Annotated in this window: 39 protein-coding genes and 3 pseudogenes (1 of these 42 cut by a window edge); 33 read left to right on the plus strand and 9 right to left on the minus strand. The window is 69.5% G+C overall.

Going from position 1 to position 57671, the window contains the following annotated elements; translation table 11 throughout:
- Window positions 1-92: 92 nt before the first annotated feature.
- On the minus strand, window positions 93-1262 hold the full coding sequence (locus tag AB8P05_RS16235) for a M20 aminoacylase family protein (protein WP_472760076.1): 1170 nt from the start codon (window positions 1260-1262) through the stop codon (window positions 93-95).
- Between the two features lie 235 nt (window positions 1263-1497).
- Here AB8P05_RS16235 and atoS point away from each other — a divergent pair, with 235 nt between their 5' ends.
- The 7 genes from atoS to AB8P05_RS16270 all read left to right on the plus strand — a co-directional run bounded on the left by atoS (window position 1498) and on the right by AB8P05_RS16270 (window position 11089).
- Complete coding sequence (atoS, locus tag AB8P05_RS16240; RefSeq protein WP_472760118.1) at window positions 1498-3351, plus strand: two-component system sensor histidine kinase AtoS; 1854 nt, start codon at window positions 1498-1500, stop codon at window positions 3349-3351.
- Window positions 3348-4763, plus strand: coding sequence for an acetoacetate metabolism transcriptional regulator AtoC (gene atoC, locus AB8P05_RS16245; protein WP_472760077.1), 1416 nt, complete (start codon window positions 3348-3350; stop codon window positions 4761-4763). The genes atoS and atoC overlap by 4 nt, the downstream gene beginning before the upstream one ends.
- Window positions 4764-5153: 390 nt before the next feature.
- Complete coding sequence (locus tag AB8P05_RS16250) at window positions 5154-5816, plus strand: 3-oxoacid CoA-transferase subunit A (RefSeq protein ID WP_472760078.1); 663 nt, start codon at window positions 5154-5156, stop codon at window positions 5814-5816.
- Window positions 5809-6465, plus strand: coding sequence for a 3-oxoacid CoA-transferase subunit B (locus tag AB8P05_RS16255; protein WP_472760079.1), 657 nt, complete (start codon window positions 5809-5811; stop codon window positions 6463-6465). Before AB8P05_RS16250 ends, AB8P05_RS16255 begins: the two co-directional genes overlap by 8 nt.
- 131 nt (window positions 6466-6596) lie before the next feature.
- Complete coding sequence (locus tag AB8P05_RS16260; protein ID WP_455173479.1) at window positions 6597-7970, plus strand: TIGR00366 family protein; 1374 nt, start codon at window positions 6597-6599, stop codon at window positions 7968-7970.
- A gap of 88 nt (window positions 7971-8058) precedes the next feature.
- Complete coding sequence (locus AB8P05_RS16265; RefSeq protein WP_472760080.1) at window positions 8059-9234, plus strand: acetyl-CoA C-acetyltransferase; 1176 nt, start codon at window positions 8059-8061, stop codon at window positions 9232-9234.
- A gap of 163 nt (window positions 9235-9397) precedes the next feature.
- Window positions 9398-11089: a methyl-accepting chemotaxis protein gene (locus AB8P05_RS16270; RefSeq protein ID WP_472760081.1), complete on the plus strand. Its 1692-nt coding sequence runs from the start codon at window positions 9398-9400 to the stop codon at window positions 11087-11089.
- A gap of 312 nt (window positions 11090-11401) precedes the next feature.
- Here AB8P05_RS16270 and AB8P05_RS16275 read toward each other — a convergent pair whose 3' ends face one another.
- Genes AB8P05_RS16275 through mdcA form a run of 7 tightly spaced genes read right to left on the minus strand, consistent with a single transcriptional unit; the run spans window position 11402 to window position 17438 of the window.
- Window positions 11402-12331: an ACP S-malonyltransferase gene (locus AB8P05_RS16275; protein WP_472760082.1), complete on the minus strand. Its 930-nt coding sequence runs from the start codon at window positions 12329-12331 to the stop codon at window positions 11402-11404.
- A complete protein-coding gene (mdcB, locus tag AB8P05_RS16280) occupies window positions 12328-13203 on the minus strand; it encodes a triphosphoribosyl-dephospho-CoA synthase MdcB (protein WP_472760083.1) in 876 nt (291 codons plus the stop codon). Before mdcB ends, AB8P05_RS16275 begins: the two co-directional genes overlap by 4 nt.
- On the minus strand, window positions 13200-13853 hold the full coding sequence (gene mdcG, locus AB8P05_RS16285) for a malonate decarboxylase holo-[acyl-carrier-protein] synthase (protein WP_472760084.1): 654 nt from the start codon (window positions 13851-13853) through the stop codon (window positions 13200-13202). The genes mdcB and mdcG overlap by 4 nt, the downstream gene beginning before the upstream one ends.
- Window positions 13854-14558: a biotin-independent malonate decarboxylase subunit gamma gene (mdcE, locus tag AB8P05_RS16290; protein ID WP_472760085.1), complete on the minus strand. Its 705-nt coding sequence runs from the start codon at window positions 14556-14558 to the stop codon at window positions 13854-13856.
- 3 nt (window positions 14559-14561) lie between these two features.
- The gene (locus AB8P05_RS16295) at window positions 14562-15449 is read right to left on the minus strand and encodes a biotin-independent malonate decarboxylase subunit beta (protein ID WP_472760086.1); all 888 of its coding nucleotides are present in this window, start codon (window positions 15447-15449) and stop codon (window positions 14562-14564) included.
- Window positions 15446-15781: a malonate decarboxylase acyl carrier protein gene (gene mdcC, locus AB8P05_RS16300; RefSeq protein ID WP_472760087.1), complete on the minus strand. Its 336-nt coding sequence runs from the start codon at window positions 15779-15781 to the stop codon at window positions 15446-15448. The genes AB8P05_RS16295 and mdcC overlap by 4 nt, the downstream gene beginning before the upstream one ends.
- Window positions 15782-15791: 10 nt before the next feature.
- Complete coding sequence (gene mdcA, locus AB8P05_RS16305; RefSeq protein ID WP_472760088.1) at window positions 15792-17438, minus strand: malonate decarboxylase subunit alpha; 1647 nt, start codon at window positions 17436-17438, stop codon at window positions 15792-15794.
- Between the two features lie 362 nt (window positions 17439-17800).
- On the opposite strand from mdcA, the gene madL reads away from it, so the two are divergent.
- From madL to AB8P05_RS16320, 3 genes are all read left to right on the plus strand, one after another.
- Window positions 17801-18235: a malonate transporter subunit MadL gene (madL, locus tag AB8P05_RS16310; RefSeq protein ID WP_472760089.1), complete on the plus strand. Its 435-nt coding sequence runs from the start codon at window positions 17801-17803 to the stop codon at window positions 18233-18235.
- Between the two features lie 5 nt (window positions 18236-18240).
- Window positions 18241-19008 (plus strand): malonate transporter subunit MadM, encoded by a 768-nt coding sequence (gene madM / locus AB8P05_RS16315; RefSeq protein ID WP_472760090.1) that lies wholly within the window; start codon window positions 18241-18243, stop codon window positions 19006-19008.
- A gap of 84 nt (window positions 19009-19092) precedes the next feature.
- On the plus strand, window positions 19093-19797 hold the full coding sequence (locus AB8P05_RS16320; protein ID WP_455173491.1) for a GntR family transcriptional regulator: 705 nt from the start codon (window positions 19093-19095) through the stop codon (window positions 19795-19797).
- A gap of 24 nt (window positions 19798-19821) precedes the next feature.
- On the opposite strand, the gene AB8P05_RS16325 is transcribed toward AB8P05_RS16320, so the two are convergent.
- Complete coding sequence (locus tag AB8P05_RS16325) at window positions 19822-20739, minus strand: LysR family transcriptional regulator (protein ID WP_472760091.1); 918 nt, start codon at window positions 20737-20739, stop codon at window positions 19822-19824.
- A 180-nt stretch (window positions 20740-20919) separates the two neighbouring features.
- On the opposite strand from AB8P05_RS16325, the gene AB8P05_RS16330 reads away from it, so the two are divergent.
- The 23 genes and pseudogenes from AB8P05_RS16330 to AB8P05_RS16440 form a co-directional block, all read left to right on the plus strand.
- Window positions 20920-22455, plus strand: coding sequence for an ABC transporter substrate-binding protein (locus tag AB8P05_RS16330; protein WP_472760092.1), 1536 nt, complete (start codon window positions 20920-20922; stop codon window positions 22453-22455).
- A 76-nt stretch (window positions 22456-22531) separates the two neighbouring features.
- The gene (locus AB8P05_RS16335) at window positions 22532-23449 is read left to right on the plus strand and encodes an ABC transporter permease (RefSeq protein WP_472760093.1); all 918 of its coding nucleotides are present in this window, start codon (window positions 22532-22534) and stop codon (window positions 23447-23449) included.
- Window positions 23446-24369: an ABC transporter permease gene (locus tag AB8P05_RS16340; protein WP_472760094.1), complete on the plus strand. Its 924-nt coding sequence runs from the start codon at window positions 23446-23448 to the stop codon at window positions 24367-24369. The genes AB8P05_RS16335 and AB8P05_RS16340 overlap by 4 nt, the downstream gene beginning before the upstream one ends.
- A gap of 5 nt (window positions 24370-24374) precedes the next feature.
- On the plus strand, window positions 24375-25352 hold the full coding sequence (locus tag AB8P05_RS16345; protein ID WP_472760095.1) for an ABC transporter ATP-binding protein: 978 nt from the start codon (window positions 24375-24377) through the stop codon (window positions 25350-25352).
- 12 nt (window positions 25353-25364) lie between these two features.
- Window positions 25365-26318 carry an ABC transporter ATP-binding protein gene (locus AB8P05_RS16350; RefSeq protein ID WP_472760096.1) on the plus strand — a complete coding sequence of 318 codons (954 nt, stop codon included), beginning with the start codon at window positions 25365-25367 and terminating at the stop codon, window positions 26316-26318.
- A gap of 29 nt (window positions 26319-26347) precedes the next feature.
- Complete coding sequence (locus AB8P05_RS16355) at window positions 26348-27781, plus strand: M20 family metallopeptidase (RefSeq protein WP_472760097.1); 1434 nt, start codon at window positions 26348-26350, stop codon at window positions 27779-27781.
- On the plus strand, window positions 27778-28929 hold the full coding sequence (locus tag AB8P05_RS16360; RefSeq protein WP_472760098.1) for a M20 family metallopeptidase: 1152 nt from the start codon (window positions 27778-27780) through the stop codon (window positions 28927-28929). The genes AB8P05_RS16355 and AB8P05_RS16360 overlap by 4 nt, the downstream gene beginning before the upstream one ends.
- A gap of 281 nt (window positions 28930-29210) precedes the next feature.
- Window positions 29211-30569: a lysine N(6)-hydroxylase/L-ornithine N(5)-oxygenase family protein gene (locus tag AB8P05_RS16365; RefSeq protein WP_472760099.1), complete on the plus strand. Its 1359-nt coding sequence runs from the start codon at window positions 29211-29213 to the stop codon at window positions 30567-30569.
- Between the two features lie 32 nt (window positions 30570-30601).
- Window positions 30602-31873: a lipase family protein gene (locus AB8P05_RS16370; RefSeq protein ID WP_472760100.1), complete on the plus strand. Its 1272-nt coding sequence runs from the start codon at window positions 30602-30604 to the stop codon at window positions 31871-31873.
- Between the two features lie 56 nt (window positions 31874-31929).
- Window positions 31930-32942: pseudogene (locus tag AB8P05_RS16375) on the plus strand (GNAT family N-acetyltransferase).
- Window positions 32943-33086: 144 nt separating this feature from the next.
- Window positions 33087-35360: a TonB-dependent siderophore receptor gene (locus AB8P05_RS16380; RefSeq protein WP_472760101.1), complete on the plus strand. Its 2274-nt coding sequence runs from the start codon at window positions 33087-33089 to the stop codon at window positions 35358-35360.
- Between the two features lie 19 nt (window positions 35361-35379).
- Window positions 35380-36303, plus strand: coding sequence for an ABC transporter substrate-binding protein (locus AB8P05_RS16385; protein WP_472760102.1), 924 nt, complete (start codon window positions 35380-35382; stop codon window positions 36301-36303).
- The gene (gene fhuB / locus AB8P05_RS16390; protein WP_472760103.1) at window positions 36296-38290 is read left to right on the plus strand and encodes a Fe(3+)-hydroxamate ABC transporter permease FhuB; all 1995 of its coding nucleotides are present in this window, start codon (window positions 36296-36298) and stop codon (window positions 38288-38290) included. Before AB8P05_RS16385 ends, fhuB begins: the two co-directional genes overlap by 8 nt.
- Window positions 38290-39372: an SIP domain-containing protein gene (locus tag AB8P05_RS16395; protein WP_472760104.1), complete on the plus strand. Its 1083-nt coding sequence runs from the start codon at window positions 38290-38292 to the stop codon at window positions 39370-39372. Before fhuB ends, AB8P05_RS16395 begins: the two co-directional genes overlap by 1 nt.
- Window positions 39369-40157 carry an ATP-binding cassette domain-containing protein gene (locus AB8P05_RS16400; protein ID WP_472760105.1) on the plus strand — a complete coding sequence of 263 codons (789 nt, stop codon included), beginning with the start codon at window positions 39369-39371 and terminating at the stop codon, window positions 40155-40157. Before AB8P05_RS16395 ends, AB8P05_RS16400 begins: the two co-directional genes overlap by 4 nt.
- Window positions 40158-40307: 150 nt before the next feature.
- Window positions 40308-40523 (plus strand): MbtH family protein, encoded by a 216-nt coding sequence (locus AB8P05_RS16405; protein WP_098735105.1) that lies wholly within the window; start codon window positions 40308-40310, stop codon window positions 40521-40523.
- Window positions 40520-41290: a thioesterase II family protein gene (locus AB8P05_RS16410; protein ID WP_472760106.1), complete on the plus strand. Its 771-nt coding sequence runs from the start codon at window positions 40520-40522 to the stop codon at window positions 41288-41290. Before AB8P05_RS16405 ends, AB8P05_RS16410 begins: the two co-directional genes overlap by 4 nt.
- Window positions 41291-41305: 15 nt before the next feature.
- A complete protein-coding gene (locus AB8P05_RS16415; protein WP_472760107.1) occupies window positions 41306-42292 on the plus strand; it encodes a TauD/TfdA family dioxygenase in 987 nt (328 codons plus the stop codon).
- 112 nt (window positions 42293-42404) lie between these two features.
- Window positions 42405-48008, plus strand: a complete 5604-nt coding sequence (locus tag AB8P05_RS16420; RefSeq protein ID WP_472760108.1) for an amino acid adenylation domain-containing protein — start codon at window positions 42405-42407, stop codon at window positions 48006-48008.
- A gap of 623 nt (window positions 48009-48631) precedes the next feature.
- The gene (locus tag AB8P05_RS16425) at window positions 48632-49045 is read left to right on the plus strand and encodes a phosphopantetheine-binding protein (protein WP_472760119.1); all 414 of its coding nucleotides are present in this window, start codon (window positions 48632-48634) and stop codon (window positions 49043-49045) included.
- Window positions 49042-53612 (plus strand): annotated as a pseudogene (locus AB8P05_RS16430) (amino acid adenylation domain-containing protein); the annotation flags it as partial. The gene AB8P05_RS16425 and the pseudogene AB8P05_RS16430, both read left to right, overlap by 4 nt.
- 126 nt (window positions 53613-53738) lie before the next feature.
- Window positions 53739-55579, plus strand: a pseudogene (locus tag AB8P05_RS16435) (amino acid adenylation domain-containing protein); the annotation flags it as partial.
- On the plus strand, window positions 55576-57671 hold the beginning of the coding sequence (locus tag AB8P05_RS16440; RefSeq protein ID WP_472760109.1) for an amino acid adenylation domain-containing protein. It continues 5860 nt past the right edge of the window; 2096 of the gene's 7956 nt are visible here — the first part of the coding sequence; its start codon is at window positions 55576-55578; the stop codon falls past the right edge of the window. The pseudogene AB8P05_RS16435 and the gene AB8P05_RS16440, both read left to right, overlap by 4 nt.

Here is a 57671-nt window from a genome sequence, read left to right on the forward strand (position 1 = left end):
CACACGTACGCAATTCCCAAGATTTTTTAGCGGAAATTTTTTCTTGTCGCCTTCGAGGATCGGGAATTGCAACCGCTTGTACATGACTTGGATCACTTCGGCAGGACGGTTTCCGCAAGCCGCACCCAATAGCTGGCGCCGATCGGCAGCACCTCATCGTTGAAATCATAGTGTGGGCTGTGCAGGTTCCGGCCCTGATCCGACGGACCCGCACCAACCCAGACGTAGCAGCCGGGCCGCTTCTGCAGCATGAAGGAGAAGTCCTCCGCTCCCATGCTGGGCATCGGGTCGAGGTCGAGGGCATTTTCTCCGACGACGCGTGCGGCGGCCCGCCGGGCCAGCTCCGTCTCTGCGGCGCTGTTGGTGGTGGGGGGATAGCGCCGCTCGTAGCGCAGATTGGCCTCGACTCCGAATCCGCCGGCGATGGCGGTAGCCACCTCGCCCATGCGGCGTTGCACCAGATCCTGCACCTCCGGCCGGAAGGTCCGGACGGTGCCGCGCAATACCGCGGTCGCCGGCAGGACATTCCACGTATCGCCAGCGTGGAATTGGGTGACGCTGACAACTGCCGAATCGATGGGATGGACGCTGCGGCTGGCGATGGTCTGGAAGGCGGACACGATCTGGCTGCCGACCATGATCGTGTCGGTTCCCATATGCGGCATGCCGGCATGGGTGCCCTTGCCGGTCAGGGTCAGTTCGAAGATGTCGTAGGCCGCCATCAGCGGACCGGGGCGCAGGGCGATGCGGCCGACCTCCAGCCCCGGCCAATTGTGCATGCCGAAGACCTTTTCGACGGGGAAGCGGTCGAACAGCCCTTCCTCCACCATCACGCGGCCGCCGCCCTCATTCTCCTCCGCCGGCTGGAAGATGAAGGCGATGGTGCCTTGGAAGGTATCGGGGTTCTCGGTCAGATAGCGCGCCGCGCCCAGCAGCATCGCCGTGTGCCCGTCATGCCCGCAGGCATGCATGCGGCCCGGGTTGCGCGAGCTGTGGGGCAGGTTGGTTTCCTCGTGGATGTGCAGCGCATCCATGTCGGCGCGGAAGCCGACCGTGGGCCCGTCGCCATTGCGCAGGATCCCCACCACTCCGGTCTTGGCGAGGCCGCGATGCACCTCCATTCCGAAGGAGGTCAGCTTGTCCGCAACGAAGTCGCTGGTCCGCTGCTCCTCGAAGGCTGTTTCCGGATGGGCGTGCAGATCGCGCCGCCATGCCGTCATCTCGGCCGTGAGTTTCTCCAACCCAGCCACCGTCCCGGTCATCGGTTCTTCCTCTTGTTTCGCCAAAGCGTTAAGGCAATCCTGCCCAAAATCCGCTCGTGCCGGAACAGTGTTTTTCGGTGAAGCCACCGTTGCACGGATGTTGCCGGGTCCGTCCGTCCGGTTTGCAATCGCGGCTCAGGAACGGCGTTCCTCCTTTCCTCTCCCGCCGCAATTCTGCTATGGCCGCGACGACGGGCGGGAGTAAGGCCATGCCCGGTCGAAAGGAGTGGGCGGCATGCGGCCCCTGGATTGGATCGTCCATTTTCTGCCAAGCACCCTGCGCGGTAAGCTGCTCCTGTTTTCCTTTGCCGTGGTGGTTCTGCCCATTTCGCTGACCGGCTACCTGCTGGAGCGGGAAGGACGGCAGGCGCTGGTTCACGAAAAGTCGGAAAAGCTCTTCGGTCTGACGCGCCTGCTCGACGTGCATCTCGGTCCCGGCTTCGATCCTCTTCTTGCCGATATGGGCGTCGAAGCCAGCGACCGGAGCGCTGCCGTCCGGGCGCTGTCGGATCGTTTGACACCCTTCACCGACATGATCGCCGCAGCGAATCCGGGCGTGGGTGTCGGCTATTACAGCAAGGCGCTCAACGCCATCATCACCTATGGACCCAGCCGGGATTACGCCGCGACGGTCGGCACCAGCATACCGCCGGAGCATCCGGGCTGGCATGTGCTGGAAAGCGGGAAGCAGTCGGTCGAAAGCGGTCGGCAGGTGCGCGGCTTCATCATGAATGCGATGCTGCCAATCGTCCGTGACGGTGCCGTGATCGGCTATATCTGGGCCAATGAGCTTTCCGATGACGTGGAGCGGCAAACGGCAGCCATGGACCGTGCGGTTCTGACGGTCAGCATCGGGGGGATCCTGCTCGGGCTTGCGCTGACGCAGGTGCTGGCCCGTGGGGTCGGCCGCGACATCAGGCAGATCATTGATGGCCTGCTCCGCATGCGCAGCGATCTTGGAGAGCCGATCCAACCGCCGCCGGGCGAAGTCGGCGCCATCGCGGTCGAGGTCAACGCCATGGCCCGCGCCCTGCTGGAGGCCAGATCGCTGACCGAGAACATTCTGCACAGCATTGCCGACGGCGTGATCGCCGTCGATTGGGCCGGACAGGTCACCGCGTTGAACCCGGCGGCCGAAGCGATGCTGGGCATCTCGGCGACCGACGTGATCGGCCGGCCCTACGAATCGCTTTTCAAAGCGGAGGGCGGTTTCGTCAGCCCGCTGCTCGACACGCTGAAGACCGGCCGGCACCATGTCGGCGTGACGCTGGATTTTCCGGGAACCAGGCAGACGCTTCATCTCACGGTGTCGAGCAGCCTTCTGCGCAACAGCCGCGGGGATGCGATCGGTGCGGTCGTGGTGCTGAAGGATCTGACCGAGCAGCAGCGGCTCCGCACCCAGATCATGCGCGCCGACCGGCTGGCCGCACTGGGCGAACTGGTCGCCGGTCTCGCCCACGAGGTGCGCAATCCCCTGACGTCGATCCGCGGCTTCATGCAGTTCCTCGAAAGCTCCGACGATGTCGCGGAATGGCAGCGCTATGCCCCGTTGATCGTCCGGCAGGTCGACAGCCTGAACCGCCTCGTCACCGAACTGCTGGAGTTCGGCCGGCCCCGCCCGCCGGCCTTCCGCCCGGTGCAACTGAACGATCTGATCCGCGAGGTGTCGCTGCTGGCGGGGCGCAAGTCGAACGCCCGGATCGCCCTGCATCTCGCCCCCGGCCTGCCCCTGGTCGAAGCCGATGGCGAGGCGCTGAAGCAGGTCATGCTCAACCTGATCATCAATGCGATCCAGGCGACCTCCGAGACCGGGGAAATCACCATTGCCACCGCCACCTCGGCGCAGGACGGCCGCGAAGCGATCGTCACGGTTGCGGACGATGGGGAGGGAATCGCGCCGGAGAACCTCGACAAGGTGTTCGATCCCTTCTTCTCGACCAAACCCCAGGGGACCGGACTGGGGCTGGCGATGGCGCACCGGATCGTGGATGCTCACCACGGAACCATCGCCATTGCCAGCGTGCCGGGGGCCGGCACCACGGTGACCTTGCGGATTCCCTTCGTTCACAGCCAGACGGTTGACGTATGACGACCCCGTTTCCGACCGTGCAGACCACGCCGGCGCCTGCCGTCCTGGTGGTGGATGACGACGAGGCGATCCGCGAGATGCTCGCGGCGGTTCTGTCGCGTGACGGGCTGTCGGTGACCACCGCCGCCGACGGCGTGGAGGCCGTCGCCGCCTTCGCGGCGCAACGCCATGCCGTGGTGCTGATGGATGTCCGCATGCCGCGGATGACCGGGCTGCAGGCGCTGGCGGAGATCCGGAAACTCGACCGTTCCACGGCGGTGATTCTGATGACCGCCTTCGCCGAGGTCGGATCGGCGGTCCAGGCGATCAAGGACGGCGCCTTCGACTATGTCATCAAGCCATTCGACATCGCGGAAATCCAGCTGCAGGTCGGGCGGGCGTTGCAGATGCGCCGGATGCGCGACGACATCGCGACCCTGCACCGCGAACTGTCCAGCAGCTATCACACCGACCGCATCCTGACCGCCAGTCCTCGCATGAGCGAGCTTCTGCAGACCATCGCCAAGGTCGCCAAGAGCAACGCCACCGTGCTGGTGACCGGCGAGAGCGGCACCGGAAAGGAACTGGTGGCGGCGGCCATCCACTACAACAGCCCGCGCAATGCCGGACCCTTCGTCAAGGTCAACTGCGCCGCGGTGCCGGAAGGGCTGCTGGAAAGCGAGTTCTTCGGTCATGAGAAAGGCGCCTTCACCGGTGCCCAGGCACGCCGCCGCGGCCGGTTCGAACAGGCCGAGCATGGCACCCTGTTCCTTGACGAGATCGGCGACATCTCTCCCAGCCTGCAGGTGAAGCTGCTGCGCGTCCTGCAGGAGCGCGAGTTCGAGCGGGTCGGCGGAACCGAGCTGGTGCGCACGGACGTGCGCGTCGTCGTCGCCACCAACCGGAACCTGGAGGAGATGGTCCGCCAGGGGCTGTTCCGGCAGGATCTCTATTTCCGCCTGAACGTCGTGACGCTGAAGACGGTGCCGCTGCGCGAGCGGCCGGAGGACATCCGCCTGCTCGCCACCCATTTCCTGCAGCGCTTCGCCGCCGAGAACCGCATCGAGGTCGGCGGCATCGACGAACAGGCGATGGAGCGCCTGCTGGCCTACCGCTGGCCCGGCAACATCCGCGAACTGTCCAACGCGATGGAGCGCGCCGTGGTGATGAGCACCGGCGCGATGATCGTCGCGGAGGATCTGCCGGAGCAGATCGCCGGTCCCGTAGAGGATGGGGAGCCGGCCGGCGGCAGCGATACCGCTCCGCCTGCCGCGGGCGAGGGCGGCCTGCGCGAGCAGGTCAGCCGTTTCGAGGCGCGCGTGGTGGCCGAGACGCTGGCCCGCAACGATGGCAACCGGATGCGGACGGCCCAGGAACTTGGGATCAGCCGCCGCTCGCTGCTCTACAAGCTGCAGGAATACGGCATCTCCTGAGCGGGGCGGCGCGCGGGACGCCACTGCGCAAGATCTTGCGCAGCACGCACAAAGTTGCGCACCGGGGCAGGGGAAGGGCTGGGCGGCGGCCGTCTCCGTCCGCGCGGTCCGACCGGCTTCCGCGGCAGGATTCCTTGGTTTCCCGGCATTCCGCCCCGGCGCGGCTGACTGGCACATCCATTGCAAATTTGTGGGTATGCCGGCGGGCTCGGCCGCACCACAGCGATGGCGTGGACGTCGCAGCCCTCCCGGTCGCAGCGCTATGAAACCAAGAATGAGCGCGCGGTCCGCCTCTCAGATCCTTCTTGGGATCCGGGAGCGGGCTCCGCGCCCGCGGGGTTGCCGGGGGTCTTCGATCCGCGGCGCCCCGACGTCCAAGGGAGACGTCGAATGAGTAAAGTGCGAAAGCTGGAAGACACCGTCGCCATGATTCCCGATGGCGCGGTTTTGATGATCGGGGGGTTCATGGGGGTCGGCACGCCGCCCCACCTGATCGAGGAATTGCTGCGCCAGAACAAGCGCGGCCTGACGGTGATCGCCAACGACACCGCCCGCCCGGCCGTCGGTATCGGCCGCCTGATCGCCGCCAAGGCGGTGCGCAAGGTGATCGCCAGCCACATCGGCACCAACCCCGAAACCCAGCGCCAGATGATCGCCGGCGAGACCGAGGTGGAGCTGGTGCCGCAGGGCACGCTGGCCGAGCGGGTGCGGGCCGGCGGCTTCGGCCTCGGCGGCGTGCTGACCCCGACCGGCGTCGGCACCGTGGTAGAGGACGGCAAGCAGCGCATAGAGCTGGACGGCACCGTCTATCTGCTGGAAAAGGCGCTGAAGGCCGATTTCGCCCTGATCGCCGCCAAGCGGGCCGATTACCTGGGGAATCTCGAATACGCGCTGACGGCGCGCAACTTCAACCCGCTGATGGCGATGGCCGCCGAAACGGTGATCGCCGAGGCCGAGGACATCGTGCCGGTGGGCGTCATTCCGCCCGACAGCGTCGTCACCCCGAATGTGCTGGTCGACTGCCTGGTCGCCAAGGAGCATCGCCATGGATGAGAAAACCCTGATCGCCAAGCGCGTCGCGCTGGAGCTGCGGCCGGGCAACCTGGTGAATCTCGGCATCGGCCTGCCCACCATGGTGGCCGCCCATCTGCCGGCCGGCGTCAACGTCTTCTTCCAGTCGGAGAACGGCATCATCGGCATGGCGCCGGTTCCCGAACCGGGGGCGGAGAACGAGGATCTGAGCGATGCCGGCGGCAGCCTGATCGGCGCCGTTCCAGGCGCCGCCTCCTTCGACAGCGCGATGTCCTTCGGGCTGATCCGCGGCGGGCATCTGGACGTGACCGTGCTGGGCGGCCTGCAGATCGACGAGGAAGGCCGGCTCGCCAACTGGATGGTGCCCGGCAAGATGGTGCCCGGCATGGGCGGCGCGATGGATCTGGTCTCCGGCGCCAAGCGGGTGATCGTCGCCATGCAGCACAGCGCCAAGGGCACGCCCAAGATCGTCAAGCGCTGCGAACTGCCGCTGACCTCGGTGCGGCGCGTCGACCTGATTGTCACCGACTTGGCGGTGATCGAGCCGACGGACAAAGGGCTGGTGCTGCGCGAGGTTGCGCCCGGCGTCACGGTCGCCGACGTGCTGGCCCAGACCGGCGCCGAGCTGATCGTCCCGTCTGCCGTGCCGACCATGCCGGTCGCCGCCTGACCGTCGCCATCCGGGCATCGGCCCATTTTGGCATCGGCCCATTTCGATCGTCGGGGAACCGCTGCCCCCGCGCTGCCCGGCTGTCGTGTCCGGCGGCGCGGGAACGGCCCCCCTCGTGCCGGAGATCCGCCATGAGCGTCACCACCGCACCCCCGCCGGCGCCGGACGCCAGCGCCCGCTTCAACCCGATCACGCCGATTTCCCGCGCCCTGACCTGGCTGGTCAGCCGCTATCTGCCCGACCCGCTGATCTTCGCCATCATCCTGACCGTGCTGACCTTCGGCTTCGCCTGGTGGCTGACGCCGAGCGGGCCGGTCGATCTGGTGCGCATGTGGGGCAATGGCTTCTGGAACCTGCTGGCCTTCTCGATGCAGATGGCGCTGGTGCTGGTCACCGGACATGCGCTCGCCAGCTCCGAGCCGGTGCGCAACGTCATGGGACGGGTGGCCTCCATCGCCAAAACCCCGGCCCAGGGCGTCATGCTGGTCTGCTTCGCCGCCGCCGTGACCAACGTCGTCAACTGGGGCTTCGGCCTCGTCGTCGGCGCCATGTTCGCCCGCGAGGTGGCGCGCCGCATCCCGAAATCCGACTACCGCCTGCTGATCGCGTCGGCCTATATCGGCTTCATGACGTGGCATGGCGGCTTCTCCGCCTCGGTTCCGCTGGTCGCCGCGACCAAGGGCAACCCGATGGAGAAGACCGTCGGCCTGATCCCGATCGCCGACACCATCTTCACCACCTACAATGTCGGCATTACGCTGGCGCTGATCGTCGTCCTGCCGCTGATCTGCTGGATGATGCACCCGAAGCCGCATGAGGTGGTGGCGGTCGACCCGGCCCTGCTGAAGCCGGAACCCTCGACCAAGCGCGTCCTCGGCCCCGACGCCAGCCCGGCCGAAAAGCTGGAGGAGAGCCGCATCCTCGGCTTCGTCGTCGCGGCGCTGGGGATCGGCTACCTGTTCCTGCATTTCCAGGCCAAGGGCTTCGATCTCAACATCAACACCGTCAACCTGATCATGCTGGTGGCCGGCCTGATCCTGCACGGCACGCCGATGGCCTATGCCCGCGCCGTCGCCAACGCCGCCCGCGGCACCGCCGGCATCATGGTGCAGTTCCCCTTCTATGCCGGCATCCAGATCATGATGGAGCATTCCGGCCTGGGCGGGCTGATCACCAACCTGTTCGTCGACATCGCAAACAAGGAGACCTTCCCGGTCCTGGCCTTCCTGTCGTCGGGCCTGATCAACTTCGCCGTCCCGTCGGGCGGCGGCCACTGGGTGGTGCAGGGCCCCTTCATCATGCCGGCGGCCCAGCAGCTCGGCGTCGATCTCGGCAAGGCGGCGATGGCCATCGCCTATGGCGAGGAGTGGATGAACATGGCCCAGCCCTTCTGGGCGCTGCCGGCGCTCGCCATCGCCGGGCTGGGGGTGCGCGACATCATGGGCTATTGCGCGACGGCCCTGGTCATCACGCTGCCCATCTTCCTGATCGGCCTTTACTTCTGACCTTCAGAAACCAACCGGCCGCCGCGGTCCCGAACGGGCGCGGCGGCCTTCCTTCCTGCAAAACACAATTGTTCCGGAGGAGTCCTCCATGACCGAGATCGTCATCGCCAGCGCGGTCCGCACCGCCATCGGCAGCTTCAACGGCGCGCTGGCGTCCGTCCCCGCCCATGAACTCGGTGCCGCCGTCATCCGCGAGGCGCTGTCGCGCGCCCACACCGACGCCGCCGAGGTGAATGAGGTGATCCTGGGCCAGGTGCTGACCGCCGGCCAGGGCCAGAACCCCGCCCGCCAGGCCGCCGTCAAGGCCGGCATCCCGGTGGAGAAGACCGCCTTCGGCATCAATCAGGTCTGCGGCTCCGGCCTGCGTTCCGTCGCCCTCGGCTGGCAGGCGATCCGCTGCGGCGACGCCGAGGTGATGGTGGTCGGCGGCCAGGAGAACATGAGCCTGTCGCCCCACCTCATGCATCTGCGCAACGGCACCAAGATGGGCGGCGCCGAGATGCTCGACAGCATGATCAAGGACGGGCTGTGGGAGGCTTTCCACGGCTACCACATGGGCACCACCGCCGAGAATGTCGCCCGCGCCTGGGAGTTGAGCCGTGAACGGCAGGACCTGTTCGCGCTCGCCTCGCAGCAGAAGGCGGAGGCCGCGCAGAAGGCCGGCCGCTTCCGGGACGAGATCGTGCCGGTGACCATCAAGGGCCGCAAAGGCGACACCGTGGTGGACAGCGACGAGTATCCCAAGCACGGCACCACGCTGGAGGCTTTGGCGAAGCTGCGCCCGGCCTTCGCCAAGGACGGCACGGTGACCGCCGGCAACGCGTCGGGCCTCAATGACGGGGCGGCGGCGCTGGTGCTGATGACGGCGGAGAACGCCAAGCGGCGCGGGTTGACGCCGCTGGCGCGCATCGCCTCCTGGGCGACGGCCGGCGTCGATCCGGCAGTCATGGGCACCGGTCCGATCCCGGCCTCGAAGCTTGCGCTTAAGAAGGCCGGCTGGTCGGTGGACGACCTCGACCTGATCGAGGCGAACGAAGCCTTCGCGGCGCAGGCGCTGGCGGTCAATGTCGGGATGGGCTGGGACGAGGCCAAGGTGAACGTGAATGGCGGCGCCATCGCGCTCGGCCACCCCATCGGCGCGTCGGGTGCGCGTATCCTGGTCAGCCTGCTGCACGAGATGGGCCGGCGCGACGCCAGGAAGGGCCTTGCCACCCTGTGCATCGGCGGCGGCATGGGCGTGGCGCTCTGCGTCGAGCGGGGCTGAAGCAGACCCGGCGGCGTGGTTGCAGCCGCGTCCGCGCCGCCATCTGCAACGAACCACCGGCATTGTTCAACGGTCGTGAAGGCTTCCGCCCTTGGTGGCGGGGGATCGATCCGCCGCCGGGAGCCGGTCCGGGCCGAGTGGATCAAGGGGAAGGATTGGGAGCATGCGCATCTCTGAACTGCCGTTGCGGTGGCGCATCGGATTTCTGGCGTCACTGGCGATCATCGCTGCAGGACTGACGGCAGCAGTCGGCGGCTACTTCGTCAACCGCGCGCTGGTCGAACAACGGATGAACAGCGTCCGTTTCATCGCGCAAAGCGGCAACAGCATCGCGGAACGCTTCTACAGGCTGGCTCAGGACGGCGCTTTGGGCGAGGAGGAGGCCAAAGACCGCGCCAAGACGGCGATCGGCGCCATCCGCTATGCCGACGGCGAATATCTGTGGATCTGGACCTCGCAGATCGTCAGCGTGATGCACGCCAACCCGGCTCTGATGGGCAAGAGCGGGGCGGAGATCCGCGACCGCAACGGCGTCTATGTCATCCGCGAGGCGGTGCGGGGTGCGCTGGCTCCGGTGCCGGAATTCGTCTCCTACGAATGGCCGCGACCCAACGATCCGAAGGGACCGACCTACGAGAAGCTTGCCTATTCGGTCCATTTCAAGCCGTGGGACTGGGTGATCGGCACCGGCGTCTACACCGACGACCTGCGCTCGGCCTTCATCGGCATGATTTCGGTGTTCGGACTGGTCGTCGCCGGGATCTCCTGCCTTGCGCTTCTGTTGGGTTGGGCGGTTGCCCGCAGCGTGACGCGCCCGCTGTCGCGCGTGCATGGAGTCATGCTGCGCCTTGCCGACCATGATCTGGATGCCGAGGTGCCGGAACGCGGGCGGCGGGATGAAATCGGCGGCATGGCGCGCACGCTCGAGGTCTTCAAGGAGAACATCCTGCGCAACCGGCAGATGGAGCAGGAGCGCCGCAGCGCCGCCGCCCGGGCATCCGCGGAAAAGCGGGAAGCGGTGTTCGATCTGGCGAACCGGTTCGAGAGCCGGGTCGGCCGCATCGTCGACCAGCTCGGCCGGTCCGCGAAGGGTTTCCAGGAAACGGCGTCGCACCTGTCCGCCGCGGTTCAGAAGGCCGAGCAGGAGTGCACGTCGGTGGCTTCTGCCTCCGAACAGGCGTCGGTCAATGTCCAGGCCGTCGCATCCGCCGCCGAGGAGATGTCGACGGCGATCCGTGATCTGTCGGGACGGGTGGCGCAGGCGGCCCAGCGGTCGAAGATGACCGCCGAACGGGCGGAGCAGGCCCGCAGTCATATGGACGCGTTGTCGACCGCCATCGAGCAGGTGGACCAGGTCGTCGCATCCATCAATGCGGTCGCCTCGCAGACCAATCTGCTGGCTCTGAACGCCACCATCGAGGCAGCGCGCGCCGGTGAGGCCGGCAAGGGCTTTGCCGTGGTCGCGAGCGAAGTCAAGAATCTGGCCAGCCAGACGCATGCGATGACCGAGCAGATCGGGCAGCAGATCAGCACCGTGAAGGCCGCGTCCGATAGGACGGTGGAAGGGATGCGCGCGATCATCGGGCAAATCGAGCACATCGACCAATCGGCCGCCGAGATGGCGGCCTCCGTCGGGCAGCAAAGCGCGGCAACCGACGAAATCAGCTGTAATGCTCAGCAGGCGGCGATCGGAACCAATGACGTTTCACGCAGCGTGGTCGACATCCGAAAGGCCGAACAGGAGAGCGGAATAGCCGCCGGGCAGGTCATGCAGTCGGCCGACGCCTTGGCCGCCGACGCCGACTTGCTGAAACATGAACTCGATGCCTTTCTGGCGGAGATCCGCGCAGCATAGCAAGGGGCACCGCTCGCACAACCCTTCCCAGATGTGCTGCCATCTGATCTCCGCCACCGGGTACCGCGCCACTCGAGCTCACGCCTTCAGCGCTTGGCGCGAGGTGACCGGCCTCGCCCAGACCGCCTGAACCATCAAAACGCAGGTTGTTCAGAGCCTCGGATCCTCAGCCGACCGTGAAGTTGACAGTACCGCCGTGCGGGCAGCGCATCCATCTCCTCCTGAGTGGAGGTCATCCTCCACGTCTGTCCCACGGTTGCGAGCAAGATGGCACGAGGGCTGACGGTTCATCTCGGACCCATACCGTTAACCTCAGCCGGCGGAGCGGCCGAGCTGCCGCTCCACCCAGGTGACGGCACCGGGCAGGCCGCGGAAATCGGCGGCGGCGCGGACGGGCAGGCCTGGGTATCGCTCAGCTGCCATACGCGCCAGCGCATTGCCGGGGCCGATCTCCAGCAGGACGGTGCAGCCCATCTCGATCAGTCCGTCCAGGCAGGCGGCCCAGGAGACCGTCTCCGTCATCTGGCGGGTCAGCGCCGCGACCGCCCGCTCGCGCGTGTAGACCGGGGTGCCGTCGATGCCGGCCAGCACCGGAAGCGGCGGAGCGCGCAGGCCGCTCGCCGCCAGGATCGGCGCGAACCCCACCGCGGCCGGTGCCATCAGGCGGGTGTGCGAGGCAACGGTGACCGGCAGCGGCGTGACCGCGGCGCCCAGCGCAATGACTGCCTGCTCTACCGCGACCAGCGCCGTCCTGCGCCCACCGACCACGAACCGGTCGGTGCCGTTCTCGATGGCGATGTCGGACTCACAGTCGCGGCAGACCGCCGCCAGCCGCGACCGGTCGAGCCCGCGCACGGCCAGCAGCCCGCCGGGCTCAGGGGCGGCGCCGTCCATCGCATCCGCCCGCTTGATTGCCAGCCGTATTAGCTCCTCCGCATCGAGCGCACCGGCGACATGGTAGGCCGACAACTCTCCCAGGCTGTAGCCGGCGACCGCCCGCAGCGGCGGCAGATGGGGGCGCAGGGCGGTCCAGGTCGCCGCCTGGACCGCGCAGAGCAGGGGCTGGGCTATGGCGTTGCGCTGCATCTCCGCTTCCGGCCCGGCGACCAGCGCGCGCAGGTCCCGCCCCATGATGCCGGCGGCCCGGTCGAGTACCGCTTGCGCCGCCGGCTCCCGCCGCAGAAGGTCGAGCATGCCCGGTCCCTGCCCTCCCTGTCCGGAACAGAGAATGCCCAGGCTCATGACCAACCCTCTTGCAAGGCATGGACGAAATGCGCCGCCGCCAGCATGTCGGCGCTGCCGCCCGGCGACAGGCGGCGAGCGATGCAGGCGCGGTGCAGGGCCAACGCCTCGGCCCGCCAACCGGCCTGGAACACCCCGCCGCGGTCAAGGAAGCGGCGCGCTTCGCCCCGGACGAAGGCCAGTCCGGCGGGACCGCCGCGGTGCAGAAGATTGGTGTCCTCCAACTCCGCCATCAGGGTGAACAGGGTCTGCACCAGCGCCCGTTCCGGACCGGCGCCGTTTGTCAGCGCACTGTCCAGCGCCGGCACCGCGAGTGTCAGCAGCGTCGGAAAACCGTCGGCCGCCTCCTGCCGGGCGCCGCGGGCGCCATAGCGCTGAATGGCACGGCTGCCGTGGCTGACGGGAGCCTGCGGCGCGGCAGCTAGAATCTCGGCACCCCACAGAACGGCAACCGTTTCGCCCAACGCCGCCCCGCGCAGCGTCAGGCCCCGCCGCATCCGCCAGCCCGCCGCCGCGGCGAGGAAGCCGATGCCGAACACTGCCCCCCGGTGCGTGTTGATCCCGCCGGTGGCCGCCAGCATCCGGCGTTCGGCCGCAATGCCGAGGTTGCGCAGGGTGGCGAAGCCTTCTCCCGCGGCACCCGCGGCGGCGATGGCGCGGAAATAACCGCGCAGGGCGAACAGGCTGCGCAGGAAGGTCCCCATATCCATGTCGTCATGGCTGCCGCTGTCGAGCGGGCTGACCAACCCTGGCTTGGGGTGCAGAGCCAGTTCCGCGTAGAGCGCACGGACCGCCGTCCGCCCGATCATGGCTGCGAGCGGGCCGGCGGCATCGGCCGCAACCGGGATGAATGCGGCGTTGCTGCGGATCATGCCGGGTCCTCCTGGTCGAACAGCGCAAGCACTGACGCAAGGTCACGCAAGCCCAACTCCGCCGGTCCCTTCACCAGCAGGCGGGCCGGCCGCGTGGCAAGCTCCCGCCACGCCACGGCCGCCCCGTCCGGCAGCAGGATTTCGCCGTCCAGGCGGGGGGTGCCGTCACCAAGTTCCGCCAGCAGGTCCAACAGCCGGTCCAACTCCCAGCGGTCGGACGGTGCGAACAGCAGGTCGACATCGGAGGCCGGACGGACATAGCGCAGCCCGGTGCGGTGCTGCCAAGCCAGCGAGCCGTAAACCGACGCCTGCGCTCCCACCGCCTGCGCCCGCCGTGCCAACTCCGCCAGCATCGGCTGCCAAGCCGGCGGGGCCGATCCCACCGCCTCGGCCAGCGGCGGTGGGTCCAGCCGGTCGGCGACCGCATCGGCCGCCACATGCAGGCCGATCCGCCGCTTGTCCGGCGTGGCGAGCCCCAGCCGCAGCTCCCCCGCCGCATCGCCCGGCTGGCTGCGCGCGATCACCAGCGGCCGGTTGGCCCGGCACCAGGCCTCGACCTCCGCACGCTCCTGCCCGTCGAGGGGGAACGCAGGGAGGCTGCCCAGCCATCCCAAAGCCGGACCCAGCCGTGGCGCGGCCAATGGGCGCATTCAAGCTGCATCGCGCCGCACCCGGTCGGCCACCTTGCGGGCAAGCTGCCGGCCGCCGCGCTCTTCCCCCAACTCTCGGCGGGAATCGCCATCCACCGGCGCGGCCAACGCCTCGGCAAGACAGCTGGCGAGGTCACCGTCCCACAGGCCGGCGATGGCGCCCATGCGGCGGTAATTCTCCACACCCGGCGCGAAGACCGGAGACGACGCGCTCAGCTCCGTCAGCCGTTCCAGCGGGATCTTGGTGACGCGGGACATCGCCGGCAGGTTCATCACCCGGATCTCGGCGTCCGGCAGGGCATAGCAGCGGTCTGCCAGCAGGCTGGTGGCGAGGAAGCCGCCGCTGACCGCCTGCCCATGGACCAGCCCCAGCACCCGGTGGCCGTTGCGCCTGGCAAGGTCGATGCATTTGGCCAGATGCGCCATATAGCCGTTGATGCCCAGCAACTCGTCGCGATGGCTCAGCCGCTGGCCCTGGGTGTCGACCAGCAGCAGGATCGGTCGGCCGGGATGGCGGCGTACCACCTCCAGCACCGCGCCGGCCATGCGGAAGGCCAGTTCGATGCCGATCGGCGTGTTGTCGATCGTGCCGATCACCGCCACCTCGGCGCCATAGACCCGGCCTGTGCCGTCGAAATACACGCCATCTGCGGCGATCTCGTGCCCGTCCGGGAACAGCCGGGCCAGAAGAGTGGTCAGATCCATGGCTCAGGCCCTCCGGTCGCGGACGGTGGCGAGGAAGGCGGCGGTGTCGAGGATCGGCAGCTTTTCCGGCTCCTCCACCCCCAGGCGCTCCCAGATGTCGAGCGCGTCGCGGCAATCGCCGAACCGCTCCAGCCGGCTGCCGAGCGCCGCATGCTCCGCCTCCAGCGCTGCCAGCGACAGGTCCGGCCCAGAGTCTGACAGTCGGTCCAGCAGCGCCAGAGCGGCAGCACGGAAGGCGGCGACATCGTCCTCGACCAGACCGGCGGCCTCGCCCAGCAGATAGCGGTGCTTGCCGCCGACGGTGCGCCAGACCAGCGCGCGGTCGCGGCTGTCGAACTCCTCCACCCCCATGGTGGTCTCGATCACCTCGGGGCCGGACAGGCCGAGCCGCCCTTCCTCGCTCATCACCACGGCGTCGCACAGGCGCGAGACGATGCCCATGCCGCCGAAGCAGCCGAAGGTGCCGCCGTCCAGCACGATCACCGGAATCCCGGCGGCGCGTACGGCCAGCACAGCGCGCATCACCTCCGACACCGCGATCAGCCCGGCATTGGCTTCGTGCAGCCGCACGCCGCCGGATTCGATCAGCAGGAGCACGCCGTCGGGACGCGTGTCGAGCGCGCGTTCCAAGAGGCCGGTCAGCTTGGCGCCATGCACCTCGCCCACCGCACCGCCCATGAAGCCGCCTTCCTGCGCGGCGACCAGCACGCGCCGACCGGCCAGACGGCCTTCACCGACCACGATGCCGTCGTCGAAGGCGGCGGGGGTGTCGAGCTGGCGCAGGTGCGGGCTGACCACCCGTTCGGTCGGCGGCAGGATCTCGGCGAAGCTGCCGGGGTCGAGCAGCCCGGCGAGACGGCCACGGGCGCTGTCCTCGTAATAGCTGCTCATGGCCAAGATACTCCGGGTTGCGATCCTCCGGCGAAGGCGTCGAGCGCCTGGTCCAGCCGCAGGCCGACCACGGCCGGGGTGGCGCCGACATCGTTGATGGAGATGCGGACATCCGCCAGCGGATGGCGGGCGAAGACATCGTCCAGCACCGCCTGCCATGTCGCACCGAAGCCGACCGCGGCGGTCTGCACCTCGATGCGGCAGAGCCCGCCGAGCGGCGCCGGCTCCACCAGAACCTCCAGATTGCCGGAGCCGACGACGCCCACCAGTACGGACGGCGGCGGAGATGCGGTGGGTCGGCCGCCGCGATATTCGTAAGTCAGGGTTTCCATGGGTTTCGGCTCACCAGTTGCGGAAGCGCTTGGGCGGGTCGTACAGGCCGCCCGATGCACGCACGAGATCCTTGATCGACCGCGCGGCCAGCAGGTCGCGGGTCGCCATCCGCTTGTCGATGCCCAGATCCTCGGCCCGGCGGATGACGCCGCGGTCGCGGAGATTCTCCACCATGCGGCGGTCGCGCCCGCGCCCGACCGGGGTGTAGCCGGCGACGCCGCGGATCGCCTGTTCACGCTCCTCCGCCGTCCGGCAGAGCAGCAGGTTGGTGATGCCCTCCTCCGTCAGGATGTGGGTCACGTCGTCGCCATAGATCATCACCGGCGGCAGCTCCATTCCGGCGCTCTCCGCCAGTTCCCAGGCGTCGAGCCGGTCGACGAAGGCCGGCTGCATATGCTCGCGGAAGGTCTCGACCATTTGGACGACCAGCTTCTGGCCGCGCGGCATCCGGCCGCCGCCCTCCCGCGCTTCGCGGCCGGCCTTCAGCCAGGCCGGGCTGGCATGGCGGCGTCCGCGGGCGTCGGCCCCCATGTTGGGCGCGCCGCCGAAACCGGCGATGCGCCCCAGCGTGGCGGTGGAGCTGTTTCCGGCGAGGTCGATCTGCAGGGTCGAACCGATGAACAGGTCGCAGGCGTAATGGCCGGCCGCCTGACACATGGCCCGGTTGGAGCGCATGCTGCCGTCCGCCCCGGTGAAGAACACGTCCGGCCGCGCCCGGATATAGGCCTCCATCCCCAGCTCCGAGCCGAAGGAATGAACGCTCTCGACGAAGCCCGCCTCGATGGCGGGGATCAGCGCCGGGTGCGGGTTCAGTGCCCAGTGCCGGCAGATCTTCCCCTTCAGCCCAAGGAACTCCGCGTAGGTCGGCAGCAGCAGCTCGATCGCCGCGGTGTCGAAGCCGATGCCGTGGTTCAGCCGCTGCACGCCGTATTCGGCATAGATGCCCTTGATGGCCATCATCGCCATCAGCACCTGGATTTCCGAGATCTGGGCCGGATCGCGGGTGAACAGCGGTTCGATGTAGTGCGGCGTCGGGCTCTGGATGACGAAATCGACCCAGCCGCCGGGGATGTCGACACGCGGAACCGTGTCTACCAGCTCGTTCACCTGGGCGATGATGATGCCGCGCTTGAAGGCGGTCGCCTCGACGATGACAGGCGTGTCCTCGGTGTTGGGACCGGTGTAGAGGTTGCCGGCGGCGTCGGCCGCCTGGGCGGCGACGAGGCTGACCCTGGGCGTCAGATCGACGAAATAACGGCCGAACAGCTCCAGATAGGTGTGGATGGCGCCGATGGCGATCCGCCCGTCCGCCACCATGCGCGCCAGCCGCGCGCCCTGCGGGCCGGAGAAGGAGAAGTCGAGCTTCGCGGCGATGCCGCGCTCGAACACGTCGAGATGCTCCGGCAGGGCCAGCACCGACTGCACCATGTGCAGGCCGTTCACCCGCGCCGGATCGACCGAGGCGAGGGTGCGGGCCAGGAAATCGGCCTGCTTCTGGTTGTTGCCCTCAAGGCAGACGCGGTCGCCCGGTTCCAGCACCGCTTCCAGCAGCGCACGGGCGTCGGCGGTGGCGACGCGCTTGCCCTCCGTCGTCAGGCCGGCGGCGCGGGCCAGCCGGGCGTCCCGGTTGCGGCCCTGCAGATTCCAATCGCGCATGGCGGTCAGTCCCCGCGATGCCGGCGGGCCGTCGGCGCGCACACTCCGCGCCCGACAGGCTGGCGGTTGACCTGTGCGGACATGCTGTCCCTCCCTCTCGCTTGCGATGTGAACGCCAGCTTGCCGTATCCAAACCAGCCGGTGAAGGCAAATTTTGTATACGCGGAGAAAAAAACATCGAGCGCGGAATACGCGTTGCGGAGAAGACCGGTTTGCCGTATACCGTAGTGACGCAAACAATCTTTAAGTCGAGCAATCCGTGCCCGAAGGCGAAAGCCGCGGACGGGCGCCGGCTGCCGCGTTCTCGGCAAACCGTCACCATGCCCCCTTGGCGGGCTCAAGCAACGGAGAGGAGAAGGACCATGGTCGTCTATGGTGTCGCCCTGCTGTCGGCCTGCATGCTTGCGGGGCTGGTGGTCGGCGATCTGCTGGGCCTCCTGATCGGGGTGAAGGCGAATGTCGGTGGCGTCGGCATCGCCATGCTGCTGCTGATCCTGTTCTCGGACCATCTGAAGCGGACGCTGCGCATGAACGCGCTGGCCGAGCAGGGCATCCTGTTCTGGAGCGCGATGTACATCCCCATCGTCGTCGCCATGGCCGCCCAGCAGGACGTGGTCGCGGCGGTGAAGGGAGGTCCGGCGGCCCTGCTGGCCGGAGTGCTGGCGGTGGTGCTCAGCTTCGCGCTGGTCCCGGTGATCGCCCGCATCGGCCAGCCCGCTGACGAGCACAATGGCCGGCGCACCGACATGAGCCAAGCCGATGCCGCCTGTGCGGTGCCCCTGAAGAGTGGAGAGTGACCGCCATGTTCGACGTCCTGACCGATGTCCTCGTCAAGAACGGCCTGCTGACCGCCTTCGCTGTCGTCGGCGCCACCATCTGGGTGTCCTACTGGCTGTCGCGCGTCCTCACCAACGGACGGCTGCACGGCTCGGCCGTCGCGATCATGATCGGGCTGGCGCTCGCCTATGCCGGCGGGGTCTCCACCGGCGGCCATAAGGGGCTGGCCGACATCAAGCTGCTGTCCGGCATCGGCTTCATGGGCGGGGCGATGCTGCGCGACTTCGCCATCGTCTCCACCGCCTTCGGCGTGAGCTTCAACGAGATCCGCAAGGCGGGCTTGAGCGGCGTGGTCTCGCTGTTCACCGGCGTGCTGCTGTCCTTCGTCGTCGGGGCGGCGGTGGCGCTGGCCTTCGGCTATTCCGACGCGGTCAGCATGACCACCATCGGGGCCGGCGCCGTCACCTACATCGTCGGCCCGGTGACCGGTGCGGCGTTGGGGGCGAGTTCCGACGTGATGGCGCTCAGCATCGCCGCCGGGCTGGTGAAGTCGGTGCTGGTGATGATCGGCACGCCCTTCATGGCGCCCTACATTGGGCTGGACAACCCGCGCAGCGCCATGGTGTTCGGCGGGTTGATGGGCACCACCAGCGGCGTGGCGGGCGGGCTGGCCGCCACCGATCCGAAGCTGGTCCCCTACGGGGCGATGACCGCGACCTTCTACACCGGTCTCGGCTGCCTGATGGGTCCGTCGGTGCTGTTCATCGCCACCCGCGCGCTGATGGGTGCCTGACCGCGCTGCTCCCGGGCCTCCTCTTCCACCGGCGGCGAAGCCTGTCTATCCTGTCATCCGGCGCCCCGCCCCGGAGATCGAGCCTTGGATCAGTATGACCCCCAACTCCCCGCGTCCGAGACCGACGTCGCCCCGGAGGAGAAGAGCCTGCTCTCGGACGTCATCCGGCTGGCCCTGGCCGACGAGATCGCGACCGGCCGGCTGAAGCCTGGCACCCCGCTGGACGAGCAGCAGATCGGCCAGCGGTTCGGCGCCTCCCGCACACCGGTGCGCGAGGCCCTGCGCCAGCTCGCCACCACCGGCATGGTGGAGGTGCGGCCGCGGCGCGGCGTGGTCGTCGCCACCATGACGGCCGAGCGCATCATGGACATGTTCGAGACGACGGCGGAGATGGAGGCGATGTGCGTCCGCCTCGCGACATACCGCATCACGCCGGTCGAACGCAGCCGGTTGCAGACCATGCATGAATCGTCGGCCGAGATGGTGAGGGGCGGCGATCTCGATGCCTATGACGACTTCAACCGCCGCTTTCACGAGGCGATCTACCAATCCACTCACAACCAGTTCATGGCCGAACAGGCCGTCGGCATCCGCGCCCGCCTCTCGGCATTCCGTCGCACCCAGCTGCGCCACGGCAACCGGTTGGCGACGTCGCACGCGGAACACGGCGCCATCCTGGATGCGATGGCCCGCGGGGATGGCGAAGAGGCTGCCCGCTGCATGCGCGCCCATATGCTGAACGCGAGCTGCGCGCTGACCCGCTACATCCAGGAACTGGACCTGACCTGACTGGGGGGCGGTTCCCGGATCTCCTCAGAGCGGCGGTTCGGCACTGTGGCCCAGGCGCTTGATGATGCCGGTCAGGTGGGTCGCAAAGGCATACACCGCCTCCGGCAGATGGCGGCCGAGCATGGTCTGGATCTGGTAATAGCGCTGGTCGAGGGTGGGTGAATCGATCGGGACCGACGCCACCGGATGGCCAACCGTGCTGGAATGGACGGTGAAGGGGCTGGCGATGGTGATGCCGCCGCCTTCCGCGGCGAAGGCCCACAGCCCGGCGATGTAGTTCGAAACCAGCACCGGTTCGATCTCCACCCCGGCCAGCCCGCAGGCGATGTCGAACAGCTGCCGCACCGTGGTGTCCTTCTCCGGCAGTGCGATCGGTTCACGGGCCAGCTGGGCCAGCGACAGAACGGGCCGCCCGGCCAGCGGGTGGTCCTTCGCCATCACCGCCAGAACCGGCGCGCGGCCTTCCCCCATTGCCCTCACCCCCGGTTCGGGAGCGAAGGAGAAGGTGGCGCCGATGTCGACCTCCCCCTCCCGCACCATGCGGGTGACGGCGGCCGGCGCGACGACGCGCAGCTCGACGCGGATGCCGGGATGGCGGTCCCGGAAGCTGCGGATGGCCGCTGGGATCAGGCTCATGCCGAACCCTTCGGTCGCGGCGACGCGCACCCGTCCGCTGGCCAGCCCGCGCAACCGCTTCAACTCGGTGACGATGGCCTCTTCTTCGAGGAACACGCGCTGGGCGTGGCGGGCGAGCAGGTCGCCGGCATAGCTCGGCACCATGCCGCGCGGTCGGCGTTCGAACAATTCCACGCCGAGATCGGCTTCGAGATGGGCGATCTGCCGGCTGATGGCGGAGGAGGCGACATGCAGCCGGGCCGAGGCGTCGGCGATCGAACCGGTGCGGACGACCTCCAGGAAATAACGGAGCGCGGTGGCGTTCATGGCGATCCCCCTGGCCGGCGCCGATTTGCTATTCTGACGGAAAATCAGCAACAATGATTATGTCGTTGCCAACTTAGCAACGGTAACTTCCAACTATTATAATTGCGGCATGCCAATCTGCACAATACCGTGTCATGGCTAACTTTCGTGCAAATGGACCCTCTTGGACGGAGTTCGGACATGGCGCCCTTTGCGTACGGTAAGTCGATGATGTTTGCCGCCGCGGCGGTCGCGGCCCTGGCACTTCCTTCGGTGGCTCTTGCCAACAAGGCGAACGACACGCTGGTCTACGCCTCCGACAGTGAGCCGGAGAACATCAGCCCCTATCACAACAACCTGCGCGAAGGCGTCATCATCGCCCATCTCGTGTGGGATACGCTGATCTACCGGAACCCCAAGACCGGCGAGTATGAGCCGGAGCTGGCGACCTCGTGGAAATGGGTCGATCCGGTCACGCTGGAACTTTCCTTGCGCAAGGGCGTGACCTTTCAGGACGGCTCGCCCTTCACCGCCGACGACGTGGTCTTCACCTTCAACTACGTTCTGACGCCGGAAGCGAAGGTGGTGACCAAGCAGAACGTCGAATGGATGGCCGGCGCCGACAAGATCGACGATTACACGGTGCGCATCCGTCTGAAGGGCCCGTTCCCTGCGGCGCTGGAATATCTGTCCGGCCCGACGCCCATTTATCCTGCCGCCTATTTCAAGAAGGTCGGGCTGGACGGCTTCTCCAAGGCGCCCATCGGCACCGGGCCCTACCGCATCACCGCGGTGGAGAACGGCAAGGGCGTGATGATGGAGAAGTACAAGGGCTATTTCAAAGACAGCCCGCTCGGCCAGCCCGCCATCGGCAAGATCCAGTTCCGCGTCATCCCCGACGGCGAGACCCGCATGGCCGAACTGATGACCGGCGGCGTCGATTGGATCTGGCGCGTGCCGAAGGATCAGGCAGAGCAACTGAAGACGGTGCCGAACCTCACCGTTCTGTCGGCCGAGACGATGCGCGTCGGCTTCCTGCAGTTCGACTCCGCCGGCCGCACCGCCGCCGATGCGCCGATGAAGAACGAGAAGGTCCGTCAGGCCATCGCCTATGCCATCGACCGTCAGGCGATGGTCAAGAATCTGGTGGGCGAGGGCGCGCGGGTGATGAATTCCGCCTGCTTCATCGACCAGATCGGCTGCACCGACGACGGCGTTCCGCGTTACGACTACAATCCGGAGAAAGCGAAGAAGCTGCTGGCCGAGGCCGGCTATCCGAACGGGTTCGAAACCGACCTCTACGCCTATCGCGAGCGCGAATACGCGGAGGCGGTCATCGGCTATCTGCGCGCGGTCGGCATCCGCGCCAACCTGCGGTTCCTGAAATACGCCGCGATGCGCGAAGCCGCCCGCGCCGGCAAGGTGCCGCTGCAGTACCAGACCTGGGGCTCCTTCTCGGTGAACGACGCTTCCGCCTTCACCGGCGTGTGGTTCAAGGAGAACGAGGACGACATGAGCCGCGACCCCAAGGTCAGGGCTCTGCTGGAGAAGGCCGATACGACCACCGACAACGCGGCGCGGAAGGACCTCTACAAGGAGGCGCTGTCGATGATCGCGCAGAAGGCCTATCTGCTGCCGCTGTTCTCCTATCCCAGCAATTACGCCTTCACCTCCGACCTCGCCTTCACCGCACAGCCGGACGAGCTTCCGCGTTTCTTCACCGCTCACTGGAAGTGAGGCCGCGGCGGCGGGCCGGCATGGTTGAAAGCCGGCCCGCAGCGCCTCTTCGCACGCTCCTTTTCAGGAGACCGCCATGCTCGCCTTCCTGCTTCGCCGGCTCGCCGTGGCGCTGTCGGTGGTGCTGACCGTATCGGTCATCGCCTTCCTGCTTCTGCATCTGTCCGGCGACCTCGCCACCGACCTCGCCGGTCCCGAGGCGTCGCCCGAACAGGTGGCGCAGGTGCGGGCAGAATATGGCCTGGACCGGCCTCTCGCCGTCCAGTACGGCCATTGGCTGGCCGGGGCCGTCCGCTTCGATTTCGGCCAGTCCTTCTATTTCCGGGAATCGGTGGCGTCGCTGGTCGGCGACCGCATTCCGATCACTCTGAAACTCGGCGCCATCGCGCTCGGCCTCGCCCTGGTCTTCGCCATTCCGCTTGGGGCGCTGGCCGCCGTGAAGCGCGGCAGCTGGTTCGACCGCGCGGCGCTGGCCTTCTGTGCGCTGGGGCAGGCGGTGCCGACCTTCTGGCTCGGCCTGACGCTGATCATCGTCTTCTCGGTCAATCTGCGCTGGCTGCCGGTTTCCGGCAACGCGACCTGGAGCCATTATGTGCTGCCGTCGGTGGCGCTCGGCTGGTACGCCATTCCCGCGGTGATGCGGCTGACCCGCAACGGCATGCTGGACGTGATGGCGTCCGACTATATCCGGACGGCACGCGCCAAGGGCCTGCGCCCAAAGACGGTGATCTTCAAGCATGCGCTGCGCAACGCGGTGGTGCCGGTGGTGGCGCTGGCGGCGGTGCAGTTCGGCTTCATGCTCGGCGGCTCCATCGTGGTCGAGGCGGTCTTCTCGATGCAGGGGCTGGGGCAACTCGCCTGGGAGGCCATCGGGCGCAAGGACTTCCCGGTCGTCCAGGCCATCGTGATGCTGCTGGCCACGATCTACATCCTGCTGACCCTCCTCGCCGACATCCTCAACGCCTGGCTGGACCCAAGGATCCGCGTCGCATGAGCACCACGAGCGCATCCAGTGCCACCGCCACGGCCGCCGGTTTCGACGCCGTTCCGGTCCGCCGGTCACCGCTGGCCCGCTTCACCAAGCGGGCGGGGCGCCACCCCGGTTTCATGGCCGGCGCCTTCATTCTCGCCGTCATCCTGGTGATGTCCATCGGCGCACCGCTGTTCACCGCCCACGACCCCTATGCCCAGGACATCTCCAAGCGGCTGATCCCGCCGATCTGGCACCCCAAGGGCACCTGGGAGCATTGGCTGGGCACCGACAAGCTGGGGCGCGACTACTTCGCCCGGCTGCTCTATGGCGGACGCATCTCGCTGATGATCGGCGCGGCGACGGTGCTGCTGTCCGGCGCCATCGGCACGGCGCTGGGCGTCGCCGCCGGCTTCTTCGGCGGGCGGGTCGACATGGTCATCGGCTACATCATCAACGTGCGCCTCGCCCTGCCCGTGGTGCTGGTGGCGCTGGCGGTGGCCGCCCTGGTCGGCACCTCGCTGAACACGGTCATCGTCGTACTGGGACTGCTGCTGTGGGACCGCTTCGCCGTGGTCGCGCGGTCGACGACGCAGCAGGTCGCCCACGCCGATTTCGTCGCGGCGGCCCGCGCCATCGGCTGTTCGACGCGGCTGATCGTGTTCTCCGAAGTGCTGCCCAACATCATCAACCCGCTGATCGTGGTCGCCACGCTGGAGATGGCTCATGCCATCCTGCTGGAGGCGGCGCTGTCCTTCCTCGGGCTCGGCGTGCAGCCGCCGCTGCCGTCCTGGGGCCTGATGATCTCGGAGGGCAAGCAGTACATGTTCTTCAGCCCCTGGGTCATCACCATCCCCGGCGTGGCGCTGGTGGCGCTGGTCCTGGGCATCAACCTTCTGGGCGACGGCCTGCGCGACGTCACCGCCCCCGACAACCGGAGCTGACGGCCATGCCCCTGCTCGACGTCGACAATTTGACCATCCAGATCCCCACCGAGGCCGGACTGCTGAACGCCGTCAATGGGGTGTCCTTCGCACTGGAGCGCGGCGAGACGCTGGCCATCGTCGGCGAGAGCGGGTCGGGCAAGTCGCTGACCTCGCTGGCCCTGATGGATCTGCTGCCGTCCAGGGCAGTGCGCAAGGCGCGCTCCATGCGCTTCGACGGCATCGACCTGATGGCGGCCGGCCAGCGCAGGATGGAGGATCTGCGCGGAGACCGCATGGCGATGATCTTCCAGGAGCCGATGACCTCGCTGAACCCGGCCTACACCGTCGGCGACCAGTTGGGCGAGGCGCTGCGGCGCCATCGTCCGGTCAGCCGGGCGGTGGCGCGGGAGCGGGCGGTGCATCTGCTGGAGCGGGTCGGCATCACCGCCGCCGCCTCCCGCCTCGGACAATATCCGCACCAGCTGTCGGGCGGCCTGCGCCAGCGGGTGATGATCGCCATGGGGCTGATGTGCGAACCGGACCTCATCATCGCCGACGAGCCGACCACCGCGCTGGACGTGACGATCCAGGCGCAGATCCTGATGCTGCTGCGCGACATCCAGCGCGAGTTCGGCATGGGGCTGATCCTCGTCACCCATGATCTGGGCGTCGTCGCCCGCGTCGCCACCAAGGTGGCGGTGATGTATGCCGGCCGGCTGGTGGAGACCGGCCCGGTCGAGGCGGTGTTCGGTGCCCCCAGCCACCCCTACACCCAGGGTCTGCTGCGCGCCATCCCGGTCCCCGGTCGCACCCGTCCGGGCGAGCCGCTGGGCACCATTCCGGGGCAGGTGCCGAACCTGATCGGCCCGCTGACCGGCTGCGCCTTCCGCAACCGCTGCGACCACGCCACCGACGCCTGCGCCGCCGCCATTCCGGAACGCGACCTCGGCCCGGGCCACCGCATGGCCTGCGTGCTCGACCCCGTCGCCACCGCCGCTTGACCGGAGAATGACATGACCGTTCCGGTGCTCGAACTCGAAAACGTCACCAAGGTCTATCCGGTGCCGCAGGGGATGTTCAAACCCAGGGCGATGCTGACCGCCGTCGGCGGGGTGTCCCTGACCGTCGCCCGCGGCGAGGTGCATGCGCTGGTCGGCGAAAGCGGATCGGGCAAATCGACGCTGGCGAAGATGCTGCTGGGCCTGACCAAGCCGACATCCGGCGAGATCCGCATCGACGGCGTGCCCATCGCCAAGACCGACCGGCGCGAGGTGGCCCGGCGCATCCAGCCGGTGTTCCAGGACCCCTATTCCTCGCTGAACCCGCGCAAGTCGGTGGCCGACCTGATCGCCCTGCCGCTGGTCGCCCACCGCATCGGCACCTCCGAAAGCCGGCAGAAGAAGGTGGCGGAGATGCTGGACGCGGTCGGGCTGCCGCGCCGGATGATCGACGCCTATCCCGGCCAGATGTCGGGCGGCCAGCGCCAGCGCGTCGCCATCGCCCGCGCACTGGTGATGCAGCCGGACGTCCTGATCTGCGACGAGCCGACCTCGGCGCTCGACGTGTCGGTGCAGGCGCAGATCCTGAACCTGCTGATGGACCTGAAGCGCGAATTCAAGCTGACCTACTTCTTCATCAGCCACAACCTCGCGGTGGTCGAGCATCTGGCCGACCGGGTGGCGGTGATGTATCTCGGCCGCATCGTCGAGGAACGCGGGCGCGAGGCGCTGTTCACCCACGCCAGCCATCCCTATTCCCGCGCGCTGCTCGATTGCGTGCTGACGCCCGATCCGACGCTGGGCATGCCCGACACGGTGATCGCCGGCTCCTTCCCCAACCCGATAGCACCACCGCCCGGCTGCGCCTTCCACCCGCGCTGTCCGCGCGCCACCGACCGCTGCCACGCCGAAGCGCCCGGCCCCATGCCGGTCGCCGACGGTGTCGCCGCCTGCCATCACGCCAATTGACGACCCATCCCCCACACCCGAGTTCCGCCATGACCCAACAGCCATCGCGTGACGGCGCCATTGCGCGCGCCGCCCATCATTTCGCGTCCGGCGCCTTCCTGGCCGACCTGACGCGGCGTGTCGCCATCAAGTCGGAAAGCCAGTCGTCCGACCGTGGGGCGGAACTGCATGCCTATCTGGACGGGGAGATGATCCCGTCGCTGGGCAAGCTCGGCTTCACCGGCACCATCGTGGAGAATACGGTCGCCGGGCGCGGGCCGTTCCTGATCGCGAAACGCCACGAGGCCGACCATCTGCCGACCGTGCTGATCTATGGCCATGGCGACGTGGTGCCGGGCCATGAAGGGCGCTGGCGCGACGGCATCGATCCGTGGACGGTGACCGTGAAGGGCGACCGCTGGTATGGCCGCGGCACCGCCGACAACAAGGGACAGCATTCCGTCAACATCGCGGCGCTTGCCCAGGTGATGGCGGAGCGCGGCGGCAGCCTGGGCTTCAACGCCAAGTTCGTGATCGAGATGGGCGAGGAGGCGGGATCGCCCGGCCTGCGCGCCCTGGCCGAGAACCACGGAGAGGCGTTGGCTGCCGACGTGCTGATCGCATCCGACGGGCCGCGGGTGATCGCCGAGCGGCCGACGGTGTTCCTCGGCTCGCGCGGCGCCATCAATTTCGAGTTGACCGTCGATCTGCGCAAGGGTGCCCACCATTCCGGCAATTGGGGCGGGCTGCTCGCCAATCCGGGCACCATCCTCGCCAACGCCATCGCCTCGCTGATCGACGGGCAGGGGCGGATCAGGCTGGATGCGCTGAAGCCGGCCGGCATCCCGCCGGCGGTCAAGGCCGCCATCGCCGACCTGACGGTCGGCGGCGGGCCGAACGATCCGGAGATCGACCGCGAGTGGGGCGAGCCGGGCCTGACGCCGGAGGAACGGGTGTTCGGCTGGAACGCGCTGGAGGTGCTGGCCTTCGAGACCGGCAACCCGCGCGCGCCGGTCAATGCCGTGCCCGGCATCGCCAAGGCGACGCTGCAGCTGCGCTTCGTCGTCGGCACGGATCCGGCGACGGTGATCGACGCCGTGCGCGCCCATCTGGCGGCCAACGGCTTCGACCGGGTGCAGGTGACGCCCAGCCGGATGGAGGCCTTCACCGCCACCCGTCTGGACCCCAACGACCCGTGGGTGGGCTGGGCGCTGGACTCGCTGGCGCGGACCACGGGCAAGAAGCCGGCGCTGCTGCCCAACCTGGGCGGCTCAATCCCCAACGACGTCTTTTCCGAGACTCTGGAGCTGCCGACCATCTGGGTGCCGCATTCCTACCCGGCCTGCTCCCAGCATGCGCCCGACGAGCATCTGCTGGCGCCGGTCGTCGAGGAGGCGCTGCGGGTGATGGCCGGGCTGTTCTGGGACCTGGGCGAGACCGGCCCCGCGATCGCAGACGCCCGCAAGGAGGCCCGCCGCGCATGACCCCGCTCGCCCAACGCGCCAGCGACTGGCTGGCGACCCGCCGCGCGGAGATGGAGGACATGCTCCAGCGCATCGTCGACATCGATTCCGGCAGCCGCGACGGCGCCGGCATCGACGCGGTCGGCGACATCATGGCCGCGATGCTGGAGGCCGACGGCATCGCGGTCACCCGCTTCCCGAACGAGACCTACGGCGCCGTGCTGAAGGCCGACATTCCCGGACATCAGGGTGGGGCGCCGGTGCTGGTGATGGGGCATCGCGACACCGTCTATCCCAAGGGGACGGTGGCGGCCCGGCCCTTCACCCGCGACGGCGACACCGCCCGCGGGCCGGGGGTGGCCGATATGAAGGGCGGGCTGGTCGTCGACGTCTTCGTGCTGCGGGCGCTGAAGGCGGCGGGCGGCACCGGCTTTCCGCTGATCGGCCTGTTCACCGCCGACGAGGAGATCGGCTCACCGTCCGGCCGCCCAATCATCGAGGAGGTCGCGCGGGGGGCTCGCGCTGCCTTCAATGCCGAACCGGGACGGGTTTCGGGCAACGTGGTCACCGCGCGCAAGGGCGGGCTGACGCTGGACATCGCGGTGACCGGGCGGGCTGCCCATTCCGGCGTCAACCATGCCGACGGAGCCAGCGCCATCGGCGCGCTGGCGGCGAAGATCACCGCCCTGCATGCGCTGACCGACTATGACAGCGGCATCACCACCAATGTCGGCGTCATCCGCGGCGGCCGGACCCACAACACCGTCGCCGACCATGCCGAGGCGGCGCTGGACATCCGCTTCCGCTCCGTCGAACAGTTGGACGGCATTCTGGCGCGGGTGGAGGCGATCCTGGCGGCGGAAGACGTACCGGGCACCAGCGCGACCTACCGGCGGGGACACCTGTTCATGCCGCTGGAGGAGCAGCATTCGGCCAATCTGTTCGTCCGCTACAAGGCGGTGGCCGCGGCGGTCGGATTCGAGGTGGATGGAGAGTTCACCGGCGGCTGTGCCGATTCCGGCTTCACCGGGGCGCTGGGCGTTCCGTCGCTGTGCGGGCTGGGACCGGTCGGCGGGGCGGCGCATACGGAGAGGGAATGGTGCCGGCTCGACACTCTGGTGCCGCGCGCCCAAGCTCTGGCGGTCACCATTGCCATGCTGGATGCATAACATGATCTTCGCGACGTTGGGGCGTTGTTGAGAGGTCGTGCCCCTGAGCGTGCTGTAGGAGTTGGGTCGCTCATTCCAACCTAAATTTTCGCGGAGTGCGTTCGTCTTCTTTCAGGAATCCGGCGACGGAGGCGGCGGTCGGCTGATGTCGGTCGGCATCCGGCTGGAAGCCCACCACGCCAACGACCGGCACGACCGGCGCAAGCAGGAGCGGGACCGGCCCATGCGTCCGGCAGCCGTGGCGGCGCATTTGGGATTCTCAAACAGGGGACGACGATTCCATGACTCAGTTCAGCCTCTCCGAAAAGCCCCTGGACCTTGTCGGGATCGGGTTCGGGCCTTCCAACATCGGGCTGGCGATTGCTCTCGAAGAAGAGGCGGAACACTCCGGACGGATGCTGGACACCGCCTATTTCGACCGGCAGGCCTCCTACAGTTGGCATGGCGGCACTCTGGTGCAGCAGAGCGACCTGCAGATCTCCTTCCTCAAGGATCTGGTCACCCTGCGCAACCCGCGGAGCCCCTACAGCTTCGTGAACTATCTGCACCGGAAGGAGCGGCTGATCGACTTCATCAACATCGGCACCTTCTATCCCTGCCGGATGGAGTTCAACGACTATCTCTGCTGGGTGGCGTCCCATTTCGCCGACCTCTGCCGCTACGGCACGGAGGTGCTGCGGGTCGAGCCGGTCGCCGACCGTGCCGGCACGATCGGCATGCTGGATGTGGTGACCCGCGGCCCCGACGGGATCGAACGGGTGCGCCGGACCCGCTCGCTGGTGGTTGGCACCGGTGGGACGCCGCGCATCCCGACCCTGTTCGCCGGGTTGAAGGACGATCCCCGCGTCTTCCATCATGCCGAATATGTGCAGCGGATCGCCACCCAGCCCTGCGCCGCCGGCACGCCGATGCGCATCGCCCTGGTCGGCGGCGGGCAGAGCGCTGCCGAAGCCTTCATCGATCTCAACGACAGCTTCCCGTCGGTGCGGGCCGACATGATCCTGCGGTCGGCAGTGCTGCGTCCGGCCGACGATACGCCCTTCGTCAACGAGATCTTCGCGCCGGTCTACACCGACGTGATGTTCAACCTGCCGGAGGACGAGCGGGCGCAACTGATCCGCGACTACCACAACACCAACTATTCTGTGGTCGATGCCGAGTTGATCGACCGCATCTACGGCATCCTCTACCGCCAGAAGGTGTCCGGCGTGCAGCGCCATGGCTTCCTGTGCCGGCGTCAGATCGAGGCGGCCGCGTCCGACGGGGACGGCATCACTCTGGCCCTGCGCGACCTGTCCAACGGTGCCCTGGAGGAAATCCGCTATGACGCGGTGGTGTTGGCGACCGGCTATGAGCGCAACTCCCATCGCCGGCTGCTGGAGCCGCTCGGCGACTTGATGGGCGACCTGCGGGTCGACCGCGACTATCGCGTCCGCACCGATCCGAAGCTGACGGCGCCGGTCTTCATCCAGGGTTTCTGCGAGGAGACCCATGGGCTGAGCGACACGCTGCTGTCGGTCCTGCCGGCCCGCGCGGCGGAGATCGCGGCAGCCCTCTACCGCGATCTGGCGCCTGCCGATGGCCGGACCCGGCGTCAGTCCGGCCCGACCGGGCTGGTCGCCGGCGCGTTGAACCGCTGATGGCCGCGACGATGCGGCACGGACATGCCTGGATGTGGCTGCTGTGTCTTCTGTCCGCCGTCTGCGCAGCCGCCGGGACCGCAGCCGGGACCGCAGCCGCGACCGAGGCCGTCCATCGGGCGGCCGACACCCCCGCGCGGGGTTCGGTGATCGAGGTGGCGACGCTGGCGACCTACCGGCGGGACGCGATCGAGGCGGGGCTTGGACCGCGTGCCGGCCATATCGGCCGCCCGCGGTGCGACGTCACGCTGTCGCGGGTGACTTACGCCACCATCGGCGTGCACGGTGAACCGGCGACCGCTTCGGCCATGCTGCTGTTGCCCGGCGGCCCGGATTGCGGGGAACCGCATGAACTGCTGGGCTGGGCGCAGGGCACCCAGACGCGGCGGGATGCAAGTCAGGCCGACGATCTGCTGGCCGCGGGTGACAGCCCGCTGCTGACCTTCTACGCAGCCCGCGGGGTTGCGGTCGCCGCCACCGATTACCTCGGGCTCGGCCGGTCGGACTACCCGTTCCATCCCTACCTGCATGCCGAGAGCGAGGCGTCCGCCATCGTCGATGCGCTCCGCGCCGCGCGCAGCGTGGCGGCGGAGGCGCGGGTTCCGCTGTCGGGGAAGGTGCTGCTGGCCGGCTACTCCCAGGGCGGCCACGCCTCCATGGCCGCACAGCGCACCATCGAACGTGACCACGCCGACGAGTTCCACCTTGCCGGGACGGCGCCGATGTCCGGCCCCTATGCGCTGGAACGGACCTTCGTCGACGGCTGGTCGGCGACCGGGCCGGCGGGGCCGAACGGTCTGGCGACGGCGCTGTTCGCCTATGCCGTGGTGGCGATGCAGCGCGTCTACGGCGACATCTACGCCGCGCCTGCCGAGGTGTTCCGGCCGCCGTTCGACGCCACGGTCGAGGGGGTCACGCCCGGCCGCTTCGACATCTTCGATATGCTCCGGCAGGGGGTGCTGCCGCCGGGGCAGGAGATGGCGCGGCTTCGTCAGGACGGCTTCACCCGGGCCTTCGACGATCCGCGGAGCCCGTTCCGCCGCGCTCTCGCCCGCAACGACCTGCTCGACTGGACGCCGCGCGCACCGATGGTCCTGTGCGGAGCCGGCCGGGATGCCGTGGTGCCCTTCGCCAACGCCCTCACCGCCCGGCAGCTCTTCACCGGCCGCGGGGCGGCGGTGGAGGTGCTGGACATGGACGGGCGCATCCCGGCCGAGGTGGACGGGGTGTCGGTCCACACCAGCGCCGCCGTCTATCTGTGCTTCGGGGCGACCCGCGACCGGCTGCTCGACCTCGCCCGATGACGGGACGGCGGCGGCGGGCGTCCTGAACTGGAAATCCGAAACTGAAGACCGCGACCATGACATCATCCCACACCCTGCCTCTGCCCGATGGCCGCCGCCTGACCGCCGAGGCCGAGCCCGGCCGCCTGCGGCTCTCCATCGACGGCCATCCGCTGCTGTCGGCCGCCCTGGAACCGGCGGATAACGGCGTCACCCTTGTTCCCGACCGCTCATCGGGCCGGCACGAACCGCTTTCGGCCGATGCGGTCTGGGCGGCGGCCTGCTGGCTGTTCAGCTGCGATCCGGCCTGCCGGCTTCTTGTCTGGCGCGGCATGGAGCCCGACCCGGATTCCCTGCGATCCGGCCTGCTGCTCGCCGATGGCGAAGGCGGAGCCATCTGCCGCCGCGACGCCTTCTGGCAACTGCCCGGCCCCTGGCTGCGCGGTCCGGACACCACCGGCTATCCGGTCATGGCGCGCGGGGAGGGCGCGCATCTTCACAGGCCGCCCAAGCCGGCGGGGAGCTTTACCGCCGCTTCGATCCGGCGCTCGGCCTCTGGGTTTCGCTGCGCAGCCTCGACATCGATGCCGATCTGGAGCGCTTCAACCGCTGGCAGAACACCCCGCGGGTCCTGGCCTTCTGGCAGGAGGGCGGCGACTTCCTGAGACACCGCGCCTATCTGGAAGGGCTGGCCGAGGATCCGCATGTCCAGACGCTGATCGGCTGCTTCGACGACGAACCCTTCGCCTATTTCGAGGCCTATTGGGCGAAGGAGGACCGCATCGCGCCTTTCTGCGCGCCGGGCGATCATGACCGCGGTATCCACATGCTGGTGGGGGAGGAGCATCATCGTGGACCGCACAAGGTCCGTAGCTGGCTGTCGGCGCTGGTGCATTGGCTGTTCCTCAGCGATGCCCGCACCGGCCGCGTGGTGTCGGAGCCGCGGGCCGACAATGCCCGCATGATCGGGCATATGCAGTCGCTGGGATTCCTGCGTGAACGGGAATTCGATTTCCCGCACAAGCGCGCAGCGCTGATGGTGCTCGACCGCCGGGACTTTTTCGATCGCTGCCCCGGCTTGTCGGCATAGTCATCGCTGAAATTTGCGCACGAATAATTCCTACATATGAAAGATTCTCCTTAATTTTCGCCTACCCCCTTCGTCTTAGAGCCGGGAGACGGGTTTCGCGGGGAGCGGAGCCCGCCTGATTGAGCTTCAGCTGGGGGAATGGAGATGGAGATTGAGGTTGGGGCGACCGCACCGGCCGGCCGTCTGGCGACGGGCAAGCGCGGGCGTTTGAAGGCTTTCCTGCTGGCGACGACGATGGCTGGTCTGGCGCTGCTGGCGAACCAGCCCGCCGGTATGGCGCAGCAGGCGACGGACGGCGGCAAGGCCGATCAGACCGGGCAGGCCGCCAATGGTCAGGCCGGCAGCGGCGACAGCATGGTGCTCGGCCCGATTTCCGTTCAGGGCGTCGTCGGCGGCACCGAGGGGTATGTCGCGACGCGCAGCGCCGTCGGTACCAAGGTCGAGACACCGCTCGTCGAGATCCCGCAGACGATCTCCGTCGTGACCCGCAAGGAACTGGACCAGCGCGCCGTGCAGGATTTCGCCGGTGCGGTCGCCTATTCGCCCGGCATCGCGGTGGTCGATTACCCCGGCGGTCCGGGCGCCCCGGACTTCTCTATGCGCGGCTTCCGCGACTTCAACCTGTTCGGCATCTACCGTGACGGCCTGCGTGCCGGCTTCAACAACTACGACACCAATTTCGAGCCCTATGGCCTGGAGCGCGTGGACGTGGTGAAGGGGCCGTCGTCGGTCCTGTTCGGCCAGACCTCGCCGGGCGGCGTGGTGAACCTGACCACCAAGCGGCCGACCGACAAGCCGCTGCACGAGATCCAGCTGCAGACCGGCAGCTTCGACCGCCGTCAGGCCGCCTTCGATTTCGGCGGGCCGGTGGACGGCGACGGCAAGGTTCTGTACCGCCTGACCGGCCTCGGCCGCATGTCCGACACCCAGGTCGACCATGCGCCGGACGACCGCTTCTACATCGCGCCGGCCATCACCTTCAAGCCGACCGACAAGACCAAGATGACCCTGCTCGCCAGCTATCAGAAGCTGAAGATGAGCGGTTCGGAGCAGAGCATTCCGCGCAGCTCGATGGATCTGATCGGCACCGATCTCTATTTCGGCGTTCCCGGCTATTCCGACTGGAAGGTGCAGAACACCACCATCGGTTACGAGCTGGAGCATGAGATCACTCCGGACTGGAGCATCCACCAGAACGCCCGCTACATGCATTCGCGGGTCAACTTCGTCAGCGCCTTCAGCACCGCATGGCCGGTGGAACTGGTGGGCGGACGCTTCTATCCGGTCGGTGTGCAGGACCGTCCGAAGACCACCGAGACCTATCTGCTCGACACCAACGTCCAGGGCAAGGTCACGACCGGCCCGGTGTCGCACACCATCCTGGCCGGCGTCGACTACGGCTATTACATCGGGCGGGAAACGCGGCGCAATTCGCTGAACGCGCTGGTGATCGACGTCCTCAACCCGACCTATCCGGGGACCGATTTCCTCTATGGAAACCCCTGGGTGGACGGCAAGAGCAACCTGACCCAGATCGGTGCCTACCTGCAGGACCAGCTGCGCTACGAGAACTGGATCCTGACGCTCAGCGGCCGTCAGGACTGGGTGGTGGGCAAGGAGACGGACAACCTGTCCAAGAGCTTCCAGACCGCGCGCGACAAGCATTTCACCGGACGCGTCGGCCTGGGCTATGTCTTCGACAACGGCATCGCGCCCTATGCCAGCTACGCGACCTCGTTCCAGCCGACCACCGGCACCTACGCGCCGCAGCGTGGCGGCGGCACCTTCAAGCCGACGACAGGCACCCAGTACGAGGTGGGCGTGAAGTACCAGCCGAACGGCTGGAACAGCTTCATCTCCGCGTCGCTCTACCACATCGCCCAGCAGAACGTGGTGACCAACGACCCGGTCTACAGCGGCTTTGCCGTGCAGGACGGCGAGATCCGCAGCCGCGGCATCGAGCTTGAGGGCAAGATGGAGCTGACGGAGGAGTTCAGCCTGATCGCCTCCTACGCCTTCGTCGATGCGGAGATCACCAAGGACAACCCCGCCGTCGGTTCCTCCACCAGCTCGGTCGGTCTGCGTCCGAAGGGGATTCCGCGCCACATGGCCTCGGCCTGGGGCGACTATACCTTCAAGTCGGGTCCGCTGACCGGCCTCGGCGTCGGCGTCGGCGCGCGCTATGTCGGTTCGTCCAAGAACGCCGGCAACACCGAGACCAATCCCGACTACACGCTAGTCGATGCCGCGGTCCGCTACGACCTGGGCGCCCTCCGGTCCGAGCTGGAAGGGGCCAGCGTGGCGCTCAACGTCAGCAACCTGACCGACAAGAAGTACTATTCGGCGGGCTTCTACGACAACACCGTGCTGTATGGCAACCGCCGCCAGATCCTGGCGACGCTGAAGTACAGCTGGTAAGGCACGACCGTTGCGGCCGATGCCCGACATGGCCGGCGCCTTCCACCGGCGCCGGTTCCTCCGCATGGCCTCTGCGCTGCCGCTCGGTCTCCTGGCCGGCGGCACGCAGCCTGTGCGGGCCAAGGACGCAGGCGGGGTCTGTGCGCTCGACTGGACGAGCGCGCAGGCCCTGCTGTCGTTGGGCATCGCGCCGCGCGGCCTGCCCGAGATCGACCGCTACCGCCGTTCGGTGATCGAGCCGGCGGTGCCGGACGGCGTTCCGGATATCGGCGCCCGGGCGGAGCCGAACCTGGAACTGCTCGACCGGCTGGCCCCGGCGCGCTTCGTCACCGACGGCATGCTGTCGGCCGTGCGCGGCCGGCTGGAGCGGATCGCCCCGCTGACCCTCTACCAGTCCTTCGACACCCGGTCTGCGGAGGAAGAGAGGCGAAGCGGCCAACTCGCCTTCGCCATTGCCTCCTTGCGCGGACTTGCGGGTGTTCTGGGCGTGCCGGAGGCGGCCGACCGCGCGGTCGCGCGGCTCGACGAGACGCTGGAGGAGGCGCGCGCACGCCTGTCCGGCAGGGAGCAGCGCCCGCTCTATGTTCTCAGCGTCCTCGATGGGCGCCGCGTCCTCATCCATGGACGCAACAGCCTCTATCAGGATCTCCTCGACCGGCTGGGGATCGAGAATGCCTGGACCGGCCCCAGCGGCCCCTATGGCCATGCCACGGTGACCATGGACCGGCTGACCGCCCGCCCCGATGCCGGGCTGGTCAACATCGGCAGCGAGGGCAAGCGGGCGCTGGAGGCCTTGGCCGGCCTGCCGCTGTTCGCCGGGCTGCCCTTCCTGCGGGAAGGCCGCGTCACCATCCTGCCGCCCATCCTGTTCTATGGCGGCGTCCCGACGGCGGAGCGTTTCGTCCGCCTGCTCGGCGAAAGGCTTCCGCAGCGCCATGGCTGACACCGCGATCCCGACCCCGTCCCGCCGGTTCGGCCCCGCATGGCCGGTGATCGGCCTGTTCCTGCTGGCCGGGCTGGCCTCCCTCCTCGTGCTCGACCGCCAGTTGCCGCCGGAGCTGTGGTGGCGGGCGCTGGTCGATCCCGATCCGGCGCGGCTCGACCAGCTTGCCGCCCATTACGTCCTGTTCCCGCGCTTCGCGGTCGCCCTGCTGGTGGGGGCGGCGCTGGGGCTTGCCGGCACCATCCTGCAGCAGGTCCTGCGCAACCCGCTGGCCGAGCCCGCCACACTCGGCATTTCCGCCGGCGCGCACCTGTCGCTCGCGGTCGCCACCCTGTGGGTTCCCGACGCGCTGGCGCTGGGGCGTGAATGGGTGGCGCTGGCCGGCGCCGGGCTGTCGGCGGCGGCGCTGCTGGCGCTGTCCTGGCGCAAGGGTCTGTCGCCGGTCACCGTCGTGCTGGCCGGCCTTGTCCTCAGCCTTTATGCCGGGTCGGTCAGCGGCGTGATGGTGCTGTTCAACCACGATCTGCTGATCGGCCTGTTCCTGTGGGGCGCCGGCTTCCTCGACCAGCAGGATTGGGGCATGGCCGCCTTCCTGGCGCCGCGACTGGCGGTGCTGACAGTCGCCGCCGTGCTGGTGCTGCGCCCGCTGGTCCTGCTCGGCCTGGGGGAGGGCGGGGCGCGCAGCCTGGGCCTGTCGGTGGTGGGCGCCCGGCTGGCCGGTCTGCTGATCGCGGTGATGCTGGCCGCCCTGACCGTCGCCGCCGTCGGCGTGGTCAGCTTCGTCGGGCTGGCCGCCCCGACCATCGTCGGCATGGCCGGCGCCCGGCGGCTGGGGCAGCGGATGCTGTGGGCGCCCCTGTGCGGCGCCGCCCTGCTGTGGGCGACCGACGCCCTGGTGCTGATGGCGCCGATCACATACCGCGAACTGCCGACCGGTGCCGTCACCGCGGTCCTGGGCGTGCCGATGCTGTTGTGGCTGCTCCCGCGGCTGCGCACCTCCGCGCCGCCGGTCATGGCCTCTGCTCCCGAGCCGCCACGGGCATCCCGGCCCGTCCTGGTGCTCGCCGGCACCGCCCTGCTGCTGCCGCTGGCCGTGTGGATGGCTGTCGCCCTCGGTCCCGGTCCGGACGGCTGGGACTGGAGCGTCGGCGGCGATCTTGCCGCGCTGGAGCCCTGGCGCCTGCCGCGGGCGCTGGCGGCGCTGTCGGGCGGGGCCATGCTGGCGGTCGCGGGTGCGATGCTGCAGCGGATGACCGGCAACCCGCTGGCGGCGCCGGAGATCCTCGGCGTCTCGTCCGGCGCGATCCTCGGGGTGATCGTGCTGATGTTCTCGGCCGACGCGCCGGAGCGCGGTGCGCAGATCGCGGCGGGCGGAGCGGGTGCGGTCGCCATGCTGGCGGCGATGCTGGCGCTCGGCCGCAAGGACGGCTTCTCTCCGGACCGGCTGCTGCTCGCCGGCATCGCCACCAGCTCCATATCCGGCGTGGTCGTCGCCGTGTTGATGGCCGGACAGGACCCGCGGCTGCAGACGCTCGTCACCTGGCTGTCGGGGTCGACCTACATGGTGGGGTGGACCGACGGGCTGGCGGCGCTGTCGCTGGCCCTGCTCGCCGTCGCCGCCATCCCGTTCGTCGCCCGTTGGCTCGACCTGCTGCCTCTCGGCGGCGGGGTGGCGGCGGCGCTGGGAGTCAGCCCGTCGCTGAGCCGCATCGCGCTGTTCAGCCTGTCAGCCCTGCTGACCGCGGCGGCGACGCTGATCGTCGGGCCGCTGAGCTTCGTCGGGCTGATGGGGCCGCATCTGGCCCGCATGTTCGGCCTGCAGCGGGCGGCGGGCCATCTCGCCGGCTCCGCCATGATCGGCGGTCTGGTCATGCTGCTGGCCGACTGGATCGGGCGCAGCGTGATCTTCCCCTATCAGGTGCCGGCCGGGCTGCTCGCCTCGGTGATCGGCGGACCCTTCCTTCTCTGGCTGCTGGGACGGCGCTGATGCCCCGCTTCTCCTGCGATATTGCAATCCCCCACGACCATCCCGCTGCCGCCGCCGACCGGCTGGTCGCCGCCGCGGAGCCCTACGGCCTCTCCTTCATCCGCGACGGCAACGCGCTGGCGGCGAGCGGCGAGTTCGGTCGGCTTGCGCTGAGCGTCGGCACCGATGCCCTGCATCTGCGGGCGGAGGCGGACGACCGGGGGCTGCTGGAACGGCTGCGCGCCTCGGTCAGCGAACAGCTGGTCGGCCTGCTGGGGGAGGGGGTCGCCATCGTCTGGACCGGCGATGTGGAGACCGGAGCGCTGTTCGCCGATTTCCGCGAGATCCGTGTCGTTGCCGTCCGGGACCTGACGCCGCGCCTGCGCCGCGTCACGTTCCGCGGCAGCGATCTCGGCCGCTTCGCCACGCCGGACAACCTGCATGTCCGCCTCTACCTGCCGCCGCCGGGCTTGCAAGCGCCGTCCTGGCCGCGCCCCGGTCCCGACGGGCGGCCGCTGTGGCCGGAGCCGGACCGGCGTCCGGCGGTCCGCTACTACACCTTGCGGCGCATCGACGCCGAGGCGGGCGAACTCGACATCGACTTCGTTCTCCATGCGGACGGGGGACCCGGCACCTCCTTCGCCATGGAGGCACGGCCCGGCGATCTCTGCGGCATGTCCGGTCCCTGCGGGCTTGGCATCCGTCCGGCCTCCTGGCATCTGCTGGCCGGCGACGAGACGGCGCTTCCCGCCATCGCCCGCATCCTGGAGGAGCTGCCCGCGGACGCCCGCGGCACCGCCCTCATCGAGGTGGAGGACGCGGCGGACGAACTGCCGCTCCAGGCCCCCGCCGGGTTCGCCGTCCGCTGGCTGCACCGCCGTGGCGCCGGATCGGCGGGGCCGCTGGTGGAGGCGGTGCGCGCCCTGACGCTGCCGTCCGACCCGGCCGACCTGTTCGCCTGGGTCGCCTGCGAGTTCGAGGAACTCGCCCGTCTGCGCGACCATCTGCGCGGACGCGGGATCGACCGTGACCGCCTGCTGACCGTCGCCTACTGGCGGCGCATGCCTCCGGACGCTTCATCAGACCGCAGGACTTCCGCATGACCTCGTTGGATACGCCGATGTTCAGGCTCGAAGGGGTGAGCTTCGCCCTGCCGGGGCGCCTCCTGCTCGACCTGCCATCCTGCGACCTGTTCCCGCGCCGGGTGACCGCGCTGATCGGCCACAACGGCTCCGGCAAATCCACCCTGCTGAAGATCCTCGCCCGCCAGCAGCATCCCAGCGGCGGGCGCGTGCTGTTCGACGGCCAGCCGCTGGAGCGCTGGAAACAGCGAGCGCTCGCTCGCCGGATCGGTTACCTCCCGCAGCACATGCCGCCGGCCTCCGGTTTGCTGGTGCGCGAACTGGTGGCGCTCGGCCGCTATCCCTGGCACGGCGCGCTCGGCGCCTTCCGGGCGGAGGACGCCCGCAAGGTGGAGGAGGCGCTGGCCCTGACCGACACCGCGCGCTTCGCCGACCGTCTGGTGGACAGCCTGTCGGGCGGCGAGCGGCAGCGGGTGTGGCTGGCCATGCTGATCGCGCAGGATGCCGGCTGTCTTCTTCTGGACGAGCCGATCTCGGCGCTCGACGTCGCCCATCAGGTGGAGGTGCTGGCCCTGGTCCGCCGCCTGTCGCGGGAGCGCGGCATCGGGGTGATCGCGGTGCTGCACGACGTGAACATGGCCGCCCGCTTCTGCGACGACATCGTCGCCCTGCATGGCGGGCGGCTGATCGACCGCGGCACGCCGGACGAGATCATGACCTCGGCCCGGCTGGGCGCGATCTACGGGCTGCCGATGACGGTGATCCCGCATCCGGATTCCGGGAAGCCGGTCGGGCTGGTGCGCTGACCGTCCTGCCGGGTTGTTGCGAAGGAATCGCAAAATCCTCCTAACGATTCGCCGCGCTGCTTCGTCCATTAGGGCAGGGCGGTGCCGGGCACAGACCGCGCGAGCGGCCGGGCCCGGCACCGCCACTCCCGACAGACGACGAGGACAGCGATGGCGTTCGACCGCGAGGACATCACCTTCAAGGTGCTGGTCAACCACGAGGAACAATACTCCATCTGGCCGGACTACAAGGCGGTCCCGGCCGGCTGGCGCGAGGCCGGCAAGAGCGGTCCCAAAGCCGATTGCCTCGCCTATGTCGAGCAGGTGTGGACCGACATGCGGCCGCTGAGCCTGCGCCGCCAGATGGACGAAGCCGCCGCGCGATGACCGTCGCGACCCCGCCCTCTCCCGGCCGTTTGGTAACCACGGCGATGCGGCTGTTCTGCCTGCCCTATTCCGGCGCCAGCGCGATGATCTACGCGCGCTGGAGGCGCCTCGTCCCGTCCTGGCTGGAGGTGGTGCCGGTGGAGCTGCCGGGCCGCGGCCGTCGGATGGACGAGCCGCCCCGGACCGACCTGACGGCGCTGGCCGCGGAGCTGGCGGACGAACTGGCGCCGCAAGCGCATGGACCCTTCGCCCTGTTCGGGCACAGCCTGGGCGGCCTCCTCGCCTTCGAGCTGGCCCATGCGCTGCGCGGGCGTGGTCTGGGCGAGCCGCGGGTTCTCTTCGCGTCGGCCGCCGCCGCTCCCAGCCGGCGCGAGGACGGGCGCTGGGCCGAACCGCTGGACGACGACGGTCTGATCGCCGAGATGCGCCGCCTCAGCGGCACGGCGGAAGAGGTGTTCGGCAACCGCGACCTGCTGGAGATGGCCCTGCCGATCCTGCGCGCCGACTTCCTGCTGTGCGGCAGATACGCCTACCGCCCCCGTCCGCCGCTGGACTGCCCGATCCGGGTGTTCGGCGGCACGCGCGACGACATCGCCGCCGACCGGCTGCGGGCGTGGTCGGTGGAGACGCGGGGGGACTTCACCCTGGAGATGTTCGACGGCGACCATTTCTTCCTGCGCGCCCACGAGCGGCCGCTTCTCGACCGGCTGGCGGGATGCCTCGGCCGGGCGGCGAACGGCCTGGGCGGCATCGCCGCGACCGCCTGAATTCACGAGGGTTCCATGGCCGAGCGTAGTTTCACGATCGAAGACTTTCCCCATGCGCGCGGCGGCCTGCCGCTGCTGGTGCGGGCGCGCGATCCGCAGGTGGACCTGCTCGACGCCTTTGCCGCCGTGGAGCCGCTGGTGCGCGATTGGCTGCCGCGCTGCGCCGGCATCCTCTTCCGCGGCTTCGCGCTGGGTCCGGCAGCCGAGTCCGTGGAGCGGTTCCGTGCCTTCGCCGCCGCCTTCGGCCATCCGCTGCTGAGCTACGAGTTCGGCTCCACCCCGCGGACCAACGTGACGTCGGGGGTCTACACCTCCACCGAATATCCGGCCGACCAGCACATCCCGCTGCACAACGAGCAGGCCTATACCCGCGACTGGCCCATGCGCATCTGGTTCTATTGCGTCCAGGCCGCTCCGGTCGGCGGCGAGACGCCGATCGCCGACAGCCGGGCGATCTACCGCCGGATTCCCGCCGACATCCGCGAGCGGTTCGAACGGCGCGGCCTGATGTATGTCCGCAACTACGGCAACGGGCTGGACGTGCCGTGGCAGAAGGTCTTCAACACCGATGACCGGGCGGCGGTGGAGGCCTATTGCCGCGACCACCGCATCCTCTGCGACTGGAAGGAGGACGGCGAGTTGCGCACCCGTCAGATCTGCCAGGCGACCGCCCGCCATCCGGTGACCGGCGAGGCGGTGTGGTTCAACCAGGCCCATCTCTTCCACGTCTCCAACCTGCCGGAGGAGACCAGGGCGGCGCTGCTCGACATCCTCGACGAGGAGGATCTGCCGCGCAACGTCTACCATGCCGACGGCGGCCCCCTCGACCCGGCCGACCTCGCCGCCATCCGCGCGGTCCTGGCCGAAGAGACCGTCCTGTTCCCGTGGGAGAGCGGGGACGTGATGATGCTCGACAACATGCTGGCCGCCCATGCCCGGACGCCTTTCAGCGGGCCGCGCAAGGTGGTGGTCGCCATGGCCGAACCCCATTCCGCCGACTGACGGTGCCGCGGCCGGCCCCTTCGCCGGCCCTGCCGACCCGTGACCGTTCCGTCCCATGGCCTGCCCCGTGATCCGATGCGGGCGCGCCCTTCTGCCTGCACAGGTGACTTCCATGGACAGCCGTTCAGACATTCCCGCCGAGACGTTCAACAAGACGCTGGTCGGCACGCTGCTCGGACGGGCCGCGGAGACGCCCGACGGCATCGCCCTGCGCTTCATCGCCGAAGGGACGGACGATCCGATCAGCTATGCGGAGCTTGACCGGCGGGCGCGTGCCATCGCCGTGCGCCTGCGCGAACGGGCGGGGCTGGGCGACCGTGCCGTCCTGCTGCTGCCGAGCGGCCCGGACTATGTCGCGGCCTTCTTCGGCTGCCTCTATGCCGGCGTCATCGCCGTGCCGGCCTATCCGCCGGAATCGGTCAGGCCGCAGCATCTGGCCCGCGTCCAGGGCATCCTCGCCGATGCGCAGCCGCACTTCATCCTGACGGACACCACCCTGCTCGACACACTGCGGGAGGCCGGCCGGGCCATGGCCGGCGACCGCATGCCGGAGCTGCTGGCGGTGGACGCGGTGGAGGACGGGCTTGCCGGCGGCTGGTCGATGCCGCCGCTGGCGGAGGGGAACATCGCCTTCCTGCAATACACCTCCGGTTCCACCTCCGCACCCAAGGGCGTGCGGGTCAGCCACGGCAACCTGATCGCCAACGAGCGGCTGATCCGTCACGGCTTCGGTATCGGTCCCGGTGACTGCATCGTCAGCTGGCTGCCGCTGTTCCACGACATGGGCCTGATCGGCGGGCTGCTGCAGCCGATCCACAGCGGCGTTCCCTGCGTGCTGATGTCGCCGCGCTATTTTCTGGAACGGCCGCGGCGCTGGCTGGAGGCGATCGGCCGCTATGGCGGCACCATCAGCGGCGGGCCGGACTTCGCCTTCCGCCTCTGCTGCGAACGCATCGCCGACAGCGCGCTGGAAGGGCTGGACCTGCGGTCCTGGCGGCTCGCCTTCTCCGGGTCCGAGCCGATCCGTCCCGACACGCTGGCCCGCTTCGCCGAGCGCTTCGCCCCGGTGGGGTTCGACCGGCGGTCCTTCTTCGCCTGCTACGGGCTGGCGGAGGCGACGCTGTTCGTCACCGGCGGGCGGCGCGGGCAGGGCATCACACTGGCCCCGTTCGACGGGCCGACGCTGGCCGCCAACCGGGCGCTGCCGCCCGAGGACGACGCGCAGGCGACCGTGCTGGCCGGCTCCGGCCATCCGCAGCCCGATCATCCCCTGCGGCTGGTCGATCCCGCCAGCGGTGCCGAGGTGGGCGAGGGGACGGTCGGCGAGATCTGGGCCGGCGGACCCAGCATCGCCGACGGCTATTGGCGCAACGAGGAGGCGACGGCCCGCAGCTTCGTCGAGCGTGACGGCACCGTCTGGCTGCGCACCGGCGACCTGGGATTCCTGAAGGATGGCGAGCTTTTCGTCACCGGGCGGCTCAAGGACATGCTGATCGTGCGCGGCCAGAACATCTATCCGCAGGATCTGGAGCGCAGTGTCGAGGAGGAGGTCGAGGTCGTCCGCAAGGGTCGGGTCGCCGCCTTCGCCGTCGAGCAGGATGGCCGCGAGGGCATTGGCATCGCGGCCGAGATCGGCCGGACGGTGCTGAAGCTGGTGACGCCGGAGGCGCTGTGCGGCGCCATTGCCGCCGCCGTGGCCGACGCCTGCCAGGAGGCGCCGGTGCTGGTCGCCCTGCTGGAGCCGGGCGCCCTGCCGAAAACCTCCAGCGGCAAGTTGCAGCGCTCCGCCTGCCGCTCCCTGCTGGATGTGGGGGTGCCGGCCTTCCATGTCCAGCGCCGCGGGGCTCTGGTTTCGGCCGCGGACACCGGCTCCCATGCTTTGACGGAGCGGGAAGGCCGGGTCGCCGCGATCTGGGCGGAGGTGCTGGGGACGGACGTCGCCGATGGCGGCGCCCATTTCTTCGCGCTGGGCGGCAATTCGGTGTCGGTGGTGCAGGTGGTCGCCCGGCTGCGCGAGCGCCACGGGCTCGCGGGCGACGTCGCCGACCTGTTCCGCCACCCGACTCTGGCGGAGTTCGCCGGCCGTCTGTCCGAAGCGACCCCTGTTACGATCCGGGCGGCGGCCCTGCACACCCCGACAATGGATCGCATCGCCGAACCCTCGGCGGCGCAGGCCCGCATGTGGTTCAACTGGAAGCTCAACCCTCTGGATTGCGGCTACACCATTTCCGGACGGGTCCGGCTGCGCGGGACCTTGAACCGCGAGGCCGTCCAGGCGGCGGTGGATCTGCTGGTCGGGCGGCACGAGAGCCTGCGCACCGTCTTCCGCGAGGAGGGTGGCCGCCCGGTGCAGGTGATGCGCCCCGCCGGGACGCTGCCGGTCGCCGTCCGTTTCACCGATCTGTCCGGCGACCAGGACCGCGAGGGCACGCTGCGCCGCCTGCTGGAGGAGGAGGTCCGCAGCCCCTTCGATCTCGCGAACGGTCCGCTGATGCGGGTGCAACTGGTCGCCTGTGGCGCCGACGACCATCATCTGCAGGTCAGCCTGCATCATGCCATCGCCGACGGCTGGTCGATGAATGTCCTGCTCGACGAGTTCGGCGAAGCCTATGCCGCCGGCTGCGAGGGCAGGGCGCCCGATCTGCCTGCGCTGGCCGTCCAGTATGCCGATGTCGCCCGCTGGCAGCGCGAGCTGCTGGAGGCGGGGGAGGAGGCCCGCCAACTCGCCCACTGGACCGCCAAGCTGGGCGACCGCCACCCGGTTCTAGACCTGCCCACCGACCGGCCGCGTCCGGCCGGCGGCAGCCAGCGCGGCGCGGCGGTCCATTGCGCCATCGACGATGGGCTTGCCGCCGGACTGCGCGCGCTGGCGCGGCGGATGGGGGTGACGCTGCCGCCCCTGCTGCTCGCCAGCTATATAGCGCTGCTGCACCGCTACTCGGGCCTGGACGACATCCGCATCGGCTGCACGCTGGCGAACCGGCGCAGCACGGACAGCGAAAGGCTGATCGGCTTCTTCGTCAACATGGCGGTGCTGTGCGCCGACCTGTCGGACGATCCCGCTTTCGACGCGCTGCTTCGCCGGGTGGGCGACGCGGCTCTCGACGCCCAGGCCAACCAGGACCTGCCCTTCGACCGGCTGGTGGAGGAACTGCAGCCTCAGCGCGACCTTGCCCATCATCCGCTGTTCCAAGCCGCCTACGACCACCAATGGCAGCGGCTTGACGGCCTCGACCGGCTGCCCGGCCTGCGGGTGGAGGCGGTCGAGCATCTGCAGCTCGCCACCCAGTTCGACCTGATCCTGCACACTACCGAGCGGGCCGGCGCGAGCGGCACCGGCCGTCTCGGCGCCTTCTTCACCTACAGCCTCGACCTGTTCGAGCCGGAGACCGTGGAGCGGATGGCGCGGCACTGGCTGACCCTGCTGCGCGGCGTCGTCGCCGATCCGGCGCAGCCGGTCACCCGCCTGCCGCTGATGGACGCGGCGGAGACGGCGGCGCTGGTCGCCGGCTGGAACGATCCCGCCCGCAACGCCGCCTGTCCGCCGGGGCCGCTGCCCGCGAGCGCTCCCGGTCTCCACGCCCGCATCGCCGAACAGGCGCGCCGGACACCCGAAGCGCCGGCGGTGACCTGCGACGGCGTGACCCTGAGCTATGGCGAACTCGATCGCCGCAGCGACCGGCTGGCGTGGCAGCTGCGCGCGCTCGGCGTCGGGCCGGACCGGCTGGTCGGGCTGGCCGCGGAACGCTCCTTCGACCTGATCGTCGGCATGCTCGGCATCCTCAAGGCGGGCGGCGGCTATCTGCCGCTCGATCCCTCCTATCCCGCCGACCGGCTGCTCTACATGCAGGCCGACAGCGGCATCGAGCTGGTCGTCACCCAGGCGCATCTGCGGGGAAACCTGCCGCTGGCCGACGGCGTGCGGGCGGTCTGCGTCGGCGAGGAGCCCGACGCGCCGGATGGGCCGCCGCCGGACCTCAGCCGGGCGGGGTCGCTCGCCTACTGCATCTACACCTCGGGCTCCACCGGCCAGCCGAAGGGCGTGGCGATCACCCATGCCAACGTGCTGCGGCTGTTCTCGTCCTGCCCGCCGGACCTTCGTTTTGACCGGCGCGACGTCTGGGCGCTGTTCCACTCCTACGCCTTCGACTTCTCGGTCTGGGAGATCTTGGGTGCGCTGCTGCATGGCGGGCGGCTGGTGGTGGTGCCCTATTACACCAGCCGGTCGCCGGCCGACTGCTTCGCCCTGCTTCGGGACGAGGGGGTGACCGTGCTGAACCAGACTCCGTCCGCCTTCCGGCAGCTGGTGCCGGTGGCGCTCGCCGCACCGCGCGACGCGCTGTCTCTGCGTCTGGTGGTGTTCGGCGGCGAGGCGCTGGAGATGGAAAGCCTGCGCGGCTGGTTCGACCATTTCGGCGACAGCCGCCCGCGGCTGGTCAACATGTACGGCATCACCGAGACGACAGTCCATGTCACCCACCGGCTGCTGACCACCGCCGACCTGCCCGAGCGCGGCGAAGCGCCCGACCGGGCGGAGGCCGGCGCCCCGGTCGGCATGCCGCTCGGCGATTTGCGCTGGTACTTCCTCGACCGGCATCTGCAGCCGGTGCCGCCCGGCGTGGCCGGCGAGATCCATGTCGGCGGGGCGGGGCTGGCGCGGGCCTATCTGAACCGTCCCGGCCTGACCGCCGGGCGCTTCGTCGCTGATCCCTTCGGCGCGTCCTTCGGCGAAGCGGGCGGGCGCCTCTACCGCAGCGGCGACCTCGCGCGCTATTGGCCCGACGGCCGGGTCGAATATCTCGGCCGCGCCGACCAGCAGGTCAAGTTGCGCGGCTTCCGCATCGAGCCGGGCGAGATCGAGGCGGCGATCCGCCGCCAGCCCGCCGTCGCCGATGCCGCCGTTCTGCTGCGCGGCGATGGCGCCGACCGCCGGCTCGTCGCCTATGCCGTGGCCGACGAGGCCGCCCTGCGCGACCGGCCGGAGGAGCAGAGCGGCGATCTGGTCGGGCAGTGGAACACGGTGTTCGACGGCACCTATTCCCGTGCCGAGGCGGCGGCGGGGCCGAGCTTCACCGGCTGGAACGACAGCTACGACGACCGACCGATCCCCGAGGCGCAGATGCGGGAATGGCTGGACGCCACCGTCGCGCGCATCCTGGCGCTGAAGCCGGAACGGCTGCTGGAGATCGGCTGCGGCGTCGGCCTGCTGACCCAGGCGCTGGCGCCGCATTGCGCCGTCTATCACGGAAGCGATTTCTCGGCGCAGGCCATCGCCGATCTCGGCGCCTGGGCAGCGGGGTGGCCGGAACTGGCCCACATCCGGCTGATCCGGCGCGAGGCCACCGATTTCGAGGGCGCGGAAGAGGGCGGCTACGACACCGTCGTCATCAATTCCGTGGCACAGTATTTCCCCGACGGCGATTATCTGCTGAGCGTGCTGGAGGGAGCCGCGCGGGTCTTGGGGCCCGGCGGGCGATCTTCCTGGGCGACCTGCGGCCGCTGCATCTCCAGCCGCTGTTCCATGCCTCAGTGGCGCTCTGGCGGGCGGAGGAGCAGGCCAGCCCCGCCCAGCTGCGCGCCCGTGTCGGCCGTGCGATGGCCGAGGACGGGGAGCTTCTGCTTGCCCCCGGCTTCTTCCCTGCGCTTCGCGAACGCATCCCTGGGATCGGCCGCATCGACCTCGATCTGCGCTGCGGCCGCGCCGACAACGAACTGACCCGCTACCGCTTCGACGCCGTGCTGCACATCGGCGTGGACGAGCTGCATCCTGTCGGCGGCTGGCGCGAGGCCGGTGAAGACCTGGCGCGGCTCGACCGCCTGCTGGCGGAGGAGCGGCCTGCCGGACTGCGGATCGCCGGGGTTGCCAATCGCCGGCTTGCCCGCGACCTCGCGGCCTGGACGGCGATGTCCAGGACCGGATCGCCCGCCGCAGCCGCATTGCGGGAGCGGATCGGCCGGCTGGAGCCCGCCGGTGCCGACCCCGACGCCTACCGGGCGCTGGCCGAGGCGCATGGCTACCGCGCACGCATCGGCTGGAGCGTCGCCCCGGACGGTGCGGGCGATGCGGAGGGTCGCTTCGACGTGGAGATCTTCGATCCGGCGCGGATGGAGCATCACCCGGCGGCTGCGGAGGCGATGCCTTCCGGGGCATGGCGCGCCCACTGCAGCGATCCTCTGCTTGCCCGGCAGCGGCGGACCTTCGCGCCGCGCCTGCTGTCCGCCCTGCGCGCCAGCCTGCCGGGGCACATGGTCCCCTCCCAACTGCTGCGCGTCGACCGCCTGCCGCTGACGGTCAACGGCAAGCTCGACCGCGACCGGCTGGCCGACCACGACCAGCCCATGCAGGTGACGGCGTCCGCCCATGTGCCGCCGGAAACGCCGGTGGAAACGGCGCTGGCCGCCATCTGGGCGGAGGTGCTGGGCGTCACCCGCATCGGGCTGGACGACGACTTCTTCGAACTGGGCGGCCATTCGCTGCTGGCGACCCAGGTGGCCTCGCGCATCGCCGCCGATCTGGGGGTGACGCTGGACATCCGCGTCCTGTTCGAGGCGACCGTCCTGCGCAGCCTCGCCCGCCGGGTGGAGGAGCGGCTCGCCGCCGGACCCGCCGCCGCGTCCGCCATCGAAGACGAACTGGCCGCCGCGCTGAAGGCCATCGACGGCCTGTCGGAGGCCGAATTGAACGCGCTCGCGGATGCCGCCCGGACCGGCGGCGCCACACCAGACAGTGCCAATACGGGGACCGCCCGATGACCAGCAGCCCGTCCACCCCCTCCCTGCCGACCAGCCTCGACGGTCTGTCGCGCAGCCAGCGCCGGGCGCTCGCCGCCGTCCTGGCCGCCAAGGGCATCGACATCCACACCCGCTTCCCGATCCCCCGCGCCGACCGGTCGGAGCCGCTGCCGCTCTCCTACGCGCAGCAGCGGCTTTGGTTCCTGTGGCGGATGGATCCGGGCGGGGCAGCCTACAACATTCCGGGCGCGATCCGGGTGACGGGGCCGCTCGACCCCGCCCTGCTGGAGGCGGCCTTCGCCCATCTGACCGACCGGCACGAGGCGCTGCGCACCAGTTTCGCCGAGCGCGACGGCCAGCCGGTCCAGGTCATCCACCCCCGGCAGGCGCCGGTGCCCGCCACCATCGACCTGTCGGCCCTCGCCCCTTCCCAACGCGAAACGCGGGCGCGGGATCTGGCGCGCGACGAGGCTCTGGCACCCTTCGACCTCGGTACCGGCCCGCTCCTGCGGCTGACGCTGATCCGGCTGGCGGCGGAGGATCATCTGCTGCTGGTCACCCTGCACCACATCGTGGCCGACGGCTGGTCGGTGGAGCGCTTCCTGGCCGAATTCGCCCGCTGCTATGACGCCCTCCGGGCCGGACGGCAGCCCGACCTGCCGGCGCTGCCGATCCAGTATGCCGATTACGCCCAGTGGCAGCGCGACTGGCTGGAGGCCGGGGAGCGCGACCGGCAGCTCGCCTACTGGCGCGACCGGCTCGGCACCGACCATCCGGTCCTGTCGTTGCCGCTCGACCGCCCCCGCCCGGCGGTGCTGGGCGCCCATGGCGGCACGGTGGCCTTCCGGCTCGGCGCGCAACGCAGCCGTGAACTGAAGGCGCTGGCCCAGGCCCGCGGCGTCACCCCCTTCGTGCTTCTGCTGGCCGCCTTCAAGCTGCTGCTGATGAAGCACAGCGGTGAGACCGACCTCAGGGTCGGCGTGCCCTTCGCCAACCGCAACCGGGTCGAGACGGAGGGGGTGGTCGGCTTCTTCGTCAACACGCTGGTCCTGCGCAGCCGGCTGGACAGCCGCGAGAGCTTCGGCGCCCTGTTGGCCCGGCTGCGCGACACCGCGCTGGAGGCACAGGCCAACCAGGACCTCCCCTTCGAACAGCTGGTCGAGGCGCTGCAACCGGAACGCAGCCTGAGCCACAACCCGCTGTTCCAGGTGAAGTTCAACTACGGCTTCGACACCTCCACCCTGCCGGCGCCGGAAGGGCTGCGCTTCGCGCCGGAGCCCACCGAGTTCCTGGGCGCCCATTTCGATCTGGCGCTGGACATCGCCGATGCACCGGAGGACTTGCACGGCTCGATGACCTACGCCCGCGACCTGTTCGACGCTACCAGCGTCGAGGGGCTGGCCGCCGACTATTGCGGTCTGCTGGACGCCGTTCTGCGCCAGCCCGACGCCCCACTGTGGCGTCTGCGTCCGTCTGGCGCGACATTGGCCAGCGAGGTCGGCAGCTGGCGCGATCCGGCTCCGGGTGTGCTGGATCTGTGGCAGGCCCGCGTCGCGGCCAATCCGGAGGCGGTGGCGGTGTGCGACGGCGAGCGGACGCTCACCGTCCATGCGCTGGACGGGCTGGCGAACCGGCTGGCGAACGGCCTGCGCGAAGCCGGCGTCCGTCCCGGTGACCGGGTGCTGTTGTGTTTCGAGCGCTCCTGCGGCCTGATCGCAGCACTTCTCGGCGTCATGAAGGCCGGTGCGGCCTATGTGCCGCTCGACCCCTCCCAACCGGCGGAGCGGCTGCGCCGTCTGGCCCTGTCCAGCGGTGCCCGCTGTGCCGTGGCGGCGGGGCCGACCTTGGCCGCCGCCGCGGCGACCGGGCTCACCTGCCTCGCCCTTGACGGTCCGGAGATCGGCGCCCGGCCCGGCCGGTTCGACGGTCCCGTTCCGGCCGGCGCGCTGCCTGCCTACGTCATCTACACCTCCGGCTCCACCGGCGAGCCCAAGGGCGTGGTGGTCAGCCACGGTGCGCTCGGCAGCTATCTGCGCGGCGTGCTGGAGCGGCTGGCCGTGCCGAAGGGCAGCTCGATGGCGATGGTCTCCACCGTCGCCGCCGATCTGGGGCACACGGTGCTGTTCGGCGCGCTCTGCCATGGCGGCACCCTGCATCTGGCCGACGACGCCACCGCGCGCGATCCAGACCGTTTCGCCGGCTGGATGGCCGAAAGCGGCGCAGCGGTCCTGAAGATCGTGCCGAGCCATCTGCGCGGCCTGCTCCATGCCGCCCGCGCCGCCGACGTGCTGCCGCGCGACCTGCTGGTGCTCGGCGGCGAGGCTTGCGACGGCGGGCTGGTGGAACAGGTGCGGCGGCTGCGGCCGGGCCTGCGCGTGCTCAACCATTACGGTCCGACCGAGACGACGGTCGGCGTCCTCACCCACGAGATTCCGGCCGGCATCCCGGCCGTCATTCCGCTCGGCTCGCCACTGGCGAATATCCGCGCCTGCGTGCTCGACGCCGACCTGGAGCCGGTGCCTGCCGGTGCCGTCGGCGAGCTTTATGTCGGTGGCGACAGCCTTGCCGACGGCTATCTCGGCCAGCCGGCGCTGACCGCGGCCCGCTTCGTTCCCGATCCGCAGCCGCGCCGTCCGGGCGACCGGCTTTACCGCACCAGCGACCGCGTGCGCCTGCGCCGCGACGGGCTGCTGGAGTTCGTCGGGCGCCTCGACGATCAGGTGAAGATCCGCGGCCACCGCGTCGAACCGGGGGAGGTCGCCCGCGTCCTGAAGGGCCTGCCCGGGCTGGCCGACGTGCTGGTGATCGCCGGCACCGCTGCCCATGGTCCGGCCGCGGGTCGGCTGATCGCCTATTGCGTGCCGTCCGCCGGGGTGCCGGATACGGCCGCCCTGCGCGAAGCCGCCGCTGCCCGTCTGCCGGACCATATGGTCCCGGCCCATTGGGTGATGCTGGATCGCCTGCCGCTGACCGCCAACGGCAAGCCCGACCGCAAGGCGCTGCCCGCTCCCGCCATCGCCGAGGAAGCCCCCCGAACCGCGATGACGGAGACGGAGCAGCGCCTTGCGGCCATCTGGGCCGAGGTCCTGAAGCGTGAGACTGTGGATGTCGGCGCCAGTTTCTTCGCCATGGGCGGCGATTCGATCCTCAGCCTTCAGCTGATCGCCCGCGCCCGCAAGCAGGGGATCAAATTCACCCCGAAACTGCTGTTCGAGGCGCAGAGCATCCGCGCGCTGGCCGCTCTGCTGGACGCCCGGCCGCAAGCCGCTGCTCCGGCGTCAATTCCAGCCCCGGTGCCGCACTCCGCACCCCAAGAGGCGGCGATTCCCGCCGTGCCCCGTGGCGACAGCCTGCCGCTGTCCTCCACCCAGCGACGCCTGTGGTTCCTGTGGCGGCTCGACCCCTCCGGCACGGCCTATACCATCTCCACCGCGCTCCGTCTGCGCGGCCGGCTCGAGACCGAAAGCCTGCGGCGGGCCTTCGCGCTGGTGTCCGCCCGGCACGAGACCCTGCGCACCCGCTTCGTCGACCGGGGCGGAGAGCCCCGGCAGGTCATCGACGCGGACCCCACCTTCGACTGGACGGTCGAGGCGCTGGAGGATGCCGCCCTGCTGGACGGCCGCCTGCGCGGCGAGGCCGCCCGCCCCTTCGACCTGGAAAGGGGCCGCTGCTGCGGCTACGGCTGTTCCGTCTGCCGGGCGGAGACGAGCATGTGCTCTCCCTGGCGATGCACCACATCATCTCCGACGGCTGGTCGATGAACCTCCTGGTGGATGAGGTCGCCCGCGCCTACGCGCTGCTGTCGGCCGGACTGCCGGCGGCTTTGCCTCCCCTGCCGCTGCACTACGCCGACTATGCGGCGTGGCAGGAACGGTGGATGGAGGGGGCCGAGGCGCGCCGGCAGCTCGACCATTGGCGGCAGCGGCTGGGCGGCGAGCAGCCGGCTCTCGATTTGCCGGCCGACCGGCCGCGCCCGCCGATGCAGAGCCATCGCGGTGCGGCGGTGGAGTTCCGGCTGGACGCCCCCCTGGTCGCCGGACTGTCCGCCATCGGGCGGGAGCAGGGGGCGAGCCTGTTCATGGTTCTGCTCGCCGCCTTCGCCGCCCTGCTGCACCGGCACAGCGGCCAGACCGACCTGCGGATCGGCGTTCCGACCGCCAACCGCGGCCGGGTCGAGCTTGAGGGACTGATCGGCTTCTTCGCCAACACCCAGGTGCTGCGGATCGAACCCGATGGGCGCATCCCCTTCGACCGATTCCTGACCCGTGTGCGCGACGAGGTTCTGGCGGCCCAAGCCAATCAGGAACTGCCCTTCGACGCCCTGGTGGAGGCTCTGCAGCCCGACCGCAGCCTCGACCGCAACCCGCTGTTCCAGGTGATGGCCAGCCACAGCCGCCCCCGGTCCGACGCGTTGCGCCGCCTGCCGGGCCTGGACATCGCCGAGCTTCCGCGCCTGCGCCACGCCGCCCAGTTCGACCTGTCGTTGCACAGCGAGGAGCAGGCCGACGGATCGCTCCGCGCGACGCTGATCTACGCCACCGACCTGTTCGACGAGGCGACCGTCCAGCGCTTCCGCAGCCATCTGGAACGTATCCTCAAGGGCGTGGCGGAGGCGCCCACGGTCACGCTGGGCTATCTGCCGATCCTCGACGCCGGCGACTGGCCGGAGGTGCAACCCACTCCCCAAGCGCCTGCCGGCCCGCTCGTGCCGGATCTGATCTCCGAACAGGCGCGCCTGCATGCAGGACTTCCGGCGCTGACCTTCGGCGGGCGGACGCTGAGCTATGCCGAGCTGGAGGCACAGGCGAACCGTCTGGCCCACCGGCTGCAGGCGCTCGGCGTCGGCCCGGAGGTGACGGTCGGCGTCGCCGCCGAACGCTCGGCGGAGTTGGTCGTCGGCCTGTTGGCGGTCATGAAGGCCGGCGGCGCCTATCTGCCGCTCGACCCGGAACTGCCGCCCGCCCGCCTTGCCGCCATGGCCGCGGACGGCGGCATCGCCCTGCTGCTCACCCAAAGCCACCTCGCCGGCAGGCTGGGCGGGGACGTGCTGCCGGATACCGTCCGCCAGCTGCTGCTCGACGCCGAGGACAGCGCCGGGCTGCCGGACACGCCGCCCGTGACCGGCCTGCGGCCGGAAAACCTCGCCTACCTGATCTACACCTCCGGCTCCACCGGCATGCCCAAGGGGGCCGGCAACAGCCATGGCGCCCTGCTGAACCGGCTGGCCTGGATGCAGAAGGCCTACCGGCTGGCGCCGGGCGAACGGGTTCTGCAGAAGACCCCCTTCGGCTTCGACGTCTCGGTCTGGGAGTTCTTCTGGCCGCTGATGGTGGGCGCGCATCTGGTGGTGGCCGCCCCCGGCGAGCACCGCGATGCGGCCCGGCTGGTGGCGCTGATCCGCGAACAGGCGATCGACACGCTGCATTTCGTGCCCTCCATGCTGCAGGCCTTCCTGGAGGAGCCGGGGGTGGAGGACTGCACCAGCCTGCGCCGGGTGGTGTGCAGCGGCGAGGCGCTGCCGGCGGCGCTGCAGGACCGGCTGTTCGCCCGTCTGCCCGGGGTGGGGCTGTACAACCTGTATGGTCCGACCGAGGCGGCGATCGACGTCAGCCACTGGACCTGCCGGGCGGGGAAAGCGGTGCGGGTGGCGGCGTTCCGATCGGTGTGGCGATCGACAATCTGCGGCTCTACGTGCTGGACGAGTGCCTGAACCCGCTTCCGGCAGGGGCTGTGGGCGAGCTTTACATCGCCGGCGTTGGTCTGGCGCGCGGCTATCACCGGCGGGCCGGGCTGACGGCGGAGCGCTTCGTCGCCGACCCGTTCTCGACCGACGGCGGGCGGATGTACCGGACGGGCGATCTGGCGCGGCGTCGCAGTGACGGTGTGATCGAGTATGTCGGTCGCATCGACCATCAGGTGAAGATCCGCGGGTTGCGGATCGAGCTTGGCGAGATCGAGGCGGTCTTGCGCGGTCATCCTGCGGTGCGGGACACGGTGGTGGTGGCGCGCGACGGCGCGGGCGGCAAGCGTCTGGTCGGCTATGTGGCGGCCGATGCGGATGCGGAGCTGCCGCGGCGGTTGAGGGAGCATCTCGGCCGCGACCTGCCGGACTACATGGTGCCGGCGCATATCCTGGTGCTGGATCGCCTGCCGCTGACCCCCAACGGCAAGCTCGACCGCAAGGCCCTGCCCGAGCCGGCACCGGATGCCGGTGGTCAACATGTGCCGCCATCGACGGCGACCGAACTTGCGCTGGCGGAGATCTGGCGCGGGGTTCTGGAGGCTGAGCGCGTCGGTGCCGCCGACAACTTCTTCGCGCTCGGCGGCCATTCGCTGCTGGCGACGCGGGTGGCGGCGCGGATTCGCGACAGTTTCGCCGTGGAGCTTCCCCTCCGCGCCCTGTTCGAGGCGCCGACCCTGGCGGAGCTTGCCGCAAGGATCGACCGCGAACAGGCGCACGGCAGCGACGACGAGGAGATCGGGCGGATGGATGCCCTGCTGGCCGACCTCGAGGCCGATCTTGACATAGTTGTGCCGTCGGAGGCCGCGCAATGACCATGACCTCCAAGCGGGAGCCGGTTGGACGGCCGGCCGATGCACTGAAGCAGATCGCCCAACGCCTCGATGCCCTGCCTGCCGACCGGCAGGAGGAGTTCCTCCGCCGCCTTGCCGAGAGCGGAATTTCCTTCTTCCGGCTGCCGATCCTGCCCGGCCGCCGGCCGGAGCGGCTGCCGCTGTCCCATGCCCAGCGGCGGCTGTGGGTGCTCTGGCAACTCGACCGCGCCAGCCGGGCCTACCACATTCCGATCGGCTTGCGCCTGTCCGGTCGTCTCGACCGGCAGGCGCTTGCCGGCGCATTCGCCGATATCGTCGCCCGGCATGAGGTGCTGCGCACCAGCTATCCGGCCCGCGACGGCGAGGCGGAGCAGCGCATCCATCCCGCTGCTCCGCCCGACATGCGCTGGACCGACCTGTCGGAGCTGGCGCCGGCGGAGCGGGACAACCGGCTGGAGGCAGTGGCCGAAGAGGAAGTCGGAACCCCCTTCGATCTGGAGGCGGCTCCGCCGGTCCGACTGCGGGTGGTGCGCATGGAGGAAGAGGAGCATGCGCTTTTCCTGACGCTCCACCACATCGCTGCCGATGGCTGGTCGGTGAACCGGCTGGTGGAGGAGTTCACCGCCCTCTATGCCGCCCGGCGGGAGGGGCGGGAGGGGCGGGAGGGGCGGGAGGGGCGGGAGGGGCGGGACGCCGGGCTGCCCCCGCTGCCCATTCAGTATGCCGACCATGCGCTGTGGCAGGACAGGCTTCTGCGCAGTGGCGAAGGTGCCCGGCAGCTCGAGCACTGGCGCGCCCTGATTGGCGATGAGCATCCGGATCTGATGCTGCCACGGGACGGCGGCGATGCCGAGGAAGGCGGGCAGGGGCGCGACCGGCGCGAGGCCGGCGTCCCGATCCTTCTCGACGATGCCCTGGCCGCCCGGCTGCGCGCCGTGGCCGGCAAGGAGGGGGCGACCGTCGCCAATCTGCTGCTGGCGGCCTTTCTGCTTCTGCTCCACCGCCACACCGGGCAGGGCGACCTGCGGGTGGGCGTGCCGGTGGCCGGGCGTCACCGCGCCGAGACCGAGCGCCTGATCGGCCTGTTCGTGAACAGCCAGGTCATCCGCGCCGATCTGCATGGCGGGCTCGGACTGCGTGAGGTTCTGGCTCAGGTCCGCGGCCGTTCGGTCGACGCCCAGGCCAACCAGGATCTGCCCTTCGAGCATCTGGTGGACGCGCTCAAGCCGGAGCGACGGCTCGACCGCAATCCGCTGTTCCAGGTGATGTTCAACCACCAGCATCGCCGGCTGTCGGCGCTGGATCGTGTTGCTGGGCTGTCGATCAGGCCGCTGTCCGGCGGTCGCCGCGTCGCCCTGTTCGACCTGTCGCTTGAGGTCGAGGAGGATGACGGCGGGAGCATCCGTTGCGACTTGCGCTACGCTGCCGATTGCTTCGCGACGGAGCGGATCGCCGCCATGGCGGAGGATTACCGGCGCATCCTCGCCGCCTTTGCCGCGGAGGTGAGCGGTCCGGTTGCGGCCATCCGACTGACGGCCGATGACCGCGTGGACACCTCGCCGGCTGGACCAACCTCAGGAGCCGGTCTGTCACCCGCGACCCTGTTCGATGCCCGCGTGGTGGAGACACCCGAAGCCGTCGCCCTCATCGCCGATGGTCGGCCGGTGAGCTTCGGCGTTCTGAAGGAGCGGTCGGACCGGCTGGCCCGGCGGCTCCGCGCGCTGGGTGTCGGGCCGGATGTGCGGGTCGGGCTGGCGGTGGAGCCGTCGCCCGCGATGATGGTCGGGTTGCTGGCGGTCCTGAAGGCGGGCGGCGGCTATGTGCCGCTCGATCCCCGGCTTCCCCGCGACCGCTTGGCCGGAATGATCGCCGACAGCGGCATGGCCTTGATGCTGGTGCAGGACGGCTTGGATGGGGCGATGCCCGCGGGTGTCGCCCGGTTGACGCTGGACGCCGACGGGCTTTGTACGGACGGACCGGATGGCGATGGTGTTCTTCCGGCGCCGCAGGACGAGGCCTTGGCCTATCTGATCTACACCTCCGGTTCCACCGGGACGCCGAAGGGCGTGATGGTCTCCCACGGGGCGCTTGC

It is taken from the genome of Azospirillum sp. VT-I1 (genome assembly GCF_055698305.1).

Bases quoted from the DNA above. Each gene is read 5' to 3' on its own strand.
- AB8P05_RS16235 (WP_472760076.1), bottom strand. From the start codon at position 1,262: ATGACCGGGACGGTGGCTGGGTTGGAGAAACTCACGGCCGAGATGACG.
- atoS (WP_472760118.1), top strand. From the start codon at position 1,498: ATGCGGCCCCTGGATTGGATCGTCCATTTTCTGCCAAGCACCCTGCGC.
- atoC (WP_472760077.1), top strand. From the start codon at position 3,348: ATGACGACCCCGTTTCCGACCGTGCAGACCACGCCGGCGCCTGCCGTC.
- AB8P05_RS16250 (WP_472760078.1), top strand. From the start codon at position 5,154: ATGAGTAAAGTGCGAAAGCTGGAAGACACCGTCGCCATGATTCCCGAT.
- AB8P05_RS16255 (WP_472760079.1), top strand. From the start codon at position 5,809: ATGGATGAGAAAACCCTGATCGCCAAGCGCGTCGCGCTGGAGCTGCGG.
- AB8P05_RS16260 (WP_455173479.1), top strand. From the start codon at position 6,597: ATGAGCGTCACCACCGCACCCCCGCCGGCGCCGGACGCCAGCGCCCGC.
- AB8P05_RS16265 (WP_472760080.1), top strand. From the start codon at position 8,059: ATGACCGAGATCGTCATCGCCAGCGCGGTCCGCACCGCCATCGGCAGC.
- AB8P05_RS16270 (WP_472760081.1), top strand. From the start codon at position 9,398: ATGCGCATCTCTGAACTGCCGTTGCGGTGGCGCATCGGATTTCTGGCG.
- AB8P05_RS16275 (WP_472760082.1), bottom strand. From the start codon at position 12,331: ATGAGCCTGGGCATTCTCTGTTCCGGACAGGGAGGGCAGGGACCGGGC.
- mdcB (WP_472760083.1), bottom strand. From the start codon at position 13,203: ATGATCCGCAGCAACGCCGCATTCATCCCGGTTGCGGCCGATGCCGCC.
- mdcG (WP_472760084.1), bottom strand. From the start codon at position 13,853: ATGCGCCCATTGGCCGCGCCACGGCTGGGTCCGGCTTTGGGATGGCTG.
- mdcE (WP_472760085.1), bottom strand. From the start codon at position 14,558: ATGGATCTGACCACTCTTCTGGCCCGGCTGTTCCCGGACGGGCACGAG.
- AB8P05_RS16295 (WP_472760086.1), bottom strand. From the start codon at position 15,449: ATGAGCAGCTATTACGAGGACAGCGCCCGTGGCCGTCTCGCCGGGCTG.
- mdcC (WP_472760087.1), bottom strand. From the start codon at position 15,781: ATGGAAACCCTGACTTACGAATATCGCGGCGGCCGACCCACCGCATCT.
- mdcA (WP_472760088.1), bottom strand. From the start codon at position 17,438: ATGCGCGATTGGAATCTGCAGGGCCGCAACCGGGACGCCCGGCTGGCC.
- madL (WP_472760089.1), top strand. From the start codon at position 17,801: ATGGTCGTCTATGGTGTCGCCCTGCTGTCGGCCTGCATGCTTGCGGGG.
- madM (WP_472760090.1), top strand. From the start codon at position 18,241: ATGTTCGACGTCCTGACCGATGTCCTCGTCAAGAACGGCCTGCTGACC.
- AB8P05_RS16325 (WP_472760091.1), bottom strand. From the start codon at position 20,739: ATGAACGCCACCGCGCTCCGTTATTTCCTGGAGGTCGTCCGCACCGGT.
- AB8P05_RS16330 (WP_472760092.1), top strand. From the start codon at position 20,920: ATGGCGCCCTTTGCGTACGGTAAGTCGATGATGTTTGCCGCCGCGGCG.
- AB8P05_RS16335 (WP_472760093.1), top strand. From the start codon at position 22,532: ATGCTCGCCTTCCTGCTTCGCCGGCTCGCCGTGGCGCTGTCGGTGGTG.
- AB8P05_RS16340 (WP_472760094.1), top strand. From the start codon at position 23,446: ATGAGCACCACGAGCGCATCCAGTGCCACCGCCACGGCCGCCGGTTTC.
- AB8P05_RS16345 (WP_472760095.1), top strand. From the start codon at position 24,375: ATGCCCCTGCTCGACGTCGACAATTTGACCATCCAGATCCCCACCGAG.
- AB8P05_RS16350 (WP_472760096.1), top strand. From the start codon at position 25,365: ATGACCGTTCCGGTGCTCGAACTCGAAAACGTCACCAAGGTCTATCCG.
- AB8P05_RS16355 (WP_472760097.1), top strand. From the start codon at position 26,348: ATGACCCAACAGCCATCGCGTGACGGCGCCATTGCGCGCGCCGCCCAT.
- AB8P05_RS16360 (WP_472760098.1), top strand. From the start codon at position 27,778: ATGACCCCGCTCGCCCAACGCGCCAGCGACTGGCTGGCGACCCGCCGC.
- AB8P05_RS16365 (WP_472760099.1), top strand. From the start codon at position 29,211: ATGACTCAGTTCAGCCTCTCCGAAAAGCCCCTGGACCTTGTCGGGATC.
- AB8P05_RS16370 (WP_472760100.1), top strand. From the start codon at position 30,602: ATGTGGCTGCTGTGTCTTCTGTCCGCCGTCTGCGCAGCCGCCGGGACC.
- AB8P05_RS16380 (WP_472760101.1), top strand. From the start codon at position 33,087: ATGGAGATTGAGGTTGGGGCGACCGCACCGGCCGGCCGTCTGGCGACG.
- AB8P05_RS16385 (WP_472760102.1), top strand. From the start codon at position 35,380: ATGCCCGACATGGCCGGCGCCTTCCACCGGCGCCGGTTCCTCCGCATG.
- fhuB (WP_472760103.1), top strand. From the start codon at position 36,296: ATGGCTGACACCGCGATCCCGACCCCGTCCCGCCGGTTCGGCCCCGCA.
- AB8P05_RS16395 (WP_472760104.1), top strand. From the start codon at position 38,290: ATGCCCCGCTTCTCCTGCGATATTGCAATCCCCCACGACCATCCCGCT.
- AB8P05_RS16400 (WP_472760105.1), top strand. From the start codon at position 39,369: ATGACCTCGTTGGATACGCCGATGTTCAGGCTCGAAGGGGTGAGCTTC.
- AB8P05_RS16405 (WP_098735105.1), top strand. From the start codon at position 40,308: ATGGCGTTCGACCGCGAGGACATCACCTTCAAGGTGCTGGTCAACCAC.
- AB8P05_RS16410 (WP_472760106.1), top strand. From the start codon at position 40,520: ATGACCGTCGCGACCCCGCCCTCTCCCGGCCGTTTGGTAACCACGGCG.
- AB8P05_RS16415 (WP_472760107.1), top strand. From the start codon at position 41,306: ATGGCCGAGCGTAGTTTCACGATCGAAGACTTTCCCCATGCGCGCGGC.
- AB8P05_RS16420 (WP_472760108.1), top strand. From the start codon at position 42,405: ATGGACAGCCGTTCAGACATTCCCGCCGAGACGTTCAACAAGACGCTG.
- AB8P05_RS16425 (WP_472760119.1), top strand. From the start codon at position 48,632: ATGCAGGTGACGGCGTCCGCCCATGTGCCGCCGGAAACGCCGGTGGAA.